Source organism: Vibrio sp. Y42_MX_L11 (assembly GCF_024181785.1).
GTDB lineage: Bacteria > Pseudomonadota > Gammaproteobacteria > Enterobacterales > Vibrionaceae > Vibrio > Vibrio diabolicus.
In genome coordinates, this window is sequence record NZ_JAMZAP010000008.1 from 1 (window position 1) to 57,671 (window position 57,671).

Consider the following 57,671-nt stretch of genomic DNA (forward strand, 5'->3'; position numbering starts at 1 on the left):
GAACAGATTTTTGTTTGCGGGCAAGAGCTTTGAAGTCGGTATTTTTAAGGCTATCCATGAGCATGTCGGTATTACTATTTGAATAGCTTTAATTAGATCATATTTTTAGCTAGAATGGTATAATGTATTTACTCTCCGCTACTTTCCAAAAAGCCTTCACTAAAGGATTCTCTAACTGATTTTTGGTACAGCAGACACCAAGTTCAAACGGCTTAATTGGTAACACTTTTAAGCGATTTATCTTCTCTCTCACCGGGCTATTGCTGATCACGACATCAGGTGCTATACCTACACCGCATCCTAGTGCAACCATACTTACGATGGCTTCATGCCCTGACGTTTGCGCGTAGATATTCGGCTTTATTTTCATTCGTTTGAGCCAAGTATTGGCTCTATCTCTTGCTGTCCCTGCTTCTGGGAGAATGAATGGAATTACTGACCAGTTTGGTCTTTCTTTTTGTAGCTCTTCCGCAAATGAACTCACGCCGACAGGAGCGATGACAGAAAGCGGTATTTCACTGATCGTTTCAAATGCGATTTTGCTTGGCATCTGCTCAGATTTGGCTGAGATGGCAATATCGGCTTCATCTGCTAAAATTTTGTCGATCGCTTGAGCTGGATCGCCGGTTGATAGCTTAAATTCGATAAAAGGATGCTGAAGACGAAAATCAGAGATTAACTCTGGCAGGTGGCTGTAGCTTGCAGTAACCGAACAAAATAGACGGATTTCTCCTTTCAATTCGTCCTCTGCTCCCTTTAGGTGACTTTGGTACTGCTGCCATTCGCCAAGAATTTTTAAGGCGACAGGAACCAGTTTTTTGCCTTGGCTCGTTAAATCAACGCTGCGATTGTCCCGCAAAAATAATTGTTGGCTAGTTTCTTCCTCTAGCTTTTGTATTTGTCTGCTCAAGGCTGAAGGACTCACATGCATCGCTGCTGCGGTCTTAGCGAAACTTTTACTCTCACACAGATGAATAAAAAGTTGCAGGCTTTTGATATTCATTAAATCTTCATTTCCATGTTGCACAAATTGCAATAACTAATTGTGAATATATCACTTTAAGCAATTTAATGTCTGTTTTAGTATGAAGTTATTCGGTAAGGCAATTACCGACCTCAATGGAAGAATCTCAAAGGAGCACCCAGATGGCTAATTATTTCAATACCTTAAACTTGCGCGAGCAGTTGGACCAATTAGGTCGTTGTCGCTTTATGGACCGTAGCGAATTTGCTTCAGAAGCGGATTACTTAAAAGGCAAGAAAGTGGTCATCGTAGGTTGTGGTGCTCAAGGTCTTAACCAAGGTCTGAACATGCGTGACTCTGGTCTAGACGTTGCTTATGCGCTTCGCCAAGCAGCGATTGATGAGCAACGCCAGTCATTCAAAAACGCAAAAGACAACGGTTTTGAGGTTGGTAGCTACGAAACGCTAATTCCGCAAGCTGACCTAGTAGTAAACCTTACTCCAGATAAGCAGCACACAAACGTTGTTGAGACGATAATGCCGCTAATGAAAGAAGGCGCAGCACTAGGTTACTCACACGGTTTCAACGTTGTTGAAGAAGGCATGCAAATCCGTAAAGACCTAACGGTAGTAATGGTTGCACCTAAATGTCCGGGTACGGAAGTTCGTGAAGAATACAAGCGTGGTTTCGGTGTACCGACTCTTATCGCTGTTCACCCAGAGAACGACCCAAAAGGTGAAGGTTGGGATATCGCGAAAGCTTGGGCTGCAGCAACAGGTGGTCACCGTGCAGGCTGTCTAGAGTCTTCTTTTGTTGCTGAGGTGAAATCTGACCTAATGGGTGAGCAAACTATCCTTTGTGGCATGTTGCAGGCTGGTTCTATCGTATGTTACGAGAAGATGATTGCTGACGGTATCGAACCTGGCTACGCAGGCAAGCTTCTTCAATACGGCTGGGAAACGATCACGGAAGCTCTGAAGTTTGGTGGTATCACTCATATGATGGATCGCCTAACTAACCCTGCGAAAGTAAAAGCATTTGAACTTTCTGAAGAGCTAAAAGAGCTGATGCGTCCGCTATACAACAAGCACATGGATGACATCATCACAGGTCACTTCTCTAGCACGATGATGGCTGACTGGGCAAACGACGATGCAAACCTACTAGGCTGGCGTGCAGAAACGGGTGAAACTGCTTTCGAAAACTACCCAGAAACTGACGTAGAAATTTCTGAGCAGGAGTACTTCGATAACGGTATCCTGATGGTTGCTATGGTTCGTGCGGGTGTTGAGCTAGCATTTGAAGCGATGACCGCTTCTGGCATCATCGATGAGTCTGCTTACTACGAGTCTCTACACGAGCTGCCACTTATCGCAAACACTATCGCACGTAAGCGTTTATACGAGATGAACGTGGTTATCTCTGATACGGCTGAATATGGTAACTACCTATTTGCTAATGTAGCAACGCCGCTACTGCGTGAAAAATTCATGCCTTCTGTTAGTACAGACGTCATTGGTAAAGGTCTAGGTGAAACGTCTAACCAAGTGGATAACGCGACTCTTATCGCTGTGAATGAAACAATCCGCAACCACCCTGTAGAATATATCGGTGAAGAACTACGTGGTTATATGACAGATATGAAGCGCATCGCGGTTGGTGGCTAATTTTCTTTGCTTCAAAATAGAGAAAATATTAAATGAACTCTGGCCAGACTGGAGTCGATAAATACAAAAACACAACATCTAATCAAAAGGCTTGGTCACCGTTGACCAAGCCTTTTTGTTTTTAGCCGATTTATCTGCGCGCCGATAAGAAAAACGCTCCTTTGTGAGGAGCGTTTTAACACTTATTTTTCTGCAAGCTTCTCTTCAAGCTCCGCCAATTTCTGTTCCATTTCTGTTAGCTTTTGACGTGTACGTAGTAAAACTTGAGTTTGAACATCAAACTCTTCACGACTTACAACATCTAGCTTGTTTAGTTGGCCTTGGATTACTTGACGAACTTTCTGATCAACATCAGAGCCCAACTCTTTTACAGGTTGAGGCATTGAGTCGTGAATCTGTTTAGCAATTTGCTCTAATTTCTTTGGGTCAAACATAGTGGCTAAAACTCCTTTTGATTTGTCCTCATTTTAAGTAAATGATACGTGAAAGTCGCCATTTAGATGGCAAAAAAGAGAGCGGCAATAAAAAAGGTCACCGAAGTGACCTTTTTGAATGCCTTAAAAGCTTATCTGTTATCCGCTAATTCACGGTGGGCTGCTTTCGCTTCATCAACTCGTGCCAACTTCTCCAAGTCTTTGTCTTCAACAAATACTGGCAGTGGTTTGTGTTTTTCTGCTAGGTAGCTGTAAATCACAGGTAGTACGAATAGTGTGAACAATGTACCAATTGCTAGACCAGCAACGATGACGATACCGATACTGAAACGTTGCGCGGCACCTGCACCTGTTGCGTACATCAGCGGGATCAGACCTGCGATCATTGCTGCGGTTGTCATTAGGATAGGGCGAAGACGCACTTTCGCAGCCTCCATCACCGCATCAATACGAGACAGTTTATTATGTAACTGCTCTTCTTTGGCTACTTCACAGATCAAGATACCGTGCTTGGTGATCAGGCCGACCAGCGTGATCAAACCAACCTGCGAGTAAATGTTCATTGAGGCCGTACCCCACGCCAACGCGATCAAGGCACCACATATTGCTAGCGGTACAGATACCATGATGACAATAGGGTCGCGGAGTGATTCAAATTGAATCGCCAGAACGAGGAAGATGATCGCAAGTGCAAGACCAAAGGTTGCATACAAGGCACTACCTTCCGTTACAAACTGACGAGATTCGCCCATGTAATCGTGGTTATAGCCTGCAGGCAGTTTGGTTTGTGCGATGTCTTCAAACCAGTTAATTGCATCACCCATAGCAACGTTAGGCGATGGCACCGCACCTACCGTCGCGGAGTTTAACTGGTTGAAGTGTGGCAAAGAGCGAGGCTCTGCTATCACATCAATCGTAATCAAGCTGCTTAGTGGGACGGCTTTACCATCAACAGAACGCACATAGTAGTTCTTCATCGACTCTGGGTTTAGACGCCATTTACGTTCAACTTGAGGAATCACTTCATATGAGCGGCCGTTAAGGTCGATACGGTTAACGTAACCATCAGCCATCATGGTGCTGAGAGTGATACCAATATCTTGCATGGTCACACCGTAGGCACCCGCTTTGTCTTTATCGATCTTAATCTTCATGGTTGCTGAATCGTAGTTCAGGTCTAGATCGGAATAGACAAACATTGGACTACTTGCAACATCGGTCAGGATATCGCTAGCGATAGTAAACAAGCTTTCGAAGCTATTTGGTGTCGTAATTACAAACTGGACAGGTAGGCCTGAGCCCGCACCAGGCAGTTCTGGCATTTGGAACGCAGTGACAGACATACCTGGGACACTTGAAACTAGGCCTCCCACACGTTTTGTGATTTCAGATTGACTTGCTTCTCGTTCACTCCATGGCTTCAATGTTGCTAGACCAAACGCTTGGTTTGAGTTCGGCACACCGTTAAATACCTGAGCGTATTCTACTTCTGGCTGATCAGAGAGAATCTTATTCACGTCATCCATGGTGTTTTGGATGTAGTCCAAGTTCGCGTTTGATGGTGCGGTACCCATCAGAACAACCACACCTTTATCTTCGGACGGCGCCAGCTCACTAGGAATAAACTTAAATAGAATTGGTAAGCTCGCAAATACAATTATCGCAAATGCAATTACAACAGGACGGTGAGCCATGACTGCTGTAAGCATTTTCTCATAGCGATTAGTCATGCCATCAAGGATATGATGAACTTTTTGCTCAAACTTGCTCGGTTTTTCATTCGCCTTCAGCATCTTTGAACACATCATAGGTGATAGCGTTAAAGCGATGATACCGGACACAAATACCGAACCTGCTAGCGTTAAAGCGAACTCTTTGAACAACGAGCCTGTAATACCGCCCATCAACGCGATTGGTGCGTATACCGCACCTAGCGTTAATGTCATCGCAATAACTGGCACTGCAATTTCACGCGTACCAATGATTGCTGCACGGAATGGTGACTCGCCTTCTTTGATATGACGATCCACGTTTTCTAGTACCACGATCGCGTCATCCACCACCAGACCGATGGCAAGTACCATCGCTAGTAGTGTCATTAAGTTCCAAGAGAAGCCCATTGCCTGCATAACCATCGCCACACCAATCAAAGAGAGTGGAATAGTGACGATAGGAATGATGACCGCACGGAACGAACCTAGGAACAGTGTGATCACTACAAGTACGATAATTGCCGCTTCAAGAATCGTTTTCACTACTTCGTGAATTGACTCGTTGATCGCAATGGTAGAGTCGTACATCACGTTCATTTTGATATTACTTGGTAAGTTGCGCTCAAGTTGAGGTAATAATTCAAGCACATCAGCAGCGATGTTGATTGGGTTGGCACTTGGCGCGGCGTTGATTGCAGCAACCACTGCTTCTTGGCCGTTTGCACTTGCACGGTAAACGTCGTGACTCTTCTCAAGTGTTACCTTCGCGATATCACCTAAGCGAATAACGTCCCCTTCACCCGTTTTTACGACCAACGCTTCAAGCTCAGCGACGTTTGATACCTGAGTATCCGCGCTGCCGTTATAAAGCACGAACTCACCCGTCGCTTGACCCGTCGCAGATTGGTAGTTGTTGGCGTTAAGAACGCTCATCACATCCGTTGCAGTCAGCTTTAATGCGCCCATTTTTGCTGGATCTAACCATACGCGCAGCGCGTATTTCATACCACCGTAAAGGTCGACTTTTGATACACCATTTACAGTGAATAGCTGTGGGTTGATTACACGCTCAAGGTAGTCGGTGATCTGGCTGGAAGACAACTCGTCACTGGTAAAACCAATATACAATACCGCGGTAGTTGAACCAGTCGACATCGTTACAGTCGGGTCTTCAGCTTCTTTTGGAAGCTGGGAACGTACCGAGTTAGTTTTCGCTAAGATGTCAGCCAATGCCGCGTTCGGGTCGGTATTCAACTTCATGTTGACGGTAATGGTTGATTTACCTAACACCGATTGCGAGGTCATATAATCAATATTATCGGCTTGCGCCACCGCTTGCTCCAATGGCTGAGTAATAAAGCCCTGGATCAAGTTGGCACTTGCACCGTAGTAACTGGTGGTCACGGTGACCACTGTATTCGTCATTTCAGGGTATTCACGAACTTGCATTTTGAACACGGCTTGCAAACCAAGCAATGCAATCAAAAAACTGATCGATACCGCTAAAACTGGACGTTTTATAAAAACATCTGTAAAGCGCATGATGCCTCCAACTTAAAGCATTGGTGTTTCAGCAGGTGGGGTAGTTGCATCGCTTTCGACAATGCTTACTTTTGCGTGGTTACTTAAACGGACTTGGCCCGATGTCACCACTACATCACCTGGCTTCACGCCTTCTAGAATGTGTGCGATATCTTTAGAGCGTTCGCCAACTTTTACCACATGCTGCTTAACGCGTTTCTCGCCATCTTCTTCCGTTACGATGTAAACATTGTCGCCGTATAGCGTAAACGTGATCGCAGTTTGAGGCAGAGTGACCTGATTTTCTAATTTAGGCAGAATGATGTTTGCACGAGCGAACATACCACTACGCAGTTTGCCATCACTGTTAGGGATATCTGCTTGAACCTGAATCAAGCCACTTTGTACGTTAACCGCAGGCTCAATCGCAGAAATTGAACCTTTGAAAGGCTGATCTGGGTAGGCATCCACGAAGATATCCACTTCTTGGTCGATATTGATACGTGAAATATCGGTTTGCGGCACGGTAAAGCGTAAGCGCATCACGCTGGTGTCTTCCAGGCGAACAATATCGGTACCCGCTTGTAGGTACTGACCTAGGTACACGTTACGAATACCTACTACACCATCAAATGGCGCTTTGATCTCGCGTCGGTCGATGGTCGCTTTCAAGCTTTCAATGTCCGCTTTTAAGGAGAAGTAGTTCGCTTCTGCTTCGTCATACGCTTCTTTAGAAATAGAGCCTTTTTTAAATAGCCCTTGGTAGCGTTTGTATTTCGCTTCTGCTGCTGGCAACTTGGCTTGCGAGCTCTTTAAATTCGCTTTCTCAACGTCAGAGTCAAGCAGTACTAATGGTTGACCTGCTTTGACTTGAGTGCCGGAATCAAATGCGATTTTGTCGATAACACCACTGGTTTCGTTTGCGACCGTCACACCTTGGTTTGGTTCGATAAAACCGATAGCCTCGATCACTGGTACCCAATCAACCGCTTGTACTTCCGTCACGGTTACTGGGAACTCAGGTTCAGGACGGTTTGCCATGTATTCAGCAATCTTTTGTTGCTTAAATAAATTGAAACCTATCACGCTGCCGAACAAGAGAACGGCGATAAGTAACATAAAGAAAGTCCACTTTTTCATTCTATTAAGAACTCCAAGTTAGTGTTTAATAATTGCATCCCAACTGGCTTCAATAGCAGCTTCTAATGCCGCCTTATCCAGTTGATAAAATCCCAAAGCGTGTTTCCTAGCAAGTGCAACACTTGCCTCAAAACTCAACCCAGAAAGCACTTCGTTATCGAGAGGCTTGAATACGCCCTCTTCTTTCCCCTGATTAAAAAGAAGATCTACTTGGGCAAACATTTGTCTTTCAAGTTCCCGAGCTTTACTACTATTTGAACAGGGTAGAGACTCATATTGAACTCGATTGCTGAGCGCATTTAAATTCGAGCTCGCTAGATTCCAAATATTGAGCCACATGGTTCGATATCGCTGTTTTAAAGGCATCTCTTCACTCACGCCCAGTTGCACAGCCGTAGCGACGCGCTTTGCAACGTTAAGGCGTAACTCCTCCAAAAGATGTTCTTTATCTGAGAAATAACGATAAATCGTTCCTGCTGCGACACCTGCTTCATTGGCGAGCTTTTGCATGGAAAGCCCTTGAAAGCCCGATTCAGCAATGAGTTGCTCTGCAGCGACTAAGATTTGTTCTCGCTTATCTACAGCAGGGTTATCCTTCATAATCCTACCACTAGTGAATGAACGTTCATTCATTATAGCTCAAATACCCGCCTTTTATACAACAGAATGTTGCGCTTGTTGGTATGAAAATTACAAGAAATCAGCGTAGCTTTCACGAGGCCACCCCTTTATCATAGGCGCCACATTTATCACCCGCAGAGAATTTCTATGAAGCTGAACCCTAGTCAAGATGAAGCCGTGAAATACGTGTCTGGTCCATGCCTAGTGCTAGCTGGTGCTGGCTCGGGCAAAACTCGTGTTATTACCAATAAAATCGCTTATCTGGTTCAGCAATGTGGCTACAAAGCGCGTAATATTGCAGCGGTGACGTTTACCAACAAAGCGGCGCGTGAAATGAAAGAACGTGTCGGCCAAACGTTGGGGAAAGCCGAGTCTAAAGGTTTGATGGTATCAACGTTCCACACCTTGGGATTAAACATCATCAAACGCGAATACAAGCATTTAGGATTGAAAGCGGGCTTTTCACTGTTTGATGACCAAGACCAACTGGCGCTACTCAAGGAACTTACCGAAAAGCAGCTTGATGGTGATAAAGACCTGCTACGTCAGCTTCTGAGTTGTATTTCCAATTGGAAAAACGACATGTTGACGCCAGAGCAAGCCAAAGCGCGTGCGCAAGGTGAGCAGCAACAATTGTTTGCGTTCTGCTTTGATATGTACCAAAAGCAAATGAAAGCCTATAACGCGCTCGATTTTGATGACCTAATTTTGATGCCCGTCTTACTCTTGCGCAATCATGAAGACGTTCGTCAACGTTGGCAGAACCGTATCCGCTATCTGTTGGTCGATGAGTACCAAGATACCAACACGAGCCAATATGAGTTGGTGAAATTAATCGTCGGTGAACGTGGGCGATTGACGGTCGTAGGAGATGATGACCAGTCCATTTATTCATGGCGTGGTGCGAAGCCTCAGAACCTAGTCTTGCTGGGTGAAGATTACCCGAATTTGCGATTGATTAAGTTGGAGCAAAACTACCGCTCTACGAGTCGAATCCTGCGTGCGGCCAACATTTTGATAGCCAACAACCCTCACGTCTATGAGAAGTCCTTATTTTCAGAAATTCCTGACGGTGAAAAACTCAAAGTGTTGTTGGCTAAAAATGAAGAGCACGAGGCTGAGCGTGTCACGGGGGAGTTGATTGCACACAAATTCTTGAATCGAACCGACTATCGTGATTACGCAATTTTGTACCGTGGTAACCACCAATCGCGCTTAATTGAAAAGTCTCTGATGCAAAACCGTGTGCCTTATAAAATTTCTGGCGGCACCTCGTTTTTTGCACGCGCAGAAATTAAAGACATCATGGCGTATTTGCGTGTTTTGGTTAATCCAGATGACGACAATGCATTCTTACGTATTGTGAATACACCACGACGTGAAATTGGCCCAGTAACGTTAGAAAAGCTAGGCAGTTATGCCAATATGCGTGGGAAGAGCCTGTTTGAGTCGAGTTTTGAAATGGGGCTCGAACAGCACTTAACGGGACGCGGCCTGGAAAACTTACGTCGTTTCACCCAATGGTTAGTGGCGATTGCTGACCAAGCTGAGCGTGGCGATACCGTCGAAGCGGTTCGCTCCTTGGTTCGCGATATCCATTACGAAGATTGGTTATACGAAACTTCAGCAAGCCCGAAAGCCGCTGAAATGCGAATGAAGAACGTTTCTGATCTTTACTCCTGGATAGTGGCGGACCTAGAAGGTGACAACTACGATCAAGAAGAGAAAACGTTAAAAGAAGTCGTTCAACGTTTGACCTTGCGTGACATGATGGAACGTGGCGAAGAAGATGAAGACAGCGATGCAGTACAACTGATGACGCTGCATGCATCAAAAGGCCTTGAGTTCCCATATGTATACTTAATTGGGTCTGAAGAAGGTATTTTACCGCACCAAACCAGTATTGATGAAGACAACGTCGAAGAAGAGCGTCGTCTGATGTATGTTGGCATTACCCGTGCGCAGCGTGAACTGACTTTCACTATGTGCAAAGAGCGTCGACAGTTCGGCGAGTTGATCAAACCGACTCAAAGCCGCTTTTTGGATGAGCTGCCATTTGATGACGTTGAATGGGAAGTGAATAAAAAGCCAGTATCAGCAGAAGAGCGTATGGCGAAAGGTCAGGCACACATTGCCAATATTCGAGCAATGTTTAAGAAGTAGAGTATCCTTGTGTTCACTGACTAAAAACAAAAAGGCTTGCCAGTTGGCAAGCCTTTTTCGTTGATGTCTTTACTTATAGACCTTCAATCATGTGGTCGATTGCTGCGATGATTTCATCGTCAGAACAGTCCATACAGGTTCCTTTGGCAGGCATCGCATTGAAGCCTTCTAACGCGTGCTTCACTAACGTCTCTTTGCCTTGTGCAATACGCGGTGCCCAGTCATCGGCATTACCTGTTTTAGGTGCGCCGTTTACACCAGATGCGTGACAAGCAATACAAAAAGTACCATAAACTGTGGCGCCATCACGTGGACCGGTTGGTTCTTCTTTCACTGGCTCAGAACCCGCTAGATAAACATCACCGACAGGTTGGATGCGTTCTGCGATCGCATCGTATTCAGTTTGGCTGATGTCAGAAGCTAAAGCTGCCGTAGAAAACGTTAAGGCAGCGAACAAAACGCTAATCATTTGTCGAGACATATCCATTAAACCCACTTCACATTCCCGAGGTAAGTGACTTACCTATTTATATAGTTAGAGTATTAATGCCGAGCAGAGAAATCACTAAATTCCACTGAATGGCATAGAATGATTAGACAACTTGGTTGCAGCTGTTAAATCAATGTAAATAATGGGTGATTATATCCCGATAACTTGTTGCAATAAACAACAAGTTATCCATGACAGGGCGTGAATCACATCAAAAATTCAGTTTAAAGGAAGATAACTGTCGAAAAAGAGACCAAACGATAAAAAAAGTAAAAAAAGTACTAGACGGCATAGTGTGATATCCGTATTATTCCACTCCGCCGATAGGGCATGCGCCCGTAGCTCAGTTGGATAGAGCGTTGGCCTCCGGAGCCAAAGGTCGAAGGTTCGAATCCTTTCGGGCGTACCATTGCCTCGGAGGATACATCGGTAAAAATCAGTGGTGGCTATAGCTCAGTTGGTAGAGCCCCGGATTGTGATTCCGGTTGTCGCGAGTTCAAGTCTCGTTAGCCACCCCATTCTTTCTTTTTTAGATTGAATGCGGTAGCATTGCTCCCAATCTTGATTAAATCAAGATAAAACATCGTCGGTGAATAGCGCAGTTTGGTAGCGCATCTGGTTTGGGACCAGAGGGTCGGGGGTTCGAATCCCTCTTCACCGACCACTATTTAGTTTATGGCTGAGATAGCGGTAAACATGACAATTTGATGGTGGCTATAGCTCAGTTGGTAGAGCCCCGGATTGTGATTCCGGTTGTCGCGAGTTCAAGTCTCGTTAGCCACCCCATTCTTTATTTAAAGAATATATGCTCGGTGAATAGCGCAGTTTGGTAGCGCATCTGGTTTGGGACCAGAGGGTCGGGGGTTCGAATCCCTCTTCACCGACCACTATTAGAAAGCCTGCTTTTTAGCAGGCTTTCGTCGTTTTAGAGTTTATGATCTCGCTTGGACTGTATTAGTCGGCAACGTATCAATGGATTTGAACCCAAGGGGTTCGCCTGAAGTTAGAATTCGGCTCTTCACCGACCGCTATTTAGAGCCCCAGTCGAAAGACTGGGGCTTTTTTGCATCTATCCTCTTAGAAAGAATCTGCATTCGATTTCAATTTCACCAAAAGTGTACAGCTCTAGGGGCTTTTGACCACCTATGATCCAAATGCTTTTCGAGCTGACAAAATAAACCCCAGAACGACGTCTGGGGTTTTGTGTTTTTCTAATCCGCTACTTTTATTGGGCGAGTGTTTTAAGGATTTCTCTCAGCTCTACCGTTTCTTGGATTTCAAAATTTGGCGTTATATCTGTTGAGTTACTTGCGCCTGTCGCATTTACCCACACACTCAAAATGCCCATATTGTTAGCGCCTGCTATATCTGCTGGTAAAGAGTCGCCAATGTGTAGGGCTTCTTCTGGTTTTACTTCGACCAAGTCGAGCGCTTTTTGGAAAATGCTCGCAGCGGGCTTCTCTTCAGGCTCTTCTCCCCCCACAATAATATGGTCCACCCAGTCGCTCATCTGTGTCGCGCTGAGTTTAGGGTGTTGAGAAAAAATCGGGCCGTTAGTGATCACGACGAGTTTATAATGCTGACGAAGGTCGCTGAGCATTTCTTTTACACCAGGGAAGAAAGTGAACGCGCCCATACGTGCAGAGTCAAAGTAGTCTTGAGCTTGTTGAGCCTCTTCGGCATTAATGCTGACTCCGTGCTCCGCCAATATGTTTTGGATCAGGCCACAACGGAACGCGTTTTCATCAGGTAGCAGAGCCACAAGGTGAGGGAATTCCGCATTCAGCTTCTTGTACACACCCTGTAAGTAGCGCTGTAAGAAAGCTTGTGGTTCGGTAACTTGCGGGTAGGTCTTATGAATCCAAGTCGTAAACTTTTGTCCTGCAACTTTATCGGCTTGTGACGTCGCACATAAAGTCTCGTCCATATCAAAAAAAATCGCTTTAAGCACAGGGGCTCCTTTCATTTACAGCTTGGCTCTAACATTGATTATCTATTATCCCACTCTCAATTGTGCCGTAAAGGGTTAAAATCGACGTGCTTCACCTACACTGGGAGAGTGATGGTAACCGCACTTTCTTTTGTTTAGTCAACAAACCGCTTAAGCGGCGCATAATCGTCGTCGACAGAGGATTTGTGTGGTTTTGCTGTTGTGTTCACGTTTTAGCCTATCTTTTCTCTTTCTAAGTTTGGCTTTTTATATTTGCCGACTATTTTATTAATAGTTTTTTATGTTGAAAAATTGCTTTTCGCATACGATATTGTTTGTTAAATGTTAACAATCACATATGAATAATGTGGGTAATGGTTCTGGTTGGCCCATGCTTATTTTTAGAGCATTTTTCTAGTTTTATTGGTGCATGGCGCACAAAAATAGTGTGATATGAAAATGGTTAAATACTTGTTAATGCATTTTTATTCGCTCATTGTGCGTTTATTTAATGTTTTCTCGGCGGAATATACTTTAATTGTTGCTTTTTTGTGTGATTTTTGCCAAATTGTTTCCGCATTAAGATTTCAGAGTATTATTCTGAATTTGAACGGATTCATTCAGGTGATGAATGGTGCCTTTGGCGCGATTCGATACCACAGACAAGGCAGTAGAGGTCTGAAATGTCACTATTAGAAGTGAAAAACCTTCGTATTGAATACCCATCCCGACACGGCGTTCACGCTGCCGTGAAGTCACTTTCTTTTCATATTGAACGTGGTGAAATCGTGGGTGTTGTTGGCGAATCAGGTGCGGGTAAATCCACCGTTGGTAACGCCGTTATTGATTTGCTTAGCCCTCCAGGTCGCGTTGCTAGCGGCGATGTTTTCCTGGATGGAGAAAAAATTTCTGGTTTATCACCAGAAGCGATGCGTAAGGTTCGCGGATCGAAGATTGGTTTTATTTTCCAAGATCCAATGACCTCACTTAACCCACTTTTTACGGTTGAGCAGCAGCTGAAAGAGACGATCCACGCCAACATGAAAGTCTCTGATGAAGAGGCGTATCAGCGTGCGCTTTCTCTGATGCAGCAAGTTGGCATCCCGCAGCCAGAAAACCGCTTGAAACAATACCCACACCAATTCTCTGGTGGTATGCGTCAGCGTGTCGTCATTGCGATTGCTTTGGCTGGTGAGCCAGATCTGATCATCGCCGATGAGCCAACTACGGCGTTAGACGTTTCTATCCAAGACCAAATCCTCAACTTGATCCGAGAATTGTGTATCAAGAACAATGTCGGCTGTATGCTGGTTACTCACGATATGGGTGTGGTCTCCAACGTCACTGACCGCGTCGCGGTAATGTATCGTGGTGACTTGGTGGAGTTTGGACCAACAGCCAAAGTGTTGGGCGATCCTGATCACTCCTATACTCGCAGTCTAATTTCAGCCGTTCCACGTTCAGACAGAAAGCTCGATCGCTTCCCTTTGGTCAGCTACATCGAAGAAGCGGCAGAAATGGAGCCACTCGACATCAAGAATCACTGGCTAGGACAAAGCCAGGATGAGCGCGAGTACACAGGCCCGCTTTTGGACGTGAAGAACGTTAATCTGCGCTTTGTCACCAAAGACTCTTTATTTGAAAGCCGTCGCGAATACGTGCAGGCATCCAATAATGTGAGCTTTGAAGTGCATGAAGGCGAAACCTTTGGTTTGGTGGGTGAGTCTGGCTCTGGTAAATCAACCATTGCGCGAGTTATTGCTGGTTTATACCAACCTAACTCTGGTCAGGTGAAGTTTGAGGGTATTGACCTGACAGCTTTAACCTCTGAGAAAGAACGCCGCCCAATGCGTCGTCAAATGCAGATGGTGTTCCAAAACCCGTATACCTCAATGAACCCTCGTATGAAGGTATTCGATATTATTGCTGAGCCAATCCGTTTTCATAAACTGACGAAAAACGAGTCGGAAACTCGCCAAATCGTGAATGACCTTCTCGATCATGTTGGTTTGGGTCGAATGGCTGGGCTTAAGTACCCTCATGAATTCTCCGGTGGTCAGCGTCAGCGTATTTCTATTGCGCGTGCGTTGGCGACTCGTCCTCGACTTTTGATTTGTGATGAACCGACATCGGCACTGGACGTATCGGTACAGGCACAAATTCTAAACTTGCTGAAAGATCTGCAAAGTGAGCTGAACTTGACTATGTTGTTTATCAGCCACGATTTACCTGTTATTCGTCAGATGTGTGACCGAGTAGGTGTGATGCAAATGGGTACACTTTTAGAAGTGGCACCAACAGAACAGTTATTTACGGCACCCCAACACGAATACAGCAAAAAATTGATTTCTCTGATGCCTGAATTTACAGGCTTGCGAGAAGAGATCGAGACGGCATAAACCAAGCACCTCGCTTGGCTAACCTTTAGTCATAACAAAGACGCAAACACAACAACAAGGGATCCGTATCCCCGCATGAAGGAGTTATGCAAATGAAAACCATGAAAAGCAAATTAGCAGTGGCGCTAATGGCGGCGGGCCTAAGCTTTAATGCACTGGCAGCAGATATCAAAGTTGGCTACGCAGCTGACCCAGTATCGCTTGACCCACATGAGCAGCTATCAGGTGGCACACTGCAAATGTCACACATGGTATTTGATCCGTTAGTTCGCTTTACTCAAAAAATGGATTTCGAACCTCGTCTAGCAGAGAGCTGGGAGCGCATTAACGACACTACCGTTCGTTTTAAATTGCGTGAAGGTGTGAAATTCCACTCTGGTAATACCCTAACGGCTGACGACGTTGTATGGACGTTTGAGCGTCTACAAAGTTCTCCTGATTTTAAAAACATTTTCGACCCGTACGAGAAAATCGTCAAAGTGGACGACAACACGTTCGATCTTGTAACCAAAGGTCCTTACCCACTAGTGCTGCAAACTGCAACGTACATTTTCCCTATGGACAGCAAGTTCTACACGGGTAAAACCGCAGACGGCAAAGACAAGTCTGAGCTAGTGAAGCACGGTAACTCATTTGCATCGACTAACGTATCTGGCACGGGTCCATTCATTGTGACTTCACGTGAACAGGGCGTAAAAGTGGAATTTGAACGCTTTAAAGATTACTGGGACAAAGAGTCGAAAGGTAACGTTGATAAGCTAACGCTTGTTCCAATCAAAGAAGACGCGACTCGTGTAGCTGCGCTACTTTCTGGCGGCGTTGACATGATTCACCCGGTAGCACCAAACGATCACAAACGTGTGAAAGACGCAGACGGCATCGACCTAGTCACGCTACCAGGTACTCGTATCATCACGTTCCAACTAAACCAAAACAGCAACGAAGCACTGAAAGACGTTCGTGTTCGCCAAGCGATTGTTCACGCAATCAACAACGAAGGCATCGTTAAGAAAATCATGAAAGGCTTCGCTACTGCAGCTGGTCAGCAGAGTCCAACTGGTTACGTTGGTCACGATGACAAGCTAGTACCTCGCTACGATCTGAAGAAAGCAAAACAACTGATGAAAGAAGCGGGTTACGAGAACGGCCTGACGCTAACTATGATTGCGCCAAACAACCGCTACGTAAACGATGCGAAAGTAGCGCAAGCGGCGGCGGCAATGTTGTCTAAGATTGGCATCAAGGTTGATCTGAAAACTATGCCAAAAGCGCAATACTGGCCTGAGTTTGATAAGTGTGCGGCAGACATGCTGATGATTGGTTGGCACTCGGATACAGAGGACTCGGCAAACTTCAACGAGTTCCTAACCATGACTCGTAACGAAGAAACCGGTCGTGGTCAGTACAACTGTGGTCACTACTCAAACCCAGAAATGGACAAAGTGGTTGAAGCTGCAAACGTAGAGACGGACCCTGCGAAACGTGCAGCAATGCTGAAAGGTGTCGAAGCGACGCTATACAACGATGCTGCATTCGTACCGCTACACTGGCAAAGTGAAGCATGGGGCGCGAAGTCTAACGTGAAAGCCGCAGATATCGTGAACCCAATGGTAATGCCTTACTTTGGCGACCTAGTTGTCGAGTAATCATACTTAGTCATGACAGAGAGGGGCGCCAGTCCTTCTCTGTTTTCGACACTTGGCTCGGTTTTGTTTCAGTCGGATTGAGCCAGTTTTACAGACTGAATTTTCTCTCTAAGTTTAGAGATCTATGGATAGTTAAGGGGCAAGGAATGTTTTCGTTTCTGGTCAAGCGCCTGTTTCAGGCACTGATAGTGATGTTTGTGATCAGTTTGGTGGCGTTTGCCATTCAGGACAACCTGGGTGATCCGCTGCGTGAGCTTGTAGGTCAGTCGGTTTCGGAATCGGAGCGCCAAGCGCTACGCGACGAATTGGGCCTGAACGATCCCTTTATCACAAAGTACACGCGCTTTGTGGGTAATGCACTGCAAGGTGATTTGGGTACATCATACTTTTTCAAGCGACCTGCGGTTGAGGTGATCCTCGATAAGCTGGTGGCAACATTAGAGCTCGTGTTTGGCGCGACGCTCATCATTATCGTTTTCTCTATACCACTCGGGGTGTATTCCGCGATTCACCCGAAGAGTGTCTTTACCAAATTTGTTATGGCGATGAGTAGTGTCGGCATCTCGATTCCGGTGTTCCTAACCGCAATCATGCTGATGTACGTCTTCTCCATCGAACTCGGCTGGCTGCCTTCCTACGGGCGAGGTGAAACCGCTAACGTGCTCGGTTGGGAATCTGGCTTCTTTACCATCGATGGTATTAAGCACCTTATCCTGCCGTGTATTGCGCTAGCGTCTATCATGCTGCCGTTGTTCATCCGTCTGGTACGTTCAGAAATGCTGGAAGTACTGAGCTCGGAATACATTAAGTTCGCGAAAGCAAAAGGTTTGAACTTACAAAAGATTTACTACCAACATGCACTTAAGAACACCATGCTGCCAGTATTGACGGTAGGTGGCGTGCAGATTGGTACCATGGTGGCTTACACCATCCTAACCGAAACCGTATTCCAGTGGCCGGGTACAGGCTTTCTTTTCCTAGAGGCAATCAACCGTGTCGATACACCGTTGATCACAGCTTACGTTATCTTTGTTGGTCTGATTTTCGTGGTAACCAATACCATCGTTGATTTGCTGTACGGCATCATCAACCCAACTGTGAACTTAACTGGAAAAGGAGCTTAATCATGAGCCAATCAAATGTAACACCAGCTCCTGAAGCCGCTCCATCTGCATGGCAGCGTTTTAAAGAGTCGGACTTTTTGTATTACTTCAAGCGCGACAAAGTGGCGATGGCAAGTTTTACGGTCTTTATGATGTTCTTAGTGTTGGCATTAGCTGCGCCAATTCTAGCTCCGACTGACCCGTATGATCTGACGTCTATCGACATCATGGATTCAGAGCTACCACCGTCTTGGATGGAAGAGGGCGATGAGCGTTTTGTTCTTGGTACGGATGAGCAAGGCCGTGATATTTTATCGACCATTCTTTACGGTTCTCGTTTGTCTTTGACGATCGGCTTTTTAGCCGTCGGTCTTCAGTTGATTCTGGGTATCATCATTGGTTTGTCGGCGGGTTATTTCGGTGGTCGTATCGATAGCTTCTTGATGCGCTTTGCGGATGTTCAACTATCGTTCTCAACCATGATGGTGGCGATCATCGTATCGGCCATTTTCAAAGCCAGCTTTGGCAGCGATTTTTACAGCCAATACGCGGTGGTGATGCTGGTGGTGATCATCGGTGTGGCTGAATGGCCGCAATACGCACGTACCATTCGTGCTTCAGTACTGGCTGAGAAGAAGAAAGAATACGTAGAAGCGGCACGCGTGATGGGCTTTAAAGCGCCACGCATCATGTTCCGTCACATCCTGCCAAACTGTCTATCACCAATCTTGGTTATCTCGACGGTACAGGTAGCGAATGCGATCATGTCGGAAGCGGCACTGTCATTCCTAGGTTTGGGTCTTCCTGTTGATCAGCCGTCACTAGGTGCGCTGATCAGCATCGGCTTTAACTACATCTTCTCAGGTGCGTGGTGGATTACTGCCTTCCCAGGCATCGTGTTGGTTACACTGGTTCTGGTTATCAACTTATTGGGTGACTGGTTACGAGATGTATTCAACCCGAAACTGTACAAAGGTTAAGAATTTTCCCGCCAAGCGTTGTAAATTCGCTTAATTCCTTCCTAAACTGAGAGCCGGATGCAAATTCCGGCTCTTTTTTTGCTAGTTATTCTTTGTTCACATTTTTTTGGCGCTTTGCCGCCATAATGACCTTACCCACTAATTTAGAGTGAAGTGTATGGAAATGAAGAAGGCACAACACCCATCTCGTATCTTCCAAGCAAGCCTAGCTTTCGGCTTGTTGCTGGTATGCGCCCAGTTTTCTAGCCCAGTATCGGCGGAGGAGTTCCTTTGCCAAGCTACTCAAGCCAGCGAGAAAGAACTGCCGATGCTTGAGAAAACGTGCCCAATTGGTAACGGAGTATGGGGAAAGAAAGTGCCGCAAGGAGGCAACTACCTCTACTGGATTCAATGCGGATTACTACCAAAGCCAATGTCACTCGCGAAAGCAAAGCCGCTTTACAGCAAGATTACGACTGACGTGTGGATGAAGCCGGAGTCCAAAGGTTATCGCTGTTTGATTGGGCCTTACAAAGATCTGTCTGATGCGAGAGGGGATTTGCGAGGAGTCAAAACCTTGTCGAATTACAAAGAGGCGTTCATCCGCGTGGTTGGAAAAGAGAATAAACAGTCTACGACACCATCTAAACCCGCTGTGCCGTCGAAATCAGCCGCATCTTCGGTTAAGCCAACACCGACGGTGACCCCGAAATCCGCGCCAGTTCCTGCCGTGCGAGCTGATACCGACGCCTTTACAGCGCCGGCAGAGAAGTCAAAGACCAAGGCAAAAAATACACGTGATAATTCTTCTTCCAAGCCTGTTGCTAAGACCAAAGCGAAGCCAGTTGTGACCGGGAATGATGACATTGAAGTTCGGTTGAGAACCTCCTTACAAGGCAAAACGTACGTGGTGCCATATTTACTCGATCACCACAATCAGTTTTACATGGAATACGGCAAGCCGTGGAATCGTCTCAACTACGAAAACTCGCAAAAAGTATGTCAGCAACTGGGTATGAGCTTAGCCAGCCCTGCAGAATTCAAAGTGTTGAGGGCGTCTGGTGTGATGGAAAAAAATCAATGGCCACTGCAACTGCCGTATTGGGGCAAAGATAAGAAAGGTTTGTTCGCAGATCGTGAGCCAAACCAGCTCACCGGAACCTCATTATTGAACGTAGTGTGCGTGAAATAACGACTCAAATATTGCGGTCAAAAGATAGAAGAAAGCCCCGAGTTCGGGGCTTTTTTGCGGTCTCAAATATTATCGCTATTTGAGTGGCGTTTCTTTGTGACAGTTAGAGCAGATATACACTTCTTTTATGCCGACCAAGCGTTCCCAAAGCGTTCTGCGTCTTCTACGCAAATGCACGCTATCGCAGCAAGGGTTAACGATGGTTGCTTTAGTCATCATCGCCAGGCTCCAAAATCGGGAGTGAACTCGCGATGCTTGTCATGGCTTCTTTGTTGTGAGAGTACAGACCATATTCCGGCGCGGATTCATGACCGTTTTGCTCTTTACTCCAACGAATACCGATGTAGAAGTCACCAAAATCACGGTTGATGTAACGATGACGAGTTTTGTAATCTGACTCTGAGCCTGTTTCTTTTAGAATCAGCAGCTCACGGCCTTCATCATTCTGGATTTCCCAATTACCTGGCGTTTGGAATCCTGTTGGCATGAACGACGTGTAGTTGTAAGTATCAGCGTCGTATTCGTACGTACCTGATGAGTATTTCAGGACTTTGTCGTCGCCCGAGCCTTTACTTTCTACCATCAAGTCATGCTCTACCGTGCTGTGTTTGATGTGTTCTGCAACCGAAAGTGATTCTGCGAATGGTGTATTGCTTGAATCCATCCAGAACAGCTCATCATCTGAGATTTTAACGATCATCTGAGTGCCGTTATGCTCGGTTGTGTGCTGGTACAGCATTTCATACTCTTCGCCGTAGCTGTTGTATAGCTTGCCGTCTTTCAGCTCGACGTCTTCACAGTCTTTATTGTGGTATTCCGCGTAACCAGTTTGTTGGTCCAGATCGGCAAGAATAGCGTAGGCATCGTGTTCCCATGTGTTTTCTAGGAAGTCGCTGATGCTCGCTTTGTACTCTTGATTCATCTCATCATGGTTTGAGCCCCAGCAGAATAGTAGGCCTTCAGAGTCTTGCATCAACATGGCATAGCCAATTTCACCGTCTTTTTGTGCAAAGCTACCCATTTTCCACTCTTGGCCGTTGAAGTGCTCTTGAGTGAAGCCCAAAGTCGGCACTACTGGTGGTGGCGTGACGCCTTCGATAACCGTTGGCATGCTGAGCGCAATCTGTACCGCGGTATGGCCATCTGTTGCGCTAATCGCAAGTGCTGCACCAGCTTCGCTCGCTTTTGTCGGTGTGCCTTTAATGGTGACAATCGCATTACCATCCTCAGATACTGTTAGACCTTCAATGTCCACATAGTCCGCTGAGTAGTCGGTGATATGACCGTCTTTATCTTGGAACAAGCTAGAAATATCGAGCGTTTGTTCAAATACTTCACCTTGTTGTAGGTACCAACCATCAACGATGGACTGTAGACGCGCTTGTTCTGTTTCTACAACCATTGGTGGTAAGTTTGCCGATTCGATTTCGAACTTAAATACGGTGCTTACCGTACCCAAAACCTTACCTGAAGAATCAATGTCTTGCGCCGTTAGGACGATCTCAAAATCACCAGCTTTTTCTACGATAGCAGTCGGATATAGAACAATCAGGTTGCCAGTTTGTACAACTTCAATGCCTGTACCTGCTAAGTTGTGCGTCAGTTTGGTTGTCACAAGGTTTTGGTCTTTGTCTGTGAAAAGACCTTCGATGTTTAGTTCAACGCCATCAAAGCCTGCGCCTTGTACGATTTTTGGTAACTGACCAAGCTTATCTTCAGCCGCCTCTTCGATGGTTTCGTTTACGGTCAGCTTGTTATTGATTGCCGTTTCAGGTGCTAAGCTGTCGCTATTTGGGGTCGCGTCAGTGATGATTGGGCGTAGGCTTGCATCATTGATGTTTTCGCCGGATGCGATAAGACGATCGACTTCTTGGTTTGCCGCTTGAGCAAATTCAGTGGCCTTTTTCTCGTAGTTAGCTGGGTTTTGCGCTTTTGAGTCGGTCAGAATCTGAGCGGTTTTATGTAGTTCGGCGTTTTTTGTCGCACCTTCAACAAAATCACTGTACAGATCAATTGGTGCTTCTTCTGAGCCTCCTAGCGCTTGGTTTACCTTGGCTTTTGCGTCTTCTTCACTAATGGATGGATCTTTTGCCATTTCAATCGCAACAAGGTCTGTGATAGGTGAAATCACGTTTGACGATGTTGGTGCACGGAACACGATTTCGTGGGCCATGGCTTGGCCTGGATGATCCATATCAACCGTGTATTTGCCAGCGTACTCTTTAGCATCCAAAGCGATAAGCTGTTTCTGCTTTGCACCGTTTGGTGTAATGGTCTGCAGTGCTAGAGTGTTTTCTGGTTTTGCATCCAATTTAAGCTGACCTTTCTCATCGGTCAGACCAAGGAATGTTTCTTGAGTGTCCCATTGGCCGTTGTTGTTCGTATCTTCAAAAACAACTGCATGTTTGAAGTAGCCGTCAAAGCCAGTGATCACAACACCGTTGTTAGCACTGTTTGAACCACCATCTGAACCGCCACAGCCAGTAAGAGCGATAGCCACTGACGCTGCTAATAAACTCACCTTATTCATTATTCATTTGTCCTTGTTTCGTTTCCGAATGAGAAAGTCGCTTTTTTATTGTTTTTATCTTTCAATCTCACTAGTGAGATTGAAGAGAGTGGTGTCTTTTTAATGACTATTGAGCCTAGGTTCAAGACACGAAAAACCGCACAAAACCCGTAAAATTTATTTCTATTTTTTGTCTATGATGGAAAATTGATAATTTGATCACGGTTCCAGTTTTATTTTGGGGATGATTGTTTTGTCAAAATAACCACCTGTAAAAAAAGGTTTATTGGGTGTCGCTAAGGACAGGGGCGTGATAAATCATGTTGATCTTAAATTCCTCAACGCGATCAGCAAATTGAGGGTGAGGTTTAAGCACATAACTGTAGACTTCGCCTGGAATGAATATGTCGTAATCTGTGTATTCAAGGTTGTAAAACATAAATGTTCGTTGCCAGTAATCATCTGGCCATTCAGCACAATGTATTGGAGTTACGCCGTCAAAATCCATTGAGCTAGAGATAATATCGGCAAACTCTCCTCGCCCCGCTACGATAGAGCTGTACCAGTAAAATAAATAATCATGACAAAATAGGTCATGTTGGTTTGATTTCATATTGAGATCAGAGTCCAGCTTGTGCACTGGTTCGTTACCCTGAACACTTCTATCAAATATGTAGTTGCTAGCAGTCCCGTTTATGTAACCCCCTCCTGAAATGGGAAAGAGGTAGTCAAACAACGTTCCTTGATATTCGTACTCACCAGTGTGGACATTGATGCGTTTTTCCATCGATTGCTTGTTTTTTTGCATGGTGTAGCTTTCGAATTGTTTGCCATCAAACACGGTGGTGAAATAGTTCTGAGTCTCTTTATGAACCTGAGATGCGTATACCTTTTTGGTGGTCCAAATTTGGCGTACGCCGTGGACATAAACAATCAACGAGTCATCACTGATTTTATACTCACCCACCTTTTTTAAGTCTCCCTTTTCAGGACACTGGTGTTTGTTGTTTGAGGCGGCATAACGTACCTCGTCATCCTCAAACTGAAACGCTTCGCAATACACCACTTCATACGCGTACGCGGTACCGCCAAGATTTTGCGTCGTCTCCAAGCGATAGACAATGTCGCCAATTAACGGGTGTTCCGTGTCATTGTGACCTGGAGTGACAACAGGCAACTCAAAACGTGTTGTGACCCACGCATGGTCGCTGTCGCCGTGGTAATCATCACGCGCCGCTACCGCCAGGTATGTGGTGGTTTTAATGTTCTCTGGTGCACCTAGCACCATCATTTGCCCTTGGTTTAGCACCCTTAATCCATTGGCGTTTTCGAGCCAAATCCGAGTGGTGAGGAGATCACCATCCGGGTCTTCAAACAGTTGGTTAAGATTGAGCGAATAGCTAATCGGAGAGTTTTGGTTGAGCTCCCAAGCATAAATAATGGTTTGTAGCTGTTGTTCCACCGTGAGGTTGATGATGGGTTTATTGTTCTCTGAAGGATCCTCTTTTGAGCGGCTGTCTTCATAACCCAATGACGAGTCGTAAAAAGAGCCGTCTTCTGTAGTATGAAATGGATTCGTAACTGGCCCTGGTTGTCCTAAAATGGCAGAGTTGAAGGCGTCATCACCGTCTTTTTTGTGGGCGTTCTCCAACGCAGAACCTGTCAACGCTTGCTTTACTTCAACTAAAGATGTGCGCTCATATTGACGATGTGTTCGCGTGGTTGATTGGCTCGTGCTGTCTGATGAGTCCGCCGCGGATGCCAAGCTGGATTCGTCTGACATGCAGTATACGCCGAGCAAACCAACGCAGATGGCGCCGATTATCCAAAACTTTTTGCTTATCATTACGCGTGCGCCATTCGTGATTGCAACCAACTGCGAGAGAATTTTAGGTCTTTCTCTATTAAGCTAGCGCTGCACTCGAGTAGTTCACTGATTTCTTGGTTTTTCATTCCCATTAAATACTTGAGTTTGAGTGCACTTGATTGGCGTGGGTAACGGCTACTAAAGTTATCCAGAGCTTTATCCATGATGATCAATTGTTCGAAGCGATCTTCTTCATCTCTCATCAACGTAATGTGTTGGCGCTTTTGCGCTTGGTGTGAGCGTGCGTTATCGATCAAGATTTGACGCATCACTTTGGCGGCCATCAAAAAGAAATCACGTTTTGTTTCAATTTCACTCATGTCGCAGTTGGACATCTTCAGGTAAGCATCATGAATTAATGCCGTGGTGCTGTTGACGCTATCGGCCAATACCTTGTTGTCGGTGCCGTACTTTTCCGCGTTTCGTTCACGCTCGTGTTGGGCGATCTTACGTAACTGCAAATACGCAAATTGGTAAAGCTCACTCTCGGCTTGTTTATCACCAGATTGCCATTGTTGAATGATTTGTGTCAGTGCTACTGCTGTTGCCATGGTTATACATCCTCGCTCACTTTGACAAATTCAGAAATGGTGTGGGTTTCAATGCGATCAGAGCCGTCTCGGTTGCGGAGAACATCTTGTTGATAGCGATATAAAATGCCTTGTTCCCAAGTTGCGCCAGCGGGCAAATATTCCCACGTGGTGTAATTGATTTCGGCTGGGGTCGTTGACCAACGTACCATGACATTCATTTGCGCAAGCTCGGCTTTGGGTTCGTCATTGTTGACCCACCACATGTCCGCATACTCTTGGGTGACATCTTGGGTGTATAGGCTTGCGTCGGTTGGACAGGTGTCTGCATTGTGCGGCAGTCGCATGACTTGTTGGTGGCGCATCAATAGGCACGATTGTGTCATGGACTGCTGGTGGTATTGGGTCTGCTGCCATACCCCGAGGTAGTCGATGTCGTGTTCGTTCGTGTTGGGGTAGGTAAACCACAGCATTTCTGTACGATTGTGGTGGTGGATGTTTTTTTTACGCCCAAGGCCTTGTACTTTTTCCATCAGTAGCTCAGTACTTGGATCAAAGTTGAGTGCAACGGAGCGGTATTTCCAGTCGCCTTCATCATCAAAGTCTTCGAGAGAGAAACCATTCAAGTCGTTGCGGGTACACCCAGTGATTGAGCAACCGACGATATTAAACCAATCCGCAAATTTGCTTATCGGCTCGACAATGTCTTCCGTGATAGGGCGCTTCATCGAGAGGAAACAGCCTTGAAAATGGTCGCCAACGCTTGGGTGCTCAATCAATGAATCTTTGGTGATGGTGAATCGAGTTTCACCAAACGGAGGGCGATATTTAGGATGATGTTGATAACGTAAATCGTAAGCACAAGCGCGGCCTTGCCAATCTTTCTTTTTGATCACGATGTTTTTGAACGTCATGCCGCGAGGTTCGAAGATGATCTCATCTGAGGCAAAGTTTTTCTCAATGTACAGCTGGCTTTCGTTTAGGTGCTCAATTGCCTCATCGACAGACACCCAGTCGAGATTGAGGTGACGTTTGGCGTCATCCAGATAATTGAGGTCAAGGCCCTTGAGCTGGTTTTGAAAGCGAGCATCAGACAACACGCGGTTGGCTAAGACAATTTCCTTACGATTCTCAGGCGTACTGTCGAGAGAGAGCAGCAGGCGCGTCATATTGATGCTGCGACTGGGTTTGGTTGTTGCCATCGTCGGTGTAAGCACTTCTTGGCTCGATAAGGTTGTCAGCAGATAACCTTTATCATCGTTGCCAAGGAAGAAACTAATCACATCACCAGGTTGGTAGTGAAATGCCCCTTGCTGAGTGACGCCAGTGATATTGGAACTGGTTTTGTAATACAAGCCAGTCACTGGCGCATCGATAAAGTAGCCTTGCTTCACGGTTGAAGTGGGCGGGTGTGAAGTGGCAGCAGAAGTGTCTGCTGCTAACGTGGAGGTAGCCGTCAATGCAGACAGCCAAAATACCACTGAACGTGTATACATCTTGTTTTAAGCCTTATTGGTTGGTGCTGTCCTCAGACGCACAATTTGGCTGACAACTCATTGGAGTAGTTAGGTGCTTCTTTGGCACCGGTGTCATCATCGCCAACAACATTTTTTGTTTTATATGTTTGGGGATATCTGGATTAGAGAGTATCCGTCTTCGTGTTAACTCCATCATGGAGCTCACCGAGAGGTGTTCGACATTCTGCCCCTTCGCGTGGAAGATAAGGCGAGTCATTTCGTACATCATATCTTCTGCAATCTTCTTCTCTTGTTGCAGTTGGATATTCTTTTGCATCATGGCGCTGCCAAATAGCACACCTGATAGCACGATGATGCCTGACAATGCAGAAGCAAGAGGGCGCCGTTGCACCAAGCGAAAGGCGCTATACAAAGGCCAGTGTTTTTTCTGCTCGATAGGGCGACGTTCGATAATTCGCTCGATATCAATGCGTAGCGCTCGCACATCTGGGTATCGCACTTGGGTGGCTGGACGCGTCGCCCGTCTTATCACCCAATACACATCAGACCAAACCGCTGGTGACGGAAACATCAAAGCGAGGATTTTGCCCAATGAATAAACATCGCTTTGCTCTGTCAGTACTTGTCCTGCCTGCTGCTCAGGGCTGGCAAAATTTTGGCTAAACGCAATCAGTGCCGAGGGTGCTCCCTCTCGGGTGGAGTGCGCTTTTTGAGTCAAGTTGAAGTCGAGCAGTTTGGGTCGTTTGCTACGATCGATCAGTATATTTTCTGGTTTTAGATCGGCATGCAAAACATGATGCTGGTGGGCGTGCTCCATCGCCTGACAAATCTGCTTAAACAGCAGCAGTTTTTCCGTCTTTTCCAGCTTATTTTCTGACAGGTATTCATCTAAGGTTTGACCAAATACCCGCTCCATCACGATGTAAACTGAATCTTGATGAAGACCGCCATCAAACACTTTCGCTATGTACGGATGGTTTAGACGCGCGAGCAGTTGTGCCTCATCGAAGAGTGCACGTTGTCCCAGCACATTACTCAAATTGCTTTGAATAAACTTGATAGCTAAATCTTGCTCGAACGTTTCATCTGCCCGTAGAGCGGCGTAAACGACACCCATGCCACCGCGACCCAACTCATGAGTTAGGCGATACTTACTGATGACTTCTCCGCTTAGATCGACGTCTCGGTTCGTAGCCTGGTGAGCACCAAAGTAAAGTAACTGCGTTAGTTGTTCTTCAGGTGTCTCGTGGGCTAAAAGAGGAACGAGTTGTTGATACAGCTCAGGTTGACTTTGTTGCAATGCTTGGAGGTATTGCTGCTTTTGGGAGTCGTCCAGATCAAGCAAGTGATAGTAAATCTGGGTTTCGCTAGAGCCTAACTGCACTGTGCCTAATGTCTTATTCTTTTAGGTACGGCATTTTATAAGAACTTTGATATAAATGTCATTTATTTATTCGGCTTTGACTCACAATGTATGAAACGCAATTTGGTGGCTAATAGAATAATAACGTCATGATTTTGCGAATTATTTTCACTGAGCTTGTCGGCAGAGAGTCTATTCGTCATAATGTTACTTGTAACATTACTGATAAATCACATATTTATGGCTCAACAGAATAAGAAAACTCGCACGACATTGCAGGATGTCGCAGACCAAGTTGGTGTCACGAAGATGACGGTTTCACGTTATATGCGTAACCCTGAATCGGTGGCAGAAAAGACTCGGGCCAAGATTGCGACTGCGATTGAAGAGATGGGATACATCGAAAACCGCGCCCCCGCTATGTTGTCAAAGTCGTCCAGTAAAGCCATTGGTATTTTACTGCCCTCATTGTCCAACCAAATTTTTGCTTCCTTTGTTCAGGGCATCGAGATGGTGACCAAAGCCAATGGCTATGAGACGCTTTTAGCGCATTTTAGCTACGATGAGCTTGAAGAAGAACGCAAGATCGCGTCATTACTCTCTTATCAGGTCGATGGACTTATTCTAACTGAAAGCCATCACACGCCGCGTACATTGCAAATGATAAAAAATGCAGGGATCCCTGTGGTGGAAACCATGGAGTTGCCTCCAGAGCCGATTGATATGGCGGTTGGGCTAGATCATGAAGATGCCTCGTACACGGCGGTTAAGCAGATGCTAGATTCAGGTAAGCGTACAATCGTTTATTTTGGGGCGCGTTTGGATACGCGAACCAAGCTGCGTATGCAAGGTTATGATCGCGCGATGACGGAAGCAGGGCTAGAACCTAAGCACGTATTAACGGGTGATCACTCTAGCTTCTCTTTAGCGCATGATTTGCTTGAACGCGCGCTAGAAACTCACCCAACGCTTGATGGCGTATTTTGTACCAACGATGACATCGCGATAGGGACCATGCTGAGCGCGCAACAACGTGGCATTCAAGTTCCGCAGCAGTTGGCGGTTGTGGGCTATAACGCGTTGGATATCGGTCAAACCATCAGCCCCAAACTGACTAGCGTCGATACGCCGCGTTTCAAAATCGGTGAAAAGAGCGCAGAGCTTTTGATCGCGCGTCTGAAAGGTGAAGCGCAAGAAGAAAAAGTGGTTGATATGGGGTATCAAATTACCTCCGGAGAGAGTGTTTAACTCGCAGTTAACTGCTCTCTGTATTCGCTCATCAATGGTATTGGCAGGTTAGGGTATGGCACATCAGCTGGATGCATTGGATCTCAACTTAATGCGTTTATTAAAGGCCGTGGTGGAAAACCGCAGCATCAAGCTGGCCGCGATGCAGCTGGGCATTTCTCAACCGAGTGCCAGTCGCGGCGTAATGAAGCTTAAGCAAGTGTTTGATGACCCGCTGTTTGTGCGTAAAGCGCATGGGGTTGAGCCGTCACCGATGGCGATACGTCTCGCCGCCGAGTTCGACAACATAATTGCACCACTGGAAAAAGTGGTGCAAGAGTTTGAAGTGTTCGATCCACTGCAATACCAAGGGCAGATCGCGATTGTGACCGACCCTTATTTGATGGATGAGCAAGGGCAGCGATTGCTAACTGGCTGTCATCGAGCCTTTCCCAAAGCGCACTTTGCCTTTTCCAGTTGGAACAGTTACTCGCACGATGAAATGCTAGAGGGCGAGCACGATTACTGCATTCTTGACCAAGAGACCGAGCTGTCGAAAGACATTTATATGCGTCCGTTGTTTGTTGAAAAACGGGTGATTTTGGCACGTAAAAACCACCCGACTTTATCGAAAGTCAGTAATGATTGGGACACGGTGTCCAAACTGCCTCTGGTGTCTCTGCCTGCGCCCGCTTCGTATAAACCACTTTGTACCGTGGAGTCCGAATATCGTCGTATGGGCTATGAGCCTGTGGTGTTACTTAAATCCTATAATTTGCGTGTGGCGTGCCAAATGTTGCAAGAAACCGACGCGATTATGTATGCCAGCCAAAGCTCAGCAGTATTGATGCCGGAGCTGGACTCTTACGCTATGCCTTTGGTCAACCGTGAGTTTAGTCAGTTTGTCGTCTCTGGCGGTTTCTTACAAACCAATCGCAACCATCCTTTGCACCGACACTTACATAAAGTGGTACGCCAAACCCTGAAGACGCCATTAATTTTCGCACAGTGATGACTGGTTATTGTCTCGCGTCACCGAGATTCTCTGCATAAGATAACCATGAAGAAAATGTGTGATTACATAGGCAACTCGATCCTATAGATATTCAAAAATGAATATCTCAATTACCTGTCTCTTTTTCCTACCCAGCGCTAACCTTATCTCAAATAGTCAGGAGAAGTGGCTCATTTTTATCTTTTTAACTTTTTGAATGTCGATACAGGTACGCGACATTCACCATTCTCCGTTATGCATTTTTTTAATTTCTGATGGAGGATTAATCATGCTAGTTGCACGTCTATTTTTATTGCTCGCCATCGTTGCCGAAGTGGCTGGCACCAGCACAATGTCTCTTATCGGACAAGGGCACGGGTGGTGGGGCTACATCGTAATGTATGTGCTGATCGCAATCTCTTACTACTTTCTCGCGTTTGCCGCGAAGAAAATATCGATCGGTGTGGCATACGCTGTCTGGGAAGGGTTGGGTATCTCGTTGATCACGGTCGTTTCAATCGTGTTGTTTGATTCTGACTTAAATACCCAAGAGCTGCTTGGTTTGATGTTAGCTGTCATCGGCATCGTTTGTGTGACTTTAGGTGAGTCACACGGTCAATCTAACACCAAGAAAAACGCCGATAAATCGGCAAAAGAACGTTCATTTTCTACAAGTGTAAGGTGTGAATCATGAGTCAATTTTTTACGATGTCATTTGGATTTGTCGTGATGGCTGCCTTGGTCGACATCGTGGCCAATATGGCGCTCACACGTTCTCACGGCTTTAAATACAAAGGCTGGGGCATTACCGCGATTGTGTTGGTACTGGCTGCGTTCACGCTGTTGGCGCAAGCGGTGAAAGAGATCGACTTAGCCATTGCTTATGCCTCTTGGGGCGCGATTGGTATCTTGGGTACCGCAGTGGGTGGTGCCTTGCTGTTTAAGCAGAAACTCAAGCCAATCGGCTGGTTTGGTATCTTTGTGGTGATTGCTGCGGTCGTGGTGATGAAAACCGCTTAATGCAATCCTCTGAGCCCCAGATATCTTCATTCGGAACAGCGAGGGACGAGCGTGATTCAGAACCTACCAACAAAAAGTGCTGTGACAGAGTTGTTTTCTCTAGCTTTACAGCACCTTGATAGTAGATTCCTGATTTCGCCTAGGCTCGTCGGAATGACGGATTTATTCGTTTTTTAGAAAGAACCGAGGCCAATTCCAAAGCTTGCCATTCTGAACAGCGAGTGACAAGCGTGATTCAGAATCTACCGACAACAAAGTGCTGTGGCAGAGGGATTTTCTCTGGCTTCACAGCATTTTGCTATTAGATTCCTGATCTCGCTTAGGCTCGTCGGAATAACGGACTAATTCGTTTATTGAAAAAGAACAGTGACCAATCCCAAAGCTCGTCATTCTGAACAGCGAGGGACGAGCGTGATTCAGAACCTACCAACAAAAAGTGCTGTGGCAGAGGTGTTTTCTCTGGCTTCACAGCACGTTGATAGTAGATTCCTGATCTCGCTTAGGCTCGTCGGAATGACGGATTCATTAGTTTATTGAAAAAGAAAAATGACCAATCCCACATCTCGTCATTCTGAACAGCGAGGGACGAGCGTGATTCAGAATCTACCAACAAAAAAGTGCTGTGGCAGAGGTGTTTTCTCTGGCTTCACAGCACGTTGATATTAAATTCCTGATCTTGCTTAGGCTTGTCGAAATGACGCGGTCTTTCTTCTCGCCTTAAACAATGAAGCTTGCGCCTTCTTCTGCGCTAGAGACGTTTTGGCGGATCACGCTAAACAAGCCTCGTCCCCATGTTTGTTGGGTAGATTCGGTGTCGAAATGAATCAAATCGCGACCAGTGGTGTCACTTAAGTTGTTCAATTCGCCCGTTTGGCAATCCAGACGAATCAAATCGCCGTTGCGCACCAAACCAATCGCGCCGCCACGAATGGCTTCTGGAGAAACATGGATCGCAGACGGAATTTTACCTGACGCGCCAGATAAACGACCGTCAGTAACCAACGCCACTTTAAAGCCCGCTTTTTGCACGTTACCTAAAATTGGCATCAGCTTGTGCAGTTCAGGCATGCCGTTTGCCGCTGGGCCGTTGTGTGTGACCACAACGATGCAATCTTTGTTCAGCTCACCTCGTTTGTACGCGGCTTCCACTTCGTGTTGGCATTGGAATACGATCGCTGGTGCAACAATCACGCGTTGCTCTTCTTTCACCGCTGAAACTTTCACCACGGCTTTGCCCAAGTTGCCAGTCAATACGCGAGTGCCACCAGTATTTTGGAAAGTGGCGTCTGGTTTGGCGATCACGTCACCGTCTTGGCTGCCTTGGCACGGTGTCCAAGTCAGTTGGCCATCGACAAGGCTCGGCAGCGTCATTTGGTCTTCAAATTCACCAAACACGGGTTTCACATCGCGATGCAAAAGCTCGGATTCGTTCAAGCGGTGCAATAACGCAGGCACGCCACCCGCGTCTTGGAACGCGTTCATATCGGCTGGGCCGTTCGGGTAAACGCGAGCTAACAAAGGAACCACATCCGACAGATCGCTGATGTCTTGCCACGTGAGCAAGATGCCCGCAGCACGCGCCACGGCGATCATATGAATGGTGTGATTGGTGCTGCCACCCGATGCCAACAGCGCAATAATACCGTTGATCAGGCTCTTTTCGGTGACGACTTCAGACAATGGACGGAAGTTTGCAGAACCCGCCGTCATTGAGGCAATTTTCAGAGCGGCGTGATCGGTTAACGCTTTACGCAGTTGGGTATGGGGATGGGTGAATGCCGAACCTGGCAGCATCAAGCCCATGGCTTCGAACACCAACTGGTTGGTGTTGGCGGTGCCGTAAAACGTACACGTACCCGCAGAGTGGTAAGCGCGACACTCCATATCCAGCAGAGCGTCTTTGCCGACTTCACCCGCTGCGTATTTTTGGCGCACGTCGACTTTCTCTTCGTTGCTGATGCCTGTTGCCATCAGACCCGCTGGTACAAACGCAGTCGGTAGATGCGCGTAAGACAGCGCGCCCATCAGTTGCCCCGGGGCGATTTTGTCACAGATACCAAGCAGTAATGTGGCATCAAAGACATTGTGACTCAAAGACAACGCCGTTGATTGCGCAATTAAGTCACGCGAAAACAGCGACATATCCATGCCTGCTTGACCTTGAGTCACCCCATCGCACATCGCTGGCACACAACCTGCGACTTGCGCTGTATGGCCGTAGTCCGCCAGCACTTGTTTGATTTGCGCTGGGTAGTCTTGGTACGGCTGGTGGGCGCTCAACATGTCGTTGTAGGCGCTGATCAGCGCGACATTGGCATGAGTAAAATCGAGAATATTTTTCTTTTCAGAAGAGCAAGAAGCGGCGACTGCATGGGCTAAGTTACCACAAGATAAGCCAATACGGCCTTTGCCCGCTTCGGCTTGCACTTCGGTGCGAGCAAGAAACGCAGCGCGCGCTTCACGGCTGCGCTCGGTCAAACGTTGTGTGACCTTAAGAACAACAGAGTGAGTCATTACGCCACCTCGATCGCTTGCATTTTGGTTAGCTCAGCGGCAGAGCGTTCCACCACGTCGCTGATGTCTCCGTCGATACTGACGATCAGAGTTTGAGGCTCGTTGTCTGGGCGCTCTAGCGTCTCGAATTGGCTCTTCACCATGTTTTCTTTCATGAAGTGGCCTTTGCGCATACGCATGCGATTAAGGATCAACTCCATATCGCCATCAAGGAACAGGAAGGTCACGTTGTCGTTGCCTTCGCGGATCTGATCGCGGTAAATCTTTTTCAGTGCTGAACAGACAATAATGCCGTGCTCGTTTTTGCTTTCTAGGCTGTACGCCGCATCACGAATGCGTTCTAGCCATGGCTTGCGATCATCATCGTTCAGAGGCTGGCCCGATGCCATTTTCTGAATGTTCGCTCGTGGATGAAGATCATCACCATCAATGAATTTACGTCCTAGCTTTTTCGCTAGATGCTCACCAATTGTGCTTTTACCACTAGCACAAACGCCCATAACGATGACACTACTACCAGCCATAACTTATCCTCATAACCAAATTTGCGCGTGATCTCAATTTTTGAATTCACTTTAAAATATGGGTTTATCTTATTCATGTTATCGGTAACATGTTACCGGTAACTGAAATAAATGTGAACCATAACACAAACAATAATTCTTAAAGGTGAACCTATGGAGCAATTAACCCAAGCCCCAGATCCTACGTTCCTACTGACGATTGCAGGCCTTGCCATTGCAGCGTTACTCGTTCTGATCATTAAACTGAAAGTCCATGCTTTTGCTTCCCTTACTATGGTGAGTTTAGGCACAGCAATCGCCACTGGCGTTCCTTCTGAGAAAGTCGTATCGACCATGATGGGCGGCTTCGGCGGCACACTGGCTTCCGTGGCATTACTGGTTGGTCTTGGTGCGATGATCGGTAAAATTCTTGAAGTGACTGGCGGTGCGAAAGTGCTGGCAGACACTTTGATTGGTCGCTTTGGTAAAGAGCGCGCACCATTTGCTTTGGGCGTCGCTTCATTACTGTTTGGCTTCCCAATCTTCTTCGATGCTGGCCTTGTAGTGATGATGCCAATCATCCTAAGTGTGGCGGCTCGTTTTGGTGGCTCACCAATTAAATACGCGTTGCCTGCTGCCGGTGCTTTTGCGGTTATGCACGCGTTTGTTCCACCACACCCAGGTCCGGTTGCAGCGGCAGAATTCCTTGGCGCAAACATCGGTCTGCTATTGGTGGTGGGTATTTTGGTTGCTATTCCCACTTGGTACCTTGGCGCTTACCTATTTGGCTTGTACGCGGGCAAAAAATTCGATATCCCACTATCTAAAGCCTTCTTTAATGGCGAAGCGATGGTGGATGAGCGCAACGCACCAAAATTTGGCACGGTTATGACCATCCTTGTGCTGCCAGTCCTGCTAATCTGTTTGGATACGGTATTGAACACACTGGCGGTTGCAGGTTTGATTGATGGCAAAACGGCACTAGTTGAGTTCCTACGTATGCTAGGTAAAACCCCAGTCGCGTTGCTGATTACTTTGATTGTCTGTCTGGCTGTGTTTGCCAAAGACTACGGCATGGCAAAACTAGAAAAATTATGTGGTGAGTCATTGGCTCCAATCTGTGGTGTTATCCTAGTAACGGGCGCAGGTGGCATGTTTGGCGGCGTACTGCGCTCAAGTGGTATCGGTGATGCACTGGCTGACGTTCTTACAGACACAGGTATGCCTGTGATTGTGGCGGCGTTTGTGATTTCAACCTGTTTGCGTGTTGCTCAAGGCTCGGCAACTGTAGCGCTAACCACTACGGCGGCTCTTATCGCGCCAGTTGTGGCTGCATCAACAGGTTTGAGTGAACTAGACCTTTGCTTTATCGTAATCGCGATTGCGGGTGGTGCAACGGTACTGTCTCACTTCAATGACTCTGGTTTCTGGTTGGTCTCTCGTCTGCTTGAGATGGATGAGAAAACCACATTAAAAACTTGGACGGTAATGGAAACGTTACTTGGCGGTATCGCGTTTATTATCGTCGCAACATTAAGCTTTATTCTTTAGAGGTTCCCCATGACAACACTTGAACAACGATTAAGAGAAATCAAAATCGTCCCAGTTATCGCAATCAACGACGTAGCACACGCTCTGCCACTGGCAAAAGTGTTGGTAGAAAACGGTTTACCATGTGCGGAAGTGACATTCCGCACCGAAGCGGCGGCGGAGTCGATTCGCATCATGCGTGAAGCGTACCCAGAACTGTTGATTGGCGCGGGCACCGTTCTGACCACAGAACAAGTGGATATCGCAATCGAAGCGGGCGTGGACTTTATCGTTAGCCCAGGCTTCAACCCAACCACAGTGAAATACTGTCAGCAACGTGGTGTGACTATCGTACCGGGTGTAAACAACCCAAGCTTGGTTGAGCAAGCGATGGAAATGGGTCTGCGTACGTTGAAGTTCTTCCCTGCTGAGCCATCAGGCGGCGTAAACATGCTGAAAGCACTGACGGCGGTTTACCCAGTTGAATTCATGCCAACAGGTGGCGTAAGCCCATCCAACGTGGAAGATTACCTAGCGCTGAAATCGGTTGTAGCTTGTGGCGGTACGTGGATGGTGCCAACCGCAATGATGGACAACGGCGATTGGGAAGGCATTGCTGAATTGGTTCGCGCAGTTAAGTAAAACGCACAAACGGCTCCGAAATGCCCCCGAACGTTGGGAAACGTGATACGAAAAAGGGTCATCAAGTAACTTGATGACCCTTTTTCTTTTTGGGATGAAACGGCTTTAGAAGTGATGCTTCATAAAGCGCTTAATAAAGCGAATGAAATCGGCTTCGGCTAGCTTCGCGCACTTCAATGTTTGGGCGTGAGACAATTCTACATCTCCCAAGCCTTCTGCCATGTTGGTGATCGCACATACTGCCAATACGGGTAAGCCGCAATGCGCCGCAGAAATCACTTCTGGCACGACCGACATGCCCACGACATCACCACCGATGATTTGCATCATGCGGATTTCGGCTGCGGTCTCAAAGTTGGGGCCTGTGTAAGAGACAAACACACCTTCATTCAGGTGAATACCATTGGCTTTGCCGACTTCAAACGCTTCTGCACGTAGGTCTTTGTCGTACGCATTGGCGAGGCTGAAGAACCTCGGGCCGTACTCTTCATCATTCGGACCGATCATTGGCGATTCAGGCATGGTATTAATGTGATCATGAAATACCACCAGAGAACCGACATCAATGCGTTCAGGGCGAAGTGAGCCTGCTGCGTTGGTGACGAGCAAAAACTCACAGCCCAGCTTTTTAAAGGTGCGCACGGGCGTGGTCATGACCTTCATTGAGCCGTGTTCGTAGTAGTGACCGCGACCTTTCATGCACACTACGTCTACGCCGCCCATGGTACCAAGTACCAACTCACCAGAGTGGCCTTGCACGGTGCTAACCGGAAAGCCTTCGAGCTCTTCGTATGGAATGACCACTTTGTCTTGTAGTTCGTCTGCCAATACGCCTAAGCCAGAGCCTAAAATAAACGCCGCTTTAGGTTGGAAGTTTGGTTTGCGTTCGCGAATGGTTTGTAGTGCGCCGATTACTGGATCGTGATTCATGTTAGTCACCTTCTGGTTGTGTGTTGATTCCATTGTGTGACTTTCTGCGCTGGTTATCTTTGCTTTATTCGTTACTATCATCCTTAAAAAGAGGATGATGAAATTCGCTAGGACTCAATGCATGAAGTCAGAACCATTTGAGCGCGTGACGCTGAAGATGCTGCGTTACTTTTACGAGGTCGCACAAACCAAGCATTTCACTAAGGCGGCTGAGAATCTCAATATCACCAATTCGCCGTTGAGCAATCGCATCAAAGAGTTGGAAGAGGTGCTTAACGTCAAACTGTTTGAGCGTGATTCAAGAAACGTCATGCTGACGGAGGCCGGACGATTGTTGGAGTCCAAATGCCAACTGATTTTTCAGACCTTGGATGTCTCGCTCAATCAAGTGCAGCAAGTGGGCTTGAACCAGAGAAACATTTTGCGAGTTGGTGTGGTAAGTAGCGCATTTTGGGGCGGATTTGATCGTCTGTTACAGCGCTTCCATGCTGAGCATGACACTTATCACGCCGACATTTTTGACCTCAACCCAGAGACGCAAAAGAAGCACCTGAGCGAGAAGAAAATCGATGTGGGCATTGTGCGTTTTGCTGATGCACTCAACATTTATCCGTATCAGTCGGTATCTTTGGGCAAAGATGTGTTTGTGGTGGCGGTGTCGGAGCAACATGAGTTAGCCAGCAAATCTTTGCTGCGGCTCCAAGATTTAAAGACGTGTGAGTTTGCGTTTATGAGTTTGGCGAATTCAGCCTCGGCAAACTTCATCATCAATGCCTGTCTGCAAGAAGGCTTTTCACCCCATATTGGCAAACAAGTGGTGGAGCCAAGCACCTTGCTGGCGTATGTAGCAAACAGCAATACCGTGACGTTGGTGCCGTCGACGTTTTCTCAGCATCATTGGCATGGGATTCGTTTTATCAAGCTGAAAGAATCACTGCGTGCAGACTTATGCCTGATTCATGACGGTAAGCAGGAGAGTGCTATCAAAGCCGAGTTTATTCGCACGTTATTGGAGAATGCGAGTTAAGCATGGGCTAACAAAAAAAGGTCACCCTAAGGTGACCTTTTCAAATGATTCGCTGAAATCAGCAATGCGATTTCAGCGCAATTAACGCATCGTTACGAACTCTTCTGAGCCCGTCGGGTGGATAGCCACAACAGAGTCGAAGTCTGCTTTGGTTGCGCCCATCTTCATTGCTACGCCGAAGCCTTGGATCATTTCATCTACCGTGAAACCGATGCCGTGCAGACCAACAACCGTTTCTTCTTCGCCCGCACATACAAGCTTCATCTTACATGGTTGACGGTGCTTAGTAACAGCGGTGTACATCGCCGTAAAGCCAGACGTGTAAACTTTGATGTTGTCTTTGCCGTACTTCTCTTCTGCTTCTTGCGTTGTAAGACCGATAGTGCCGATTGGTGGGTGGCTAAATACCACAGTTGGTACCAAATCGTAGTCCATCTTCGCGTTTGGTTTGTTGTTGAACAAACGCTCAGAAAGTTGACGACCCGCTTTAACTGCTACTGGCGTTAGCTCGATACCGCCTTCCATGATGTCACCCACACAGTAGATGCCTTTCACGTTGGTTTCTTGGTATTCGTCTACCTTAATGTAGCCTTTTTCGTTCGTTGCCACGCCGGTTGACGCTAGGTTGATTGCGTCTGTCGCTGGGTGACGACCGATTGCCCAAATCAGTTGGTCAACGTTTTGGCTTTCACCGTTTTCTAGGTGCAGAGTTAGGCTGCCATCGGCTTCTTTTACCACTTCTTTTGGTACAGAGTGGGTGTGCAGTTTTGGACCTTCTGCGTCCATCACTTCAACCAACGTATCGATGATCATTGGATCGAAGCTACGTAGTGGTGACTCTTTACGTACGAACAGGTGCGTTTCTGTACCTAGCGCGTGCAGTACGCCAGCAATTTCAACTGCGATGTAGCCTGCGCCCACAACCGCAACGCGTTTTGGTTGCTCTGCTAGGTCGAAGAAGCCGTTTGAATCGATGCCGTATTCAGCGCCTGGAATGTTTGGAATAGTAGGACGACCACCCACCGCGATCAGGATGTGATCTGCTGTGTAGTGTTCACCGTTTACTTCGACAGTTTTTTCGTCAACAAACTTAGCAAAGCCTTTAATCACGTTTACTTTATTGTTGCCAAGAACGCGATCGTAAGATTGGTGAATACGACCAATGTACGCCTGACGGCTCTCAACCAGCTTGCTCCAGTCGAAACCTTTCACGTCGATATCAAAACCGTAATCTTCTGCGTACAGGTTCATTGCTTCTGCGATTTGCGCGCCATGCCACATTACTTTTTTCGGTACACAACCTACGTTGACACAGGTACCGCCAAGGTCTTGAGCTTCGATTAGCGCAACTTTCGCGCCGTACATCGCCGCACGGTTTGCAGATGCGATGCCGCCACTGCCGCCACCGATACAGATATAGTCAAAATGAGTCGCCATTACTTTCTCCAAGAGCTTATAAATTTTATCTGGTACATAGATAGATTGGGATGACCTTGCCCGAACTCAATGCCACCGTTATCCCACTATCATAAATCGAATTCGACTAATTCCTAAATGGGAAAAAGCGACAATACTTATGACAAATAGCGATGAGAGGCACAAAAAGAAGAATAAGCACGACTGGAGGGAGAAGGTGAGAGCATAAAAAAGCGCAACGAGAATATCGTTGCGCTTGAAGATATCGGTACTGAAGTGCTTACTCTGGCACAATCCAGTCCACTTTCCAGTGGCCAGTTGCTGGTGCGATCGCGTCTTGCAGGAATGGCAGAATCTCTTTCATCTGGCTTTCCAGTTTCCATGGCGGGTTAATCACAATCATGCCGGATGCCGTCATGCCGCGCTCGTTGGTATCTGGTGCAACACCTAACTCGATTTGCAGAATTTTACGAATACCGAGTGCTTCCAAACCTTCGATCATATCTTCGATGTCGTGACGGTTTACCACTGGGTACCAAATCGCGTAGATACCGGTTGCCCAACGTTTATGGCTCTGATGAATCGCTCGCACCACATCGCGGTACTCTTTCGCGAGTTCGTATGGTGGGTCAATCAGCACCAAACCACGACGTTCTTGTGGCGGTAAGCTTGCTTTGAGGCGTTGGAACCCGTCCTCTTTGAAGATGCTCACTTGGCGATCACGATGGAATTCTTGCTCTAACAATGGGTGATCGGCCGGGTGCAACTCGGTCAGCACCATGCGATCTTGTGGGCGGATTTGCGCGCGCGCCACACGTGGTGAGCCTGGGTAGTAACGCAGCTTCTCGCCGTTGTTGAGCACTTTAATGGCATCGATGTAGCTTTTGATGTCTTCAGGAATGCTTGGGTTATCCCAAATACGTGCGATGCCTTGTTTGTATTCGCCCGTTTTTTCAGACCATTCGTGAGTCAGATCGTAACGGCCTACACCCGAGTGGGTATCGTGATAAACGAATGGCTTATCTTTTTGTTTCAGCGCATCAAGAATGAGGCTTTGAACGATGTGTTTGACCACGTCGGCATGGTTGCCAGCGTGGAAGCTGTGGCGGTAACTTAACAAATTAAACTCTCGAAACACTCTTTGGCTGAGTGTGGTCTGTGATTTTCACTCTATGGCGGTATTATACTCAAGTAACTTAAAGATGTAGAACTTCCAATCAAATCTGTTCCTCTGATAAGGGGACGCTATTGAAATTTCTTTAAGTCACCCACACTTACTATTGGTAATCGAATTGAACTAGGTAAGTTTCTCGCACTCAAAAGGGTGTGAAATCTCATTTAGGTATAACAAGACTCAAGGACAGAGTAGCGCTGGTTGACTATAAGATGGTCATCGCGGCATAGAGAAAGGGAACGGAGCTCCCCCAATCCATGTTGCTGGCTCGTCTGTACATTGAGTTGGCCTATCTACACAAAATAGACAGGCAATCACAGAGTCAAAACACAAAAGGAATTATTCATGTCTAATCCTCTTCTGACGTTTACGGACCTACCTCCGTTTTCTCAAATTAAACCAGAACACATCAAGCCTGCCGTTGAGCAAGCGATTGCTGACTGCCGAGCAAAAATCGATGAAGTTCTACAAGACAACGCTCACCCAACTTGGGACAGTGTGATTGCGCCAATTGAAGAAGCGGATGATCGCTTAAGCCGCATCTGGTCGCCAGTGGGTCACATGAACTCGGTAGTGAACAGCGAAGAGCTACGTGAAGCTTACGAAAGTTGCCTACCAATTTTGTCAGAGTACGGCACTTGGGTTGGTCAGCATAAAGGGTTGTACGAAGCGTACAAAACCATCAAAGCGAGCGAAGAATTTGCAACGTTAACTCGTGCCCAGCAGAAAACCATCACTGATGCACTGCGTGATTTCGAGTTATCAGGCATTGGTTTGCCATCCGATGAGCAGCACCGTTACGGCGAGATCAGCAAACGTATGTCTGAGCTGAGCTCTAAATTCTCTAACAATGTGCTGGATGCCACCATGGGTTGGACCAAGCACATCACAGACGAGAAAGACCTAGCAGGTATGCCAGAATCGGCGCTGGCAGCAGCGAAAGCTGCCGCAGAAGCAAAAGAGTTAGATGGTTACCTCATTACGCTAGATATCCCATCTTACCTACCTGTCATGACGTACTGCGATAACCAAGAGTTGCGTAAAGAAGTGTACGAAGCGTACGTGACGCGCGCTTCTGATCGAGGTCCAAACGCAGGCAAATGGGATAACTCAGAAATCATTACTGAGCAGCTAAAACTGCGCCATGAAATTTCACGTATGCTAGGTTTCAATACTTACAGTGAAAAGTCGTTAGCAACAAAGATGGCTGAAACGCCGGATCAAGTGCTGGGCTTCCTGAATGACCTAGCGACACGAGCGAAACCGCAAGGTGAACGTGAAGTCGAAGAGTTACGTCAGTTTGCGAAAAGTGAGTTTGGTGTTGAAGAGCTGAACGTTTGGGATATCGCTTACTACAGCGAGAAACAAAAGCAGCACCTGTTCCAAATTTCGGATGAAGAACTGCGCCCATACTTCCCAGAGTCAAAAGTCGTGAGCGGTCTGTTTGAAGTGCTAAACCGCGTGTTTGGCATGACCGTTACTGAGCGCGAAGGCGTAGACACTTGGCATGAGTCCGTGCGCTTTTTCGATATCTTTGATGCTGAAGGCACACTCCGTGGCAGTTTCTACCTAGATCTCTACGCTCGTGAACACAAACGTGGCGGCGCGTGGATGGATGATTGTCGTGGTCGTCGCGTTACGCTATCTGGCGAGCTGCAAACGCCGGTTGCGTATCTAACGTGTAACTTCAACCGTCCAGTGGGCGACAAACCAGCACTGTTCACGCACGATGAAGTCGTGACGCTATTCCATGAGTTTGGTCATGGAATCCACCACATGTTGACGCAAGTTGATACAGGTGCTGTTTCAGGTATTAATGGCGTGCCTTGGGATGCGGTTGAGCTACCAAGTCAGTTCCTAGAAAACTGGTGTTGGGAAGAGGATGCGCTGGCGTTCATTTCTGGTCACTATGAGACAGGTGAGCCGCTACCTAAAGCGATGCTAGACAAAATGCTCGCAGCGAAAAACTTCCAATCTGCGATGGGTATTTTGCGTCAGCTAGAATTCGGCTTGTTCGACTTCACGCTTCACACCGAATATGACCCTGAAGTGGGTGCGCGTGTACTGGAAACTCTGGCGAAAGTGAAAGAGAAAGTCGCGGTAGTTCCTGCGGTTGAGTGGGCGCGTTTCTCACACAGCTTCGGCCATATTTTTGCTGGTGGCTACAGTGCGGGTTACTACAGCTACCTGTGGGCTGAAGTGCTGTCGTCAGACGCGTATTCTCGCTTTGAAGAAGAAGGCATCTTCAACAAAGAGACGGGTCTAAGCTTCCTGAACAACATCCTAGAAATGGGGGGCAGTGAAGAGCCAATGGAGCTGTTTAAGCGCTTCCGTGGCCGCGAGCCACAAATCGATGCACTGTTGCGCCATTCGGGTATTGCGGCGTAAATTGAGCAAAAAACATCAAGGCCAACCGTTCGGTTGGCCTTTTTTGTACAGTTTTTATAAAAAATTTTACGGATTTACGTTTCGGTTGATCGGGTTCTGCAACGATATCAATGTCTCCGTGGACTGAACCTCATCAATGGCTTGCAGCTTGTCGATCAGTACAAATTGCAGCTCTTCAATCGATTTGCACATCAATTTGACGAATATGTTATACGCGCCCGTGGTGTAGTAAGCTTCAACGACTTCGTCGAGCGCGTTGAGTTTTTCTAACGCGGAGTGGTAATCACGAGCTGCATTGAGGTTAATACCAATAAAGCAGCACACATCGTAGCCAAGCTTTTTAGTATTGATGATCACCTCCGTTCCTTCGATGATGTCAGCCGACTTCATCTTCTCGATACGCACATGGATAGTGGCAGGGCTGACATCGAACTGCTTTGCCATTTCTGCGTAGGGCGTTCTGGCGTCAGCCATTAGTGTTTTTAATATTGCGCGGTCAAGGTCGTCGAGTTTCGGCAGGCTCGCATTCATACTATGATTTCCGTTAGGGATAGAGTTTTACCTCCCTTTTATACTCATAGCGGATAGGATTCACAAGGTTTGGCAGGAGTAACTGCGGGTTAACTCCGAGCTATGGAGATAATGTGCAGCGTTTTCTGGTTATTGCCGCGCTATGTTGGAGCGCGTTTGCTACGGCCTCAGATCCGAAGGTGTTGGTCGTGCACTCCTATCATCAGGTTTTTTTCTGGACGGACTCCATACAGCGAGGCATCGAGCAACAGCTGGGCGATCGAGCGCTGGACATGCGTGTGCTCTATCTAGACTCGAAACGTAACCAGAGTGAGCAGTTTTTTGCACAACTAAAATCCTTATATCTTACGAAATTACGCAAAGAGCGATTCGATGCCATTTTAGTGAGCGATAACAATGCGCTTGAACTCATGCAGCGTTTAGCCCCAATCATCAAAGACACCCCAGTTATATTTAACGGCATTAATAACTACCATCCTTCTTTACATCGTTCTCTGAATGCAACCGGAGTCATGGAAGATGTCGATTTGGAAGCGAATCTCGCTCTTATTGAGCGCTTACATCCGAACTACACACAAGTTCTCATCGTCAGTGACCACTCGGTGACCGGTGAGGTGTTGCGTTATCAAATCGACAATTTTGTCCTCAAGTTCCCGCAATATCGAGACAAAATCGTACAACTTGTCCCAGACAGCATCATCGATCTAAAACAACAAGTCGCAAAACTGAGTTCCGATAAAGTCGTCTTGTTCTGGACCTATTACCGAGATAAACAAGGTATGGTTGGCAGCGAGCGTGACTGGGTTGGTGTCAACAAAGTCTCAAACGCGCCGCTGTTTATGGTGCATGACATTGGTTTGGGTCATGGCGCAGTTGGAGGGGTTATTCAAAGTGGTTATCGGCATGGTATTGAGAGTGCAGAGATGCTTGAATTCGTTTTGGATAACCCTGATCAGCCTCTGCCTGCCGTGAAAAAAAGTGATTCTGAAATAAAGCTCGATTACCAAGCGGTAGCGCGTTGGGGATTGGGGGCTGAACAAGAGGTTTCTGCGGTATTTTTTAATAAGCCAATGAAGCTTTCTGAACGTTTTGCCAAGGAAATTCGCCTGTTTGGTAGTCTGTTTGTGGTGATGTCGGTGGTCATTTTGCTGATGGGTTATTATTTACAGCGGATGCGTCGCAGTGAGAGCGCTGCGCGAGAAAGCCAGGCTATTCTAGAATCGATTTTCGATCAGAGCATGCAGTATATGGGCATTTTGGATGCCAACGGTGTGCTTAAATCGGGCAACGATCACCTTCAATCCTTACTTTATCACCAAGGACTGCGTTTAGACCGACCACTTTGGTTTCATCCCAACTGGAGTGAGAAAGCCCAAGCGCTGCTAGAGGAGTATTTCCATGCGCCTCACCATCAAGTGTCGACGTTTGAAGCTGAAATTTGGAGTAAAGAACACGGCGCCTTGGTGTTAGAAGTTTCGCTCAAGCCTTTTTCTCAGCAAGTAGGGAATCATAAGCAATACTTGTTTGAAGCGCGCGATATTACCAGTCGTAAATTGATGGAGGACAAGCTCTACCAACGTGAGTCAACCCTACGCAACTATTATGAGCAGCAGCCCGTGATGATGGTGACGCTTGATAGTAATAACCGAATTCAAGAAGTGAATCGATTTGCTCAACTACTTCTTGGCTACAAACCGATGGACATGCTCGGACATCGCCTGAGGGAGTTCTATTTTGATGACAAAGTGCTGTTCCCTCGCCAAGTGTTATTGCAACCCAACCAGCAAGTGCATGGTGTTTGGCGACGTGAAGTCGAGTATCGTCATGCAAATGGTCATCGTGTTTGGGTGCGCGAGAATATTCGTCCGCTGAGTGAATCTGAGCAACTGCTGATTGTGGGCGAAGATATTACCGAAACCAAACTGCTCTCCGAGAAATTGGAATACCAAGCTCGCTATGACTTACTGACGGGGACTTACAACAGAAACCATTTTGAACTAGAGCTTAAGACCGCACTGTGCGAAGTGGACAGCCATCGTCGAGTCCACGCCATGTTGTACCTCGACTTAGATCAACTAAAAGTCCTCAATGATACGGTTGGGCATGATGCAGGTGATGCGGCGATTCAATTCTGCGCAAGTATGCTGGAAGGCGTTCTGCCGTACAATTCCATCTTGGCTCGAATGGGAAGCGATGAGTTTGCGGTGTTACTCAAAGACTGTGACGAATATGGCGCCATCAATATTGCCAAACTGATCATCTCGACACTAAGCGAACACCTCTTTATTTGGGAAGACACACGCCTGTTCATCAGTTGCTCAATTGGTATCCGTATCATCGATCATACCGCTGATACGCCACAAATGGTGCACGCTCAAGCAGACTCTGCTTGTCACGCCGCTAAAGAGCAAGGCCGTAACCGCTATAATCTATTCAGCTTAGATAACGAAGAGTTGCAGCGTCGTCAGATGGAAATGCAGAGCGTCAATTTGGTGCATGAGGCATTGTCGAATCAACGTTTAGAACTGTTTGCTCAACCGATAAAAAGCTTACAAAAGCACGAGACTCAAATGTATTTTGAGATTTTGGTGCGTATTCGCAATGGGTACGGTGATTATGTTTCTCCTGCGCTGTTTATCCCTGCTTCCGAGCGCTACAACATTGCCCATTGGATTGATAAGCAGGTTATTACTCAAACACTAGAGTGGTTTGAACAGCGTCCTGAGGTGGTTGAACAGCTTGGTCGCTGTTCGATAAACCTTTCAGGTCAATCTATGGGGAATCAAGAGTTTATTGACTTCTTATTGGAGCGATTGGAAAGTTCGACTCTGCCGTGTGAAAAAATCTGCTTAGAAATCACCGAGACAGCGGCGATGAGCAATCTGGATCAAGCCATTGAGTTGTTTACCAAGCTAAAGTCTTTGGGTTGCATGATTGCATTGGATGATTTCGGATCTGGATTGTCTTCATTTGGTTACTTAAAGAAACTTCCTGTCGATATCGTGAAAATTGATGGTCTTTTCGTGCAAGATATCAACGTAAATGAAATGGACCGCGTGATGGTTCGTTCAATCAATGACTTGGCGAAGCAACTAGGCAAAGTGACGGTGGCGGAGTTTGTCGAAAATGACCAGGTCATGCAGCATTTGATAGACCTCGGTGTGGACTACGGCCAAGGCTACGGTATTGGCCATCCTAAGCCGCTTTCTGAGCTAGTGGAGCAACTGATGGCTGTATAACCTCTGCGTAGCAAGCTCAACCTAGCATTAATAGGTAACTTAGGTATACACTCAGCGCCAGTTACCTCGATTTTTATTGGAGCCTCCTTTTGCAACTGCAATTGATCTGTGAAAACCCGTCTCAACAATCTCATCTTGATGAACTCGCTGCGCGTTGGCAGCTCTCACACACTGACGATAGCGATTTTGCTTTGGTGCTAACCACCGAGCGTTTGGAGCTACGTAAAGTGGATGAGCCAAAGCTGGGTGCAATCTTTGTGGATTTGATTGGTGGTGCGGTCGGTCATCGTCGCAAGTTCGGTGGTGGTAAAGGCCAGGCAATTGCGAAAGCTGCGGGGTTGAACAAAGGGGCAACGCCAACCGTGTTAGACGGCACGGCAGGTCTTGGTCGTGATGCGTTTGTGCTCGCCTCGCTAGGTTGTAAAGTGCAGATGGTCGAGCGTCATCCAGTCGTAGCGGCTTTGTTAGATGATGGCTTGGATCGAGCGAAACAAGACCCAGAAATCGGCACCTGGGTATCTGAGCGCATGTCGCTAATCCATGCTTCTAGCCATGATGCGCTGGAACAATTGGCGCAAGATAAAGACTTTGTCCAGCCAGATGTGGTGTATCTTGACCCGATGTATCCGCACCCAGAAAATAAAAAGAAGTCGGCGCTCGTGAAAAAAGAAATGCGCGTTTTCCAATCGTTGGTTGGCGCTGATTTGGACGCCGATGGCCTACTAGGACCAGCCATGGCGTTAGCCACAAAGCGTGTAGTAGTTAAGCGCCCGGACTACGCGAATTGGCTGAACGAGCAAAAGCCAAGCATGGCGATTGAAACCAAAAAGAATCGTTTCGACGTCTACGTCAAAGCCTCGATGGCATAACCTCCTGACTCGCAAAAACTTCTCGTCACAGCATTGAACCAAGTGCTGTGACGCTGCCATTCTTTCCTGAACACTATTGATAGTTTTCTCTTGCTAATTCCCTTCCCTGACTGTATATCTAACTAAGAATTATTATTATTTCACTTGTTGTGATGCGGTCGATAACTGGGAAGCTGGAGTAGTAGAATGGCTAAACGTTTATGTAAAATGAGTCGCAAACAGATCGCGGCAGAACTTGGTGATATCCATCGTTTAGTTGTCGCACCAAAATTCGTTTGTCGTTCTTGCGCACGCTCTTCATCGGCCAAAGATACCCTTTGTAAGCCAGCCGCAATTCCTCCACAAAAATGCCAAGACAAGCCATTGAGTGAGCAACAAGCATGTGGCTTATTGGTTGAAGCTCTGCCAGCACAAGCGATTCCAGTGACCACTAAACAAAGCAACGAAAAAGCCGCGATTGTGAGGCGTGTTGTTGAGCGTGTGAAAGAGAAAAAACAAGCCGAAAAATCTCCGGAGCCAGTAAGAGCCGACGCACCAGTATGGTTTGATTTAGCGGATAAAAAATCGCTCAAGAAAGCGAAAAAAACACTGAAAAAGCACTATAAGCAGCAAAAGAAGTTGCTAAAAGTGGCGAAAAAACAACAAAAGTTACTTAAGCGTCAGCGCAAGCTTGAAGCGCGCAATGCGAAACTAGAAGTGTTGCTGCCAACTCCACCTAATGCTTTGATGAACGCAATCTCACAAGCCAAAGTGCATTAATCAAACAAAAAACGCTCTCCAGTCGGAGAGCGTTTTTTATTGTCGAAATGTTTATAGGATTAGCTGCGTTACTTATTGGCGTAACTCATCTCTACGCGCTTTTTCACCCAGGTTTCGTTAATCCATAGGGATAGCATGATGATCGCACCGCCAATGGCGAGTCGCATGACATCAACATCGCGGTTCCAAATCACAATGTTTACAATCAAGCCCGCCGGAACCAATGCATTGTTCATTACTGCCAGTGCCCCTGCGTTCACCATAGTCGCGCCTTTGTTCCAAGCAAAGTAACCAAAACCAGAAGCAATCAACCCAAGGTATGTCAGAATGCCCCATTGCGTTGTAGTGGTTGGTAGTTTGTCGAGGTTACCCATGAGCGCGAAAGCCACGGTTGCTACACAAAGTGCACCTAAGTAGAAGTAGCCAAACACGGTGTGTTGTGGCAAATCGACGGGCTCACTCTCCATGATATATTTGTAGCCCACCTGACCGATGGCAAAGCAGAGGTTTGCTCCTTGTACGACCAAAAAGCCCAGTAGGAAATCTTCATTAATGCCTGCAAATTTAATCCAGGCGGCACCAAATACGGCTATTGCAGCGGTAACTAAGTACCAAGGTGAAAAGCGACCTTTCAAGAAGTCATAGATTAGCGTGACGTAAATGGGTGTGAATACAGTGAACAGCAATACTTCTGGCACGGAAAGGAGCAAAAAAGATTGGTAGTAGAAGCAATACATCAAACCGAGCTGGAAGCCACCGACAGTCATCAGTTTCGCGATTAGGGATTTGCTAACGCCACGGAATTTCAAAAAGGGAATGAAAACCAGGCTCGCCAGTGCCACGCGCATGAACACCGAGAACCAAGAATCAACCTGACCGGCGAGGTAAACGCCGATCAGGCTAAATGAGAATGCCCAAAGTAGGGTAACTGCGGATAGATAAGCCATGGATGAGAATCTTTATCAACAACAAATGTGCCCGCAGTCTAACCAAGTTTTATCGCTGCGCCAATCAGTCTTTTAGCGGTACGACCAGCATATCGACTGGTGAGCAGTTAATCAGCTGTCGAGTCGAAGATAGAATCTTGCTCCAGAAATCTTGGTGATGACCACAAACCACCAAATCGATACTGTAGTCTTGAATGGTATCGCACAGCTCATTACTCAAATCGCCACTACCGACTAAAGTATGGGCAATTGGGTATTGCGCATATTCAGCGAAGTTTGCCAATTGTGTGCGCGATGCTTCCATTGCTTGATGTTGCGCTTCTGCCATATTGATATCGATAAGCCCGGTGTAGAGTTCTGCGTAGTTCACGTCGATGTGAATAAAAGAGACTTTCGCATCCAGAGGTTTAGCCAGTGATACGGCTTTCTTAATCAACACTTTACTGTCGTCTGAAAGGTCGACTGCCACAAGTATGTGTTTGTAACTCATATTGCTATCTCCTTGTAAGGTCATAGTTTTAGATTAGCACCAACCCCAAAAAAAATTTGCTGAAGTGATCTCATATCGGTGCCGTAGGTACAAAGTCTTGTCTCAGTAATCATGTTATAGTGGCGTTATACCCAAGTGACTTTGATATGCTGAAATAAGCGTAGTGTTACTGACTAGAGTTGAAGTGAAACTTCGCCGTGTCTGCCAGACCAAGCTATTCTCGCAGCGTCATTTATTTCGAGGTTACTTGGGTATATTGCATGCACAATAATAGGAGTTAACATGCTGTCTCAAACTATGGTCGAACAATTGAATGAGCAAATTAACCTAGAATTTTTCTCATCCAATCTATACTTACAAATGAGTGCTTGGTGTGAAGACAAAGGTTTTGAAGGTGCGGCTGAATTTTTACGCGCTCACGCCGTAGAAGAAATGGAGCACATGCAACGCCTATTCACTTACGTGAGTGAAACTGGCTCAATGCCAATCTTAGGCGCTATTGATGCGCCAAAGCATGACTTTGCGAGCCTAGGTGACGTTTTCCGCGAGACATTTGAACATGAGCAAATGATAACGGAAAAAATCAACAAACTGGCGCACGTTGCATTTACTAGCCAAGACTACTCAACGTTTAACTTCCTACAGTGGTACGTGTCAGAACAGCACGAAGAAGAGAAGTTGTTTAAAGGGATTTTAGATAAGATCGAACTGGTAGGTGAAGACGGTAAAGCGTTGTTCTTCATCGACAAAGATCTAGCACAAATGGCGAAAGAAGGTTCATCTTCAATCATGGATGCTCCAGCTGCGTAAACGCGTTTTGGGACGTTGTAAGTAGCGGGTAAAGACGAAGTGTTGGTCGTCTTTTTCTCTTGAGCATTGTTGAAGATGTAGGGAGGAAAAGATGATCAGTGGAGACACAATCTTATTTGCGCTAATGGTGGTAACTGGAGTTAATATGGTCCGGTATCTCACCGCTCTTCGTTCTCTAATTTATATCATGCGTGAAGCGCATCCGCTGTTATATCAGCAAGTTGATGGTAATGGTTTTTTTACCACTCATGGAAATGTCACCAAGCAGGTGAGGTTGTATCACTACATTAAAAGTAAAGAATATCATCATCACCACGATGAAATTTTTACTGGTAAGTGTGAAAGAGTGCGTGAATTGTTTGTTCTATCGACTGCGTTGCTCGGCGTGACGCTACTTGCTGCCTTCATTCTCTAAGAGTCGATGATCTAGATAGTTGTTCTGTCTGAGATTTTACGTACATACAGAGCGCTTAGAGTTTAAGCGCTTTTCCCTTTCGGTATTTGTCGGTAGAATGTCGCGCCTAGAAAGCAAGGATGTGCAATGTGCACATCCTTTTTTATTTTGATTCGATACCAATCAGTCTAAGAGCTACCGATGAGTAAGAAATTTGATGTTGTTGTAATTGGCGCAGGCGCAGCAGGTTTAATGTGTGCTGCAGAAGCAGGCAAGCGAGGCCGCCGTGTTTTGGTGCTCGATCATGCTAAAAAGCCAGGACGTAAAATCCTTATCTCGGGCGGTGGTCGTTGTAACTTCACTAACTACGACGTTTCAGCTAATCACTATTTGTGTCAAAACCCGCACTTTGTTAAGTCGGCGCTCTCCCAATACACTAACTGGGATTTCATCTCGATGGTGTGTAAACATGGCATTGAGTTCGAAGAGCGTGATCACGGCCAGTTGTTTTGTGTCGATGCATTTACGGCCAAAGATATCGTGAAGATGTTGTTAGCTGAGTGTGACATGCCGAACATCGAGCAGCGTTACCAATGCGATGTTCATTCGATTGAAAAAATTGATGAAGGCTTTCGTTTGCATGCTGGTACTGAGATTGTCGAATGTGAGTCTTTAGTTATCGCAACAGGTGGCTTGTCGATGCCAAAACTGGGAGCGACACCATTTGGTTATAAAGTCGCGGAACAATTTGGTCTTCGAGTTATCCCAACCACGGCAGGTCTTGTACCATTTACTCTGCATAAAGAAGACAAAGAAGACTTTGCTGAGTTATCTGGTATCGCGGTACCTGCGGAAATTACGGCTGAAGATGGCACCATGTTCAAAGAAGCCCTGTTGTTCACACATCGTGGTTTATCTGGTCCAGCAGTGTTACAGATTTCTTCATTCTGGCGGGCCGGACAAAAGGTGTTGATCAATCTTGTGCCAAACGATGATGTTGCTGAGTTATTAGAACGCAGTCGTGAGAAGCATCCAAATCAGTCACTCAAGAATACGCTTGCCAAAGTGCTGCCTAAGCGTCTGGTTGAAGTCTTAATTGAACGTAAAGAGCTAGTCGATAAACCGCTAAAACAGTTCAATCAAAAGGAGCTTGCGGCGATTGTGGAGCGTCTAGAGCATTGGGATATCGCCCCGAATGGCACCGAAGGCTACCGAACTGCGGAAGTGACACTCGGCGGTGTCGATACTGATCACTTATCCTCGAAAACCATGGAATGCAAAGACATTAAAGGGCTTTATTTTATTGGTGAAGTGATGGATGTGACTGGTTGGCTAGGGGGCTACAATTTTCAGTGGTGCTGGTCGAGCGGCTTTGTTGCGGGGCAGTGGGTTTAATCAAACACCAAACGCAGCCTAACTGCATAAAAGATAAGATACAAAAAGAGCACTGAATAAAAGTCAGTGCTTTTTTTGTATTCCCATAGCGAGTTACTCGTCTTGATACTTTTCGAGTTTGTTATAGAGCGTTTTCACGCTAATGCCTAACTCCTGCGCTGATTCCGTTTTATTGCCTTGATTCTCTTCAAGGGTATTGAGAATGGCGGCTTTTTCTAGCTCTTCTAGTGAAACGCCCGCCGGAACAAGGTCTTCGATGCTGGTGCCTGTTTCCAATGGTGGTGTGTCGAAGATCAGGTGTTCATCTCGGATGGTGTCATCAGCCAAAATAAATGCACGCTCGATCGTGTGTTTGAGCTCACGGACATTACCTGGCCAGTCGTGTGCAGCGATTTTTTGGATCGCAGAGTCAAGAATCGTTTTGGTTTTTGCCTCATTGGCGTTGCGGTGTGCAATAAAGTGCTTGGCCAGACCGACGATATCACCGCCTCGTTCTCGCAGTGGCGGTATCGTTAATGGGAAATGCGATAACCGGAAAAACAGATCTTCACGCAGGAACTGCTCCTCAATGGCGATTTTAGGATCACGGTTTGTAGCAGCAATGATGCGAGTATTAGCGATATGAACCGTATTACTGCCAACTGGGCGATACTCTCCGGTTTCTAGTACCCGCAATAGCTTCACTTGATGCTCGATAGGCATCTCGGTGATTTCATCTAAAAATAGGGTGCCGCCCTCTGCCTGCTTAAATACACCTTGGTGAGTTTTATTTGCTCCGGTAAAAGCGCCTTTCTCATGGCCAAACAGTTCACTATCAACCAATTCAGGGCTAATGGCACCACAGTTAATCGCTATAAAGGGCTGTTGTTTACGCTCACTCGCTAAGTGGATGGTCTGCGCCACCAGTTCTTTGCCTGATCCACTTTCACCGACAATAAGGACGTTGGCTTCGGTTTTAGCAACGCGCCTGATCATACGATAGAGCTGATGCATCGGAGAGGAAGAGCCGACCAAAAGACCAAATTGGTCAAGATCGCTGGTGGACACTTTACGCCCTTGATCTTGTTTGTGTTGATAGTACTGGCTGACTTCGCTCAGGGTGTCCGTCAGAATGGCAATATCAACGGGCTTTCTGTAGTGAAAAATAGCACCCAAGTTCATCAGCTTATCCAAGTTCTCGTTTGGAGCGCCTGAGCTAATGATGATCAAGTCCATATCGTAGATGTCTTCGATATTAGAAAGACGTTGATAATCTGCACTAGTAAAGTGGGCGACTTCAACAATCGCAACTTCCGGTTTGAGTTGTAGGAAATCTTCAATCCATTGGTCTGCGGCATCGATGTCATGCAGACGAAATTTGTTCAGTTCCTGGCAAGAAGCGATGGCATTTTTAAGTGATGGATCTTGTATTCTTAGAAACAGGCTTGGCATCGACATAGAAATGTCCTCTTTACTATGACAGAAACAATGTACGTGGATTATTCTCACTTCACAAGACAAAATATTGTCAGCATAGATTTAAGGATTTGTTCGGTATTTTTATGTTGTTAGCCCCTTTTTGATATATATCGGTGAGAGCCATCAGTAGATATTTCCTTTTGTTCAGATTTTTATTTTTAAAATAATAATTTTGCTATTAATTGATTCTGGAGAAATAGCCTTTCTGTTTTATCAGGTTATTTCGGCACAAGTGACGGAGGCTTTATCACCGATTAAAAATTACATTCTTTACGTGTAAATAATTCATGCTTATACTTTATTGCTCATCTCTTTTTTACCTCTTTCCTTTATTAGTCACTTAAAAACAATGAGTTATAAAGTTGGCACATGGTTTGCTCCTAGGGAAGTGCAACGTCAATAAAGGAGAATTACCATGAATAACATCGCAGCTAAAATTGTACTTACGTCAGTTCTTGCTACTTCATCTACAGCAGTCTTAGCGAGTGATAAATGGGAAAAAGAATCCATGGACGCTTGGCTAGATGGTAAAGCTGAAACCACACTACTGCTAAACAGCAATCTCAACTCTTTTGATATCAATACCGATGTTGAGAATCAGGTCGTTACCCTTTCTGGTTCGGTAAACAATGATCTTGAAAAATCACTTGCCGAAGAGCTTGTTACTGGTCTTGATGGTGTGAAAAAAGTAAACAACGAATTGTCAGTAGTGAATGAAGGCAAGAAAGAAACTGATTCAGAAGCTTTAGCTACACTGACCGATTCTAAAATCACGACTATAGTTAAAACGCGCCTACTAATGGATACCAATGTGAGTGGCACGGATATTGATGTAACGACAGAACACAAAACGGTAACGTTGGCAGGTAAAGTTAATTCAGATGCGGAGCATGATCTTGCAATTTCAATTGCAAATAACACCAATGACGTAAATAAGGTGATTGATAAGCTAGAAGTGGTTCAATAATAGCGAGCCGAGTGATTTAACCCACTTTTATTAGGAGGTAACACTATGGTTCGTTGGATGTTTATTTTTCTGGCACTGGCACTAATTTCTGCACTATTAGGCTTTACCGGTATTGCAGGAGCTGCTGCCTCTATCGCGCAAGTGATATTTTACCTATTCCTATTGTCATTAATTGTATCAATAGTGATTGTTCTGCTGGGAAGAAAAAACGTAAATAGATAGGAGATTCCATGCGACTTACGTCATTTATTTACCGTATCGCCGCAGTATTCGGTTTGGTGTTTGCGTTGGCAGCTTGTAGTGAAGAAGGGCCAATGGAACAGGCCGGCAAAAAGATAGATGAAGCTGCCGAAGAAACCCAAAATGCGATTGAAGATGAATGTGAAAACATTAAAGAAAACCTAAACGCTGAAGACCAAGACTGTTAGCCGAATCAGGTTAGGTTTTTACGCATAGCTATGTAAGAGAGGGGCGGTCAATCACCGCCCTTCCTTTTGTCCCAATTGTTTACAATCAGATAAGGAGTCAAAGATGAAAAACATATTTGATGTACTGAAAGAGAGTCATGAAAAGCAACGCCTTTTACTCGATGCTCTGATGGAAACGTCTGGAGATTCCCCCGCTCGTGAAGAGTTTTATCACAACCTTAAAGAGGAACTCGAACAGCACGCAGCGGCAGAAGAGCGATTTTTCTACGCGCCTTTAATAGATAGCGATAAGACCATTGATCTCACTCGCCATGGCATCGCAGAGCATCATGAAATTGATAAAGTGATTGCACAGCTTGATGCAACCGATATGAGCTCGCCAGCGTGGCTCAACCTAATGAAAACCTTGCGTCACAAAGTGTTGCACCATCTTGAGGAAGAAGAGCAGCGTTTCTTCCAGTTAGCCGGTAAGGTAATGACCGATAAGCAGAAAATGAAACTAGCGGATGGTTATGTTGAAGAGATGGCAAGCTAGGTAGAGTGTTGGACCTTTTCGTGCCATTTCGGCACGGGAAGGCACTCAATCAAGGCGTTTACTCAAGTTCATGTATCCAAGCTCAATCCCCCGCGTATTCTAAATTCCACTAAAAAGTGCACTCGCTGAAGGCAAGGAGAGCGAATGTTTATCATCAAATATTATATTCTTGGCGCTCTGATCAGTTTATTGGCCGCTATCTATGCGCCTCAAATTATTGTTAGTCTGCTGTTCTTGTGGATATCTCTTTCTTTAGCGTTGGTCAGCGTAGCCTACGTATTCGACATTCCCTCTATTTTTAGAAAAAACCAAGATGGCAAGATTGTCAGATGGATTCGCTGGGCATTCATCCCATTTTTATTGGGGGCTAGAGCGTATAACTCCTGGGAAAGACGGCGTGATACAGTACCTCCAATCCAAAAAGTCAGCGACAATTTATACCTATCTCGCCGTTTGTTTCAGAGTGACTTAGATTTTCTCGAATCCAATGAAATCTCTTGTATTGTCGATGTCACCGCAGAATTTGCAGGCCTTGAAAGCGCGATGACCGACAAGCAGTTTCATTACCTGTCGATTCCGGTACTCGACCACAAAGCCCCAACGCTAGAGCGCCTTCGCCATGCGATTAACTGGATTGATACTCAAATCTCGTGCTCGCGGGCAGTGGTTGTGCATTGTGCGTTAGGGCGTGGTCGTTCAGTGTTTGTTGTGGCGGCGTATTTACTGAGCAAAGACCCGTCACTGACGGTTGAATCCGTGATGAAAAAAATCAATGACGTACGCAGTACCGCGAGATTGAATAAATTACAGATTAGAACGTTACGAGCGATCAGTGAAAAAGGCGTACTGGGGCTGGATCAATCCACTTGGATGGTGGTTAACCCTGTTTCAGGTGGCGGTAAATGGGAGGAAAACGAACAGCACTTGATTCGTGAGCTAACCAAAAAATATCGCTTGAGTATTCATCAAACCACCACAAACCTCAGCGCCGAGCAGCTAACACAACAGGCAAAAGAAAGTGGAGCTAAGCAAATCATCGTAGCTGGTGGCGATGGCACAGTAACAGAGGTGGCGAGCCAATTGGTGGATACCGACCTCAAACTCGGTATTGTTCCGCTCGGAACTGCCAATGCGTTATGTCATGTGCTCTATGGCGTTGGCGCAAAATTCTCACCGGTCGAAAAAGCGTGTGAAGCGTTGCTTGGCGGACACTACCAACGTATTGATACTGCGGACTGTAATCAGCGGCTTATTTTGTTGGTCTTAGGTATTGGGCTAGAACAGAAGATGATCGAGCACGCTCAGCGAGAAGAGAAAAATGTTTTTGGACAACTCGCTTACCTCACCGGCTTTTTTAATGCTGTAGTGGCGGAAGAAACGCAAGCTTTAACCGTTTCGTTAGACGCTCCAACTGAAGATGGAAAATATGACAATAATACACAAACGCTTGAAGTCCATAGTTTTGTCGTTGCGAATATCGCTCCATTTAGTACGTTGCTTGCCCAAGGTGGTGATGCGCCGCAGCCTGATGATGGCAAGCTGCATATCACATATTTAGATAACACCGAGTCTTTAGGCGGACGTCTTATCGCCTTGTCGGATCTGACATTAACGAGCGTAGGTGCACAGGAAGAATCGACACATTTTCAATACGCGACGGCTCAGAGCGTCACTATTTCTGCGAATAAACCGATTGAGTATGTGATTGATGGTGAACTGTATTCTGATGAGCAACTGGCAATCAAGCTGCGTCCAAAGTCATTGAACGTATTTGTTCCAAGCCAGAGACGTAAATC

48 protein-coding genes and 5 tRNA genes (1 of these 53 running past the window's edge) are annotated in these 57,671 nt (G+C 46.4%); 31 read left to right on the plus strand and 22 right to left on the minus strand.

Translation table 11 applies throughout. The features are described from left to right. Positions 1–109 precede the first annotated feature (109 nt). Positions 110–1,003 carry an HTH-type transcriptional activator IlvY gene (ilvY, locus tag NL643_RS09980; RefSeq protein ID WP_253644367.1) on the minus strand — a complete coding sequence of 298 codons (894 nt, stop codon included), beginning with the start codon at positions 1,001–1,003 and terminating at the stop codon, positions 110–112. Positions 1,004–1,146: 143 nt separating this feature from the next. On the opposite strand from ilvY, the gene ilvC reads away from it, so the two are divergent. Continuing rightward, on the plus strand, positions 1,147–2,631 hold the full coding sequence (gene ilvC, locus NL643_RS09985; protein ID WP_005398179.1) for a ketol-acid reductoisomerase: 1,485 nt from the start codon (positions 1,147–1,149) through the stop codon (positions 2,629–2,631). 182 nt (positions 2,632–2,813) lie between these two features. Here the strand turns inward: ilvC and NL643_RS09990 are convergent, their stop codons facing one another. The 4 genes from NL643_RS09990 to NL643_RS10005 form a co-directional block, all read right to left on the minus strand. Continuing rightward, positions 2,814–3,065, minus strand: a complete 252-nt coding sequence (locus NL643_RS09990) for an accessory factor UbiK family protein (protein ID WP_005398178.1) — start codon at positions 3,063–3,065, stop codon at positions 2,814–2,816. Between the two features lie 131 nt (positions 3,066–3,196). Continuing rightward, on the minus strand, positions 3,197–6,319 hold the full coding sequence (gene vmeD / locus NL643_RS09995; RefSeq protein WP_048624578.1) for a multidrug efflux RND transporter permease subunit VmeD: 3,123 nt from the start codon (positions 6,317–6,319) through the stop codon (positions 3,197–3,199). A 12-nt stretch (positions 6,320–6,331) separates the two neighbouring features. After that, positions 6,332–7,438, minus strand: coding sequence for a multidrug efflux RND transporter periplasmic adaptor subunit VmeC (gene vmeC / locus NL643_RS10000; protein WP_005398173.1), 1,107 nt, complete (start codon positions 7,436–7,438; stop codon positions 6,332–6,334). A gap of 18 nt (positions 7,439–7,456) precedes the next feature. After that, the gene (locus NL643_RS10005; protein WP_005398171.1) at positions 7,457–8,038 is read right to left on the minus strand and encodes a TetR/AcrR family transcriptional regulator; all 582 of its coding nucleotides are present in this window, start codon (positions 8,036–8,038) and stop codon (positions 7,457–7,459) included. Positions 8,039–8,206: 168 nt separating this feature from the next. On the opposite strand from NL643_RS10005, the gene rep reads away from it, so the two are divergent. Next, on the plus strand, positions 8,207–10,222 hold the full coding sequence (rep, locus tag NL643_RS10010) for a DNA helicase Rep (protein ID WP_005398170.1): 2,016 nt from the start codon (positions 8,207–8,209) through the stop codon (positions 10,220–10,222). A gap of 73 nt (positions 10,223–10,295) precedes the next feature. On the opposite strand, the gene NL643_RS10015 is transcribed toward rep, so the two are convergent. After that, positions 10,296–10,709, minus strand: coding sequence for a cytochrome c5 family protein (locus tag NL643_RS10015; RefSeq protein WP_012841248.1), 414 nt, complete (start codon positions 10,707–10,709; stop codon positions 10,296–10,298). Positions 10,710–11,044: 335 nt separating this feature from the next. On the opposite strand from NL643_RS10015, the gene NL643_RS10020 reads away from it, so the two are divergent. The 5 genes from NL643_RS10020 (at position 11,045) to NL643_RS10040 (ending at position 11,599) form a co-directional block, all read left to right on the plus strand. Further along, positions 11,045–11,121 (plus strand) — tRNA-Arg (locus tag NL643_RS10020). 33 nt (positions 11,122–11,154) lie between these two features. Beyond that, positions 11,155–11,230, plus strand: a tRNA-His gene (locus NL643_RS10025). Between the two features lie 69 nt (positions 11,231–11,299). Beyond that, positions 11,300–11,376, plus strand: a tRNA-Pro gene (locus NL643_RS10030). Between the two features lie 46 nt (positions 11,377–11,422). Continuing rightward, a tRNA-His gene (locus tag NL643_RS10035) sits at positions 11,423–11,498 on the plus strand. Between the two features lie 24 nt (positions 11,499–11,522). Then, positions 11,523–11,599: transfer RNA gene (locus NL643_RS10040), tRNA-Pro, on the plus strand. A gap of 338 nt (positions 11,600–11,937) precedes the next feature. Here the strand turns inward: NL643_RS10040 and NL643_RS10045 are convergent. Next, positions 11,938–12,663, minus strand: a complete 726-nt coding sequence (locus NL643_RS10045; protein ID WP_005394354.1) for an HAD family hydrolase — start codon at positions 12,661–12,663, stop codon at positions 11,938–11,940. A gap of 662 nt (positions 12,664–13,325) precedes the next feature. On the opposite strand from NL643_RS10045, the gene NL643_RS10050 reads away from it, so the two are divergent. From NL643_RS10050 to NL643_RS10070, 5 genes are all read left to right on the plus strand, one after another. Further along, entirely contained in the window at positions 13,326–15,041 is a 1,716-nt protein-coding gene (locus NL643_RS10050) for an ABC transporter ATP-binding protein (RefSeq protein WP_005379108.1), read from the plus strand. Between the two features lie 92 nt (positions 15,042–15,133). Further along, positions 15,134–16,687 (plus strand): ABC transporter substrate-binding protein, encoded by a 1,554-nt coding sequence (locus tag NL643_RS10055; protein WP_005394355.1) that lies wholly within the window; start codon positions 15,134–15,136, stop codon positions 16,685–16,687. Between the two features lie 146 nt (positions 16,688–16,833). Then, on the plus strand, positions 16,834–17,811 hold the full coding sequence (locus NL643_RS10060; RefSeq protein WP_031780394.1) for an ABC transporter permease: 978 nt from the start codon (positions 16,834–16,836) through the stop codon (positions 17,809–17,811). Positions 17,812–17,813: 2 nt separating this feature from the next. Continuing rightward, positions 17,814–18,770 carry an ABC transporter permease gene (locus tag NL643_RS10065; RefSeq protein ID WP_005394358.1) on the plus strand — a complete coding sequence of 319 codons (957 nt, stop codon included), beginning with the start codon at positions 17,814–17,816 and terminating at the stop codon, positions 18,768–18,770. Between the two features lie 157 nt (positions 18,771–18,927). Beyond that, complete coding sequence (locus NL643_RS10070) at positions 18,928–19,941, plus strand: SPOR domain-containing protein (protein WP_253644368.1); 1,014 nt, start codon at positions 18,928–18,930, stop codon at positions 19,939–19,941. A gap of 75 nt (positions 19,942–20,016) precedes the next feature. On the opposite strand, the gene NL643_RS10075 is transcribed toward NL643_RS10070, so the two are convergent. The 6 genes from NL643_RS10075 to NL643_RS10100 all read right to left on the minus strand — a co-directional run bounded on the left by NL643_RS10075 (position 20,017) and on the right by NL643_RS10100 (position 27,709). After that, the gene (locus NL643_RS10075; RefSeq protein WP_012841245.1) at positions 20,017–20,160 is read right to left on the minus strand and encodes a hypothetical protein; all 144 of its coding nucleotides are present in this window, start codon (positions 20,158–20,160) and stop codon (positions 20,017–20,019) included. Continuing rightward, positions 20,150–22,471 (minus strand): acid phosphatase, encoded by a 2,322-nt coding sequence (locus tag NL643_RS10080; protein WP_253644369.1) that lies wholly within the window; start codon positions 22,469–22,471, stop codon positions 20,150–20,152. The genes NL643_RS10075 and NL643_RS10080 overlap by 11 nt, the downstream gene beginning before the upstream one ends. A 262-nt stretch (positions 22,472–22,733) precedes the next feature. Then, positions 22,734–24,293, minus strand: coding sequence for a hypothetical protein (locus NL643_RS10085; RefSeq protein ID WP_253644393.1), 1,560 nt, complete (start codon positions 24,291–24,293; stop codon positions 22,734–22,736). Between the two features lie 2 nt (positions 24,294–24,295). After that, entirely contained in the window at positions 24,296–24,868 is a 573-nt protein-coding gene (locus NL643_RS10090; RefSeq protein WP_005394366.1) for a sigma-70 family RNA polymerase sigma factor, read from the minus strand. Positions 24,869–24,870: 2 nt separating this feature from the next. Continuing rightward, positions 24,871–26,343, minus strand: coding sequence for a chromosome partitioning protein ParA (locus NL643_RS10095; RefSeq protein ID WP_253644370.1), 1,473 nt, complete (start codon positions 26,341–26,343; stop codon positions 24,871–24,873). Between the two features lie 13 nt (positions 26,344–26,356). Then, positions 26,357–27,709 (minus strand): serine/threonine-protein kinase, encoded by a 1,353-nt coding sequence (locus NL643_RS10100; RefSeq protein ID WP_085343348.1) that lies wholly within the window; start codon positions 27,707–27,709, stop codon positions 26,357–26,359. A gap of 219 nt (positions 27,710–27,928) precedes the next feature. Between NL643_RS10100 and NL643_RS10105 the strand changes: the two genes are divergently transcribed. The 4 genes from NL643_RS10105 to NL643_RS10120 all read left to right on the plus strand — a co-directional run bounded on the left by NL643_RS10105 (position 27,929) and on the right by NL643_RS10120 (position 30,929). Next, positions 27,929–28,936 (plus strand): LacI family DNA-binding transcriptional regulator, encoded by a 1,008-nt coding sequence (locus NL643_RS10105; protein ID WP_012841242.1) that lies wholly within the window; start codon positions 27,929–27,931, stop codon positions 28,934–28,936. Between the two features lie 55 nt (positions 28,937–28,991). Then, positions 28,992–29,927: a LysR family transcriptional regulator gene (locus tag NL643_RS10110; protein WP_005394374.1), complete on the plus strand. Its 936-nt coding sequence runs from the start codon at positions 28,992–28,994 to the stop codon at positions 29,925–29,927. 271 nt (positions 29,928–30,198) lie between these two features. After that, a complete protein-coding gene (locus NL643_RS10115; RefSeq protein WP_253644371.1) occupies positions 30,199–30,603 on the plus strand; it encodes an SMR family transporter in 405 nt (134 codons plus the stop codon). Continuing rightward, positions 30,600–30,929 (plus strand): SMR family transporter, encoded by a 330-nt coding sequence (locus NL643_RS10120; RefSeq protein ID WP_053807555.1) that lies wholly within the window; start codon positions 30,600–30,602, stop codon positions 30,927–30,929. The genes NL643_RS10115 and NL643_RS10120 overlap by 4 nt, the downstream gene beginning before the upstream one ends. A 717-nt stretch (positions 30,930–31,646) precedes the next feature. Here the strand turns inward: NL643_RS10120 and edd are convergent. Both edd and NL643_RS10130 read right to left on the minus strand, forming a co-directional pair. Beyond that, positions 31,647–33,443, minus strand: a complete 1,797-nt coding sequence (gene edd / locus NL643_RS10125) for a phosphogluconate dehydratase (protein WP_253644372.1) — start codon at positions 33,441–33,443, stop codon at positions 31,647–31,649. Beyond that, complete coding sequence (locus NL643_RS10130; RefSeq protein ID WP_046874172.1) at positions 33,443–33,967, minus strand: gluconokinase; 525 nt, start codon at positions 33,965–33,967, stop codon at positions 33,443–33,445. The genes edd and NL643_RS10130 overlap by 1 nt, the downstream gene beginning before the upstream one ends. A gap of 153 nt (positions 33,968–34,120) precedes the next feature. On the opposite strand from NL643_RS10130, the gene NL643_RS10135 reads away from it, so the two are divergent. Further along, positions 34,121–35,497 carry a GntP family permease gene (locus tag NL643_RS10135; protein WP_005478622.1) on the plus strand — a complete coding sequence of 459 codons (1,377 nt, stop codon included), beginning with the start codon at positions 34,121–34,123 and terminating at the stop codon, positions 35,495–35,497. A gap of 9 nt (positions 35,498–35,506) precedes the next feature. Beyond that, complete coding sequence (locus NL643_RS10140; RefSeq protein WP_005394384.1) at positions 35,507–36,118, plus strand: bifunctional 4-hydroxy-2-oxoglutarate aldolase/2-dehydro-3-deoxy-phosphogluconate aldolase; 612 nt, start codon at positions 35,507–35,509, stop codon at positions 36,116–36,118. 105 nt (positions 36,119–36,223) lie between these two features. Here the strand turns inward: NL643_RS10140 and xapA are convergent, their stop codons facing one another. Then, positions 36,224–37,048: a xanthosine phosphorylase gene (xapA, locus tag NL643_RS10145; protein WP_005379149.1), complete on the minus strand. Its 825-nt coding sequence runs from the start codon at positions 37,046–37,048 to the stop codon at positions 36,224–36,226. A gap of 121 nt (positions 37,049–37,169) precedes the next feature. On the opposite strand from xapA, the gene NL643_RS10150 reads away from it, so the two are divergent. Beyond that, complete coding sequence (locus NL643_RS10150; protein WP_054576809.1) at positions 37,170–38,075, plus strand: LysR family transcriptional regulator; 906 nt, start codon at positions 37,170–37,172, stop codon at positions 38,073–38,075. An 81-nt stretch (positions 38,076–38,156) separates the two neighbouring features. Here the strand turns inward: NL643_RS10150 and gorA are convergent, their stop codons facing one another. Together gorA and NL643_RS10160 are read right to left on the minus strand one after the other, a co-directional pair. Beyond that, entirely contained in the window at positions 38,157–39,512 is a 1,356-nt protein-coding gene (gene gorA / locus NL643_RS10155) for a glutathione-disulfide reductase (protein WP_054576810.1), read from the minus strand. 259 nt (positions 39,513–39,771) lie between these two features. After that, entirely contained in the window at positions 39,772–40,611 is an 840-nt protein-coding gene (locus NL643_RS10160; RefSeq protein ID WP_005379158.1) for a 23S rRNA (adenine(2030)-N(6))-methyltransferase RlmJ, read from the minus strand. Positions 40,612–41,010: 399 nt separating this feature from the next. Between NL643_RS10160 and prlC the strand changes: the two genes are divergently transcribed. Continuing rightward, the gene (gene prlC / locus NL643_RS10165; RefSeq protein WP_017635033.1) at positions 41,011–43,053 is read left to right on the plus strand and encodes an oligopeptidase A; all 2,043 of its coding nucleotides are present in this window, start codon (positions 41,011–41,013) and stop codon (positions 43,051–43,053) included. Between the two features lie 66 nt (positions 43,054–43,119). Here prlC and asnC read toward each other — a convergent pair whose 3' ends face one another. Further along, the gene (gene asnC / locus NL643_RS10170; protein ID WP_005389595.1) at positions 43,120–43,584 is read right to left on the minus strand and encodes a transcriptional regulator AsnC; all 465 of its coding nucleotides are present in this window, start codon (positions 43,582–43,584) and stop codon (positions 43,120–43,122) included. 113 nt (positions 43,585–43,697) lie between these two features. Here asnC and NL643_RS10175 point away from each other — a divergent pair, with 113 nt between their 5' ends. The 3 genes from NL643_RS10175 (at position 43,698) to NL643_RS10185 (ending at position 48,451) form a co-directional block, all read left to right on the plus strand. Further along, a complete protein-coding gene (locus NL643_RS10175) occupies positions 43,698–46,823 on the plus strand; it encodes an EAL domain-containing protein (protein ID WP_253644373.1) in 3,126 nt (1,041 codons plus the stop codon). Positions 46,824–46,912: 89 nt separating this feature from the next. Further along, the gene (locus tag NL643_RS10180) at positions 46,913–47,692 is read left to right on the plus strand and encodes a class I SAM-dependent methyltransferase (RefSeq protein ID WP_017635032.1); all 780 of its coding nucleotides are present in this window, start codon (positions 46,913–46,915) and stop codon (positions 47,690–47,692) included. Positions 47,693–47,878: 186 nt separating this feature from the next. After that, a complete protein-coding gene (locus NL643_RS10185; protein ID WP_104975734.1) occupies positions 47,879–48,451 on the plus strand; it encodes a hypothetical protein in 573 nt (190 codons plus the stop codon). A gap of 68 nt (positions 48,452–48,519) precedes the next feature. Here the strand turns inward: NL643_RS10185 and NL643_RS10190 are convergent, their stop codons facing one another. After that, a complete protein-coding gene (locus tag NL643_RS10190; protein ID WP_025768287.1) occupies positions 48,520–49,398 on the minus strand; it encodes a carboxylate/amino acid/amine transporter in 879 nt (292 codons plus the stop codon). Between the two features lie 64 nt (positions 49,399–49,462). After that, positions 49,463–49,888: a universal stress protein UspA gene (gene uspA, locus NL643_RS10195; RefSeq protein ID WP_005379165.1), complete on the minus strand. Its 426-nt coding sequence runs from the start codon at positions 49,886–49,888 to the stop codon at positions 49,463–49,465. Between the two features lie 282 nt (positions 49,889–50,170). Between uspA and ftnA the strand changes: the two genes are divergently transcribed. The 3 genes from ftnA (at position 50,171) to NL643_RS10210 (ending at position 52,487) form a co-directional block, all read left to right on the plus strand. Next, entirely contained in the window at positions 50,171–50,698 is a 528-nt protein-coding gene (gene ftnA / locus NL643_RS10200) for a non-heme ferritin (protein WP_005379167.1), read from the plus strand. A gap of 91 nt (positions 50,699–50,789) precedes the next feature. Beyond that, positions 50,790–51,113, plus strand: coding sequence for a universal stress protein UspB (uspB, locus tag NL643_RS10205; RefSeq protein WP_005379169.1), 324 nt, complete (start codon positions 50,790–50,792; stop codon positions 51,111–51,113). A gap of 180 nt (positions 51,114–51,293) precedes the next feature. Continuing rightward, a complete protein-coding gene (locus NL643_RS10210) occupies positions 51,294–52,487 on the plus strand; it encodes an NAD(P)/FAD-dependent oxidoreductase (RefSeq protein ID WP_005382944.1) in 1,194 nt (397 codons plus the stop codon). Positions 52,488–52,580: 93 nt separating this feature from the next. Here the strand turns inward: NL643_RS10210 and NL643_RS10215 are convergent, their stop codons facing one another. Beyond that, complete coding sequence (locus tag NL643_RS10215) at positions 52,581–53,924, minus strand: sigma-54-dependent Fis family transcriptional regulator (protein ID WP_005382945.1); 1,344 nt, start codon at positions 53,922–53,924, stop codon at positions 52,581–52,583. A 436-nt stretch (positions 53,925–54,360) separates the two neighbouring features. Here NL643_RS10215 and NL643_RS10220 point away from each other — a divergent pair, with 436 nt between their 5' ends. The 5 genes from NL643_RS10220 to NL643_RS10240 form a co-directional block, all read left to right on the plus strand. Further along, a complete protein-coding gene (locus NL643_RS10220; RefSeq protein WP_047103707.1) occupies positions 54,361–54,912 on the plus strand; it encodes a BON domain-containing protein in 552 nt (183 codons plus the stop codon). A gap of 45 nt (positions 54,913–54,957) precedes the next feature. Continuing rightward, positions 54,958–55,134 carry a DUF1328 family protein gene (locus NL643_RS10225; RefSeq protein ID WP_005379177.1) on the plus strand — a complete coding sequence of 59 codons (177 nt, stop codon included), beginning with the start codon at positions 54,958–54,960 and terminating at the stop codon, positions 55,132–55,134. A gap of 8 nt (positions 55,135–55,142) precedes the next feature. Continuing rightward, complete coding sequence (locus tag NL643_RS10230) at positions 55,143–55,340, plus strand: hypothetical protein (RefSeq protein WP_005379178.1); 198 nt, start codon at positions 55,143–55,145, stop codon at positions 55,338–55,340. Between the two features lie 103 nt (positions 55,341–55,443). Further along, positions 55,444–55,875: a hemerythrin domain-containing protein gene (locus NL643_RS10235; protein ID WP_005379185.1), complete on the plus strand. Its 432-nt coding sequence runs from the start codon at positions 55,444–55,446 to the stop codon at positions 55,873–55,875. Between the two features lie 144 nt (positions 55,876–56,019). Continuing rightward, on the plus strand, positions 56,020–57,671 hold the 5' portion of the coding sequence (locus tag NL643_RS10240) for a diacylglycerol kinase family protein (RefSeq protein ID WP_213911579.1). 13 nt of this gene lie beyond the right edge of the window; only the first 1,652 of its 1,665 coding nucleotides appear in the window; it begins with the start codon at positions 56,020–56,022; its stop codon lies beyond the right edge, outside the window.

Excerpts from the sequence above, each read along its gene's own strand:
- ilvY (WP_253644367.1), bottom strand. The coding sequence starts at position 1,003 with ATGAATATCAAAAGCCTGCAACTTTTTATTCATCTGTGTGAGAGTAAA.
- ilvC (WP_005398179.1), top strand. The coding sequence starts at position 1,147 with ATGGCTAATTATTTCAATACCTTAAACTTGCGCGAGCAGTTGGACCAA.
- NL643_RS09990 (WP_005398178.1), bottom strand. The coding sequence starts at position 3,065 with ATGTTTGACCCAAAGAAATTAGAGCAAATTGCTAAACAGATTCACGAC.
- vmeD (WP_048624578.1), bottom strand. The coding sequence starts at position 6,319 with ATGCGCTTTACAGATGTTTTTATAAAACGTCCAGTTTTAGCGGTATCG.
- vmeC (WP_005398173.1), bottom strand. The coding sequence starts at position 7,438 with ATGAAAAAGTGGACTTTCTTTATGTTACTTATCGCCGTTCTCTTGTTC.
- NL643_RS10005 (WP_005398171.1), bottom strand. The coding sequence starts at position 8,038 with ATGAAGGATAACCCTGCTGTAGATAAGCGAGAACAAATCTTAGTCGCT.
- rep (WP_005398170.1), top strand. The coding sequence starts at position 8,207 with ATGAAGCTGAACCCTAGTCAAGATGAAGCCGTGAAATACGTGTCTGGT.
- NL643_RS10015 (WP_012841248.1), bottom strand. The coding sequence starts at position 10,709 with ATGGATATGTCTCGACAAATGATTAGCGTTTTGTTCGCTGCCTTAACG.
- NL643_RS10050 (WP_005379108.1), top strand. The coding sequence starts at position 13,326 with ATGTCACTATTAGAAGTGAAAAACCTTCGTATTGAATACCCATCCCGA.
- NL643_RS10055 (WP_005394355.1), top strand. The coding sequence starts at position 15,134 with ATGAAAACCATGAAAAGCAAATTAGCAGTGGCGCTAATGGCGGCGGGC.
- NL643_RS10060 (WP_031780394.1), top strand. The coding sequence starts at position 16,834 with ATGTTTTCGTTTCTGGTCAAGCGCCTGTTTCAGGCACTGATAGTGATG.
- NL643_RS10065 (WP_005394358.1), top strand. The coding sequence starts at position 17,814 with ATGAGCCAATCAAATGTAACACCAGCTCCTGAAGCCGCTCCATCTGCA.
- NL643_RS10070 (WP_253644368.1), top strand. The coding sequence starts at position 18,928 with ATGGAAATGAAGAAGGCACAACACCCATCTCGTATCTTCCAAGCAAGC.
- NL643_RS10075 (WP_012841245.1), bottom strand. The coding sequence starts at position 20,160 with ATGATGACTAAAGCAACCATCGTTAACCCTTGCTGCGATAGCGTGCAT.
- NL643_RS10080 (WP_253644369.1), bottom strand. The coding sequence starts at position 22,471 with ATGAATAAGGTGAGTTTATTAGCAGCGTCAGTGGCTATCGCTCTTACT.
- NL643_RS10090 (WP_005394366.1), bottom strand. The coding sequence starts at position 24,868 with ATGGCAACAGCAGTAGCACTGACACAAATCATTCAACAATGGCAATCT.
- NL643_RS10095 (WP_253644370.1), bottom strand. The coding sequence starts at position 26,343 with ATGTATACACGTTCAGTGGTATTTTGGCTGTCTGCATTGACGGCTACC.
- NL643_RS10105 (WP_012841242.1), top strand. The coding sequence starts at position 27,929 with ATGGCTCAACAGAATAAGAAAACTCGCACGACATTGCAGGATGTCGCA.
- NL643_RS10110 (WP_005394374.1), top strand. The coding sequence starts at position 28,992 with ATGGCACATCAGCTGGATGCATTGGATCTCAACTTAATGCGTTTATTA.
- NL643_RS10115 (WP_253644371.1), top strand. The coding sequence starts at position 30,199 with ATGCTAGTTGCACGTCTATTTTTATTGCTCGCCATCGTTGCCGAAGTG.
- NL643_RS10120 (WP_053807555.1), top strand. The coding sequence starts at position 30,600 with ATGAGTCAATTTTTTACGATGTCATTTGGATTTGTCGTGATGGCTGCC.
- edd (WP_253644372.1), bottom strand. The coding sequence starts at position 33,443 with ATGACTCACTCTGTTGTTCTTAAGGTCACACAACGTTTGACCGAGCGC.
- NL643_RS10130 (WP_046874172.1), bottom strand. The coding sequence starts at position 33,967 with ATGGCTGGTAGTAGTGTCATCGTTATGGGCGTTTGTGCTAGTGGTAAA.
- NL643_RS10135 (WP_005478622.1), top strand. The coding sequence starts at position 34,121 with ATGGAGCAATTAACCCAAGCCCCAGATCCTACGTTCCTACTGACGATT.
- NL643_RS10140 (WP_005394384.1), top strand. The coding sequence starts at position 35,507 with ATGACAACACTTGAACAACGATTAAGAGAAATCAAAATCGTCCCAGTT.
- xapA (WP_005379149.1), bottom strand. The coding sequence starts at position 37,048 with ATGAATCACGATCCAGTAATCGGCGCACTACAAACCATTCGCGAACGC.
- NL643_RS10150 (WP_054576809.1), top strand. The coding sequence starts at position 37,170 with ATGAAGTCAGAACCATTTGAGCGCGTGACGCTGAAGATGCTGCGTTAC.
- gorA (WP_054576810.1), bottom strand. The coding sequence starts at position 39,512 with ATGGCGACTCATTTTGACTATATCTGTATCGGTGGCGGCAGTGGCGGC.
- prlC (WP_017635033.1), top strand. The coding sequence starts at position 41,011 with ATGTCTAATCCTCTTCTGACGTTTACGGACCTACCTCCGTTTTCTCAA.
- asnC (WP_005389595.1), bottom strand. The coding sequence starts at position 43,584 with ATGAATGCGAGCCTGCCGAAACTCGACGACCTTGACCGCGCAATATTA.
- NL643_RS10185 (WP_104975734.1), top strand. The coding sequence starts at position 47,879 with ATGGCTAAACGTTTATGTAAAATGAGTCGCAAACAGATCGCGGCAGAA.
- NL643_RS10190 (WP_025768287.1), bottom strand. The coding sequence starts at position 49,398 with ATGGCTTATCTATCCGCAGTTACCCTACTTTGGGCATTCTCATTTAGC.
- uspA (WP_005379165.1), bottom strand. The coding sequence starts at position 49,888 with ATGAGTTACAAACACATACTTGTGGCAGTCGACCTTTCAGACGACAGT.
- ftnA (WP_005379167.1), top strand. The coding sequence starts at position 50,171 with ATGCTGTCTCAAACTATGGTCGAACAATTGAATGAGCAAATTAACCTA.
- uspB (WP_005379169.1), top strand. The coding sequence starts at position 50,790 with ATGATCAGTGGAGACACAATCTTATTTGCGCTAATGGTGGTAACTGGA.
- NL643_RS10210 (WP_005382944.1), top strand. The coding sequence starts at position 51,294 with ATGAGTAAGAAATTTGATGTTGTTGTAATTGGCGCAGGCGCAGCAGGT.
- NL643_RS10215 (WP_005382945.1), bottom strand. The coding sequence starts at position 53,924 with ATGTCGATGCCAAGCCTGTTTCTAAGAATACAAGATCCATCACTTAAA.
- NL643_RS10220 (WP_047103707.1), top strand. The coding sequence starts at position 54,361 with ATGAATAACATCGCAGCTAAAATTGTACTTACGTCAGTTCTTGCTACT.
- NL643_RS10225 (WP_005379177.1), top strand. The coding sequence starts at position 54,958 with ATGGTTCGTTGGATGTTTATTTTTCTGGCACTGGCACTAATTTCTGCA.
- NL643_RS10230 (WP_005379178.1), top strand. The coding sequence starts at position 55,143 with ATGCGACTTACGTCATTTATTTACCGTATCGCCGCAGTATTCGGTTTG.
- NL643_RS10235 (WP_005379185.1), top strand. The coding sequence starts at position 55,444 with ATGAAAAACATATTTGATGTACTGAAAGAGAGTCATGAAAAGCAACGC.